The following is a 57671-nucleotide window of genomic DNA, read 5'->3' on the forward strand; positions in this document are numbered from 1 at the left end:
GACCAGATGGAGAAAACCCGGATAGAGACCAAGTCATTTGCTAAAAAACAGGAAGAGTACATCTGGTTTGCCATAATTGCCGCTATAGCCCTGTTAACGGAAGCTGTGCTCAGAGCAACCATATTCAGAACAATGCCTTAAAAAACAGAACCAATATGTTTGAGTTTGGATACATACAATATTTACATCTACTGTGGATCATCCCGGTGTTAGTCCTGCTGTTTTGGATTATGCGCAGAAAGGGTAGAAAACAACTGGAGCGTTTTGCCAGCAGTAAAATGATTGCCCGAATGGCACCAATGCGCTCACGCTCAAAGCCATGGTGGAAATACATACTTTTAATGCTGGCTCTGGCAGCTATCATTTTGGCCATTGCCCGGCCACGCTTTGGTACACGTATGAAAGAGGTGCAGCGTGAAGGTAAAGAGCTTGTGGTAGCACTCGATGTTTCCAGAAGTATGTTGGCCACTGACATTCAGCCAAGCCGACTGGAACGGGCCAAACGAGCTATTGTAAAGTTGCTCGATCGGCTCGATTACGACCGCATATCATTGATTGTATTTGCCGGTGAAGCTTATACACAATTGCCACTTACAACCGACTACCCGGCAGCTAAAATGTTTATTTCATCGGTCGAAACAGAAATGATTCCCCAGCAAGGTACAGCCATTGGCGCTGCCATTGGTCATGGTATAAATTCATTTTCGCCCGGCGAAGAGAAAAATAAAGCCCTGATTATTATCACAGATGGTGAAAATCACGAAGGAAATGCCATTGAAATGGCCAAAGAGGCAGCTGCAAAAGATATTAAAATTTACACCATTGGAATGGGATTGCCCGAAGGAGGTCCAATACCTGTCAGAGGCAGGAGCAATGAGTTCCATAAAGACCGCAATGGTAATGTGGTAATTACCAAGCTCAACGAAGGAATGCTGCAGCAAATTGCAGCAGCAGGCGAGGGATCTTACATCAGAGCCAACAATATACGTTCGGGATTAAACAGCCTGTTCGATGAAATCGATCAGCTTGAGAGAGCTAAAATGAAATCGAAAGTCTATGCCGAATACGACGAACAGTTTCAGTTTGCCGCCTGGATTGCCCTGTTTTTCCTGTTATTGGAATTCTTTATTCTGGAGCGGAAAAATAAATATTTGGCCAACGTAAAAATATTTCAAAAATGATGAGGAGATTAATTAACATATTGCTTTTGCTACTATTTGCCGGATTAACGCAGAGTTATGCGCAAAAAGAGCGCAAGTACATTCGCAGTGGAAACGATATGTACTACGAAGCACTCGACGACTCCCTTAAGGTGGATAGCACAATGATGCAGAAAGCCGAGGTTGAGTACCGTAAAGCCATTGAGAAAAAGCCCTCCACATATGAGGGCCGGAACAATTTGGCCAATAGTCTCTATCGCCAGAAAAAGTACGAAGAGGCCCTCAAAGAGTGGGAGTCGCTTACAAGCCTTAATGTGGATGAACGCAAAAAAAGCAAATTGTATCACAACATCGGGAATGCTTACCTTATGAATAGTAAGCTTAAGGAGAGCATTGAGGCTTATAAAAATGCACTGCGTAATTATCCCAGCGATACGGCTACAAAATATAACCTGGCTTTTGCGCAAAGCAAATTGCGCGAACAACAACAGCAACAAAAGAAAAATCAGCAAAATAAAAATCAACAAAACAAAGATCAGCAGAAAAAGAATAAGCAACAGCAAAAGCAACAACAAAAAGATCAACAACAGAAACAACAGCAATCGGAACAAGAAAAGCGCAAACAAGAGCAGCAGGCTCAGCAAAAGCCCGGTGAACAGAAAAAAGCTCAGCAGAAACAAGGCAAAAAGGGCGAAAAAGGAGAGAAAATTTCTAAAGAAGATGCCATGCGCATATTGAAAGCGCTTGAAATTGACGAGAAAAAGCTGCAGCAAGAACTAAAAAGAAGAACAAAGAAAAGTTCGAATAGTAAAAAAACCGAGAAAGACTGGTAACTTTACAGGGTTTTTGACCCGAAAAATCGTACAACATGATAAGATTTTGGATTATAGCCATACAAATCATGATTTTACCCTTTGCCGCCACAGGGCAGGGGGTTAACATCACCGGTGAAGCGCCCAATGTAGTAAAAGTAGGGGAGCGCTTCCGGTTGGTATATAAAGTAGATGCTAAAACCGATGCGCCACATATCGAATTACCCGATGTTTTTACTGTACTGTCGGGGCCGGGTGTTTCGCAAAGTACAAGCATACAAATTATTAATGGGCGGCAAACCACCTCTTTTAATCTTACCTTTACTTATGTATTGGTGGCTGATAAAGCAGGTGAATACACCATACCCGCTGCAGAGGTAGAAAAAGACGGTGAAAAAGCCCGTTCCCGGCCTATTTCCATTGAGGTATTAAAAAGCAATGCCAGCCAAAACCAATCGCAAGCACAGAGCAACTCCAAAACTCAAAAGCAAGAGGTAAAGTCGGGTGGCAGTGATTTCTTTGTGCGTGTTCAAATCAGCAGAAACAATATTTACCAGGGCGAACACCTCGTTGCTACCCTCAAACTCTATACAAAACTGAGTCTTGCAGGTTTTGAAGATATTAAGTTTCCTTCGTTCAGCGGTTTTTTTAACCAGGAGATCGAAACACCACAACAGATTTCGCTTCAACGCGAAAATGTAAACGGACAAATTTATCAAACCGGTGTAATTAAAAAATACGTGTTGTTCCCACAGCGCAGCGGTAAACTTACCATCGATCCTTTTGAAGTGGAAGCTGTAGTCAGAGAGCGGGTAAGGAGCAACGATCCTTTCGACGATTTCTTTGGTGGACGATACCGGCGATACACCATAAAAGATGAAAGTCCACAAACTACTGTAACAGTAAAGCCTTTGCCTGCAGGAGCACCTGCCTCTTTCAGCGGTGCTGTGGGTAATTTTAATCTCGAAACCTCGGTTGATAAAACATCCCTTAAAGCCAACGAGTCGCTGACATTAACCGTAAAACTCACCGGTGAGGGTAACCTTAAGTTGGTAGAGATGCCCAAACCCGAATTCCCGGGCGATTTCGAGGTGTACGATCCTAAAATCAAACCTGCAATTCGCGTAACGCCCAGCGGAGCGCGCGGTTCCATTACCTATGAGTACCTGCTTATACCAAGACACGAAGGAACATTTGAGCTTAATCCTGTTACATTCAGTTATTTTAATCCTGCCACAAGGCAGTATAAAACACTCAAAGGACAATCATTCGACATTGAGGTAGAAAAAGGCGACGGTTCCCAGAGCGGGGTCGTGGTTTCCAACTACAGCAAGCAGGATGTAACCAATATTGGAACAGACATACGTTTTATACAATCAGGCAATTTAGGGCTCCGGCCCATGAATACCGTATTCTTTGGAACTTCACTGTTTTGGCTCATTTATATTTTAGGCATCGGGCTCACCATCATTGTACTGCTCATACGCCGTAAAAAAATCAAAGAGAGCGCCGACCAGTTGCGCATGCGCACCAAAAAAGCCAGCAAGGTGAGTAAGAAACGCCTGCGCGCCGCTGCCAAAGAATTAAAAGCCGGTAACGATGGTGCAATGTACGAGGCTATTCTGAAAGCCATATGGGGTTACCTGGCCGATAAACTCACCATTGATGTGGCTTCGCTCACACGTGATAATGTTGGCGACATGCTAAAAGAGCAAGGTGTACCTGCAGAAATCATTGAAAAACTAATTAAGTTAATTGATGACTGTGAATTTGCCCGATACGCACCGTCGGCAGCTCAAAGCGACAGTAAAAAAGTATACAACGATGCCGCCGATATCATTGGTAAACTTGAAAAACAGATTAAATGATGACAAAAAAGTTAATCACATATATCGTTACAGGATGGTTTGCCATAGTAATGGCTATGGGAGCCACACCACAAGAAAACGAGGCTGCAAAGTATAAAACATGGATCGATTCGGCAGAAGCCGCTTATACAAACCAAGACTATAGCAAAGCCGCAGATTTTTACCAACAGGTGTTGGAGCACGGCATGACATCAGCAGACCTGCATTACAACCTTGGGAACGCCTGGTATAAGCAGGGAGCGTTACCGCAGGCTATTCTGCATTATGAAAAAGCATTGAAATACAATCCGGCGCACGAGGATGCCCGTTTTAACCTGCAAATGGCCAATAGTCTCATAACCGACCGCATTGAGCCTTCACACGTACCATTTTACAAGCGGTGGTACAAACAATTATGGCAATCCATGCCCATTGATTCATGGGCCGTATTGAGTATTGTGGCATTTTTGGCACTTATCGGAGCCATACTGCTGTTTGTATTCACCCGCTCCATAGCACTTAAAAAGACAGTAGTGCCCATTGGCCTGCTGGGACTTGTACTCATGATTTTGAGTTTGACACTTGGCGCCGAGGCCCGGTCCTATTTGGAAGATACCCACAAGGCTATTGTGTTTGAACCAACCTTAAACGTAAAAAGCTCGCCCGATAACAGCGGCACAGATTTGTTTACCATCCACGAAGGATTGAAAGTTGAGGTACGTCAGGAGCTCGGCGAATGGTCAGAAATTGAAATCGCCGACGGGCGCGTAGGCTGGGTACCCAACGAAAGCTTTAAAAAGGTGTAACCAAAACATTGTTTTTACAATAAACCGGATAAAAAGTGAGGGTTTCGCACAAAGCGAAGCCCTCACTTTTTATTTACGATCTCGATGGAATCGAGAAAAGTAATTTGTCGCAAATTTTGTGTGTCCCGGCTGCTCCATAATTGCAACTAAAACCAGCAACTCACCAGATGTATTGTTCATTAAATTTTACAAAGCAAACGTTCCGTATGTTGTGGAGTATTAAAGCCCTTAATAATAATTATTTAGGATGGTGGGGGTTTGGGTTTCAGATCGCATGTGTGGCATTAATGCATTTTTCATGTTCATGACTAAGAAATACATGTTCAATCTCAGGATATGCGCAGTCGTCGGGTTTTAGTTTACCATGTTGTGCAGGCTGCATACTTTTGTTTCATCAGATTTATTAATAATTTAAAATCAAATAAAAATGAAAACAAAAGTATTAGTTATTACAAGCATGTTTGCACTTTTAACGTTGGGCGCAATGGCTCAAAAAAGTGATAAGAAATTTAGTGTAGAATTTAACGCCGGAGCAGCTTTTCCCGTGAAAGAAATCGGGGAGACTAAACTTAATCCCGGTGCAGGGTTTGAAGGTCTTTTACACTATCGTTTCATGCCGCATTTGGGCGTATATGCCGGTTGGGGCTGGAACAAGTTGTCGGCCAATAATTCATTTGCCGGCAGCGATATGTGTTTCGAAGAAACAGGTTATGTTTTTGGGTTACAGTTCATGCATCCCATTGCCGATTACCCGTTTTCGTATTACGTTCGGGGCGCCGGCTTGTATAATCATATTGAGATTGAAAATGCTGATGGTGAAATTATTCACGATACCGGTCACGGATTAGGTTTTCAGGTTGCAGGTGGTTTGAATTTCAATCTGGGTGAAAACTGGAGCCTGAATCCCGGTGTCAAGTTCAATACTTTGAGCCGCGATCTCGATTTCGAAGGTATTTCAATGACTATGGATTATCAATACATTGCTGTGAGGGTAGGTGTAATCCGGAAATTTTGAAAGCTATAGATGAGCGGGTTTTGATGCATTTGCAAACCCGCTCTTTTTACAATTCACACGTCATGAGCTTTAAACAAAAAGTATCAACCTCCTCATTTAAACCCTTCTTTCAAATATTAAATTCACTCTCCGGGATAATTTAAAACATCTTCCTCTCCGTCATACATCCTGTAAAAACCTTCTGCCAAGGCTTCCATCTCACTTTCTCCGGGAAATACATGGTAATCAGCAAGTGTAGCCACGTAGCTTTCTAAATCGTCAGTAAGCCTTTTGCTGTGTGCTATGCCACCAGTAATACCAATGCCCTGTGCACGTCCTTGTGAAGCGGCAATGCAGGCGCCTATCTCTTTGGCTACCTGGTAAACAAATGCATCGTAAATCAGTTCGGCTTTTTTATTACCATTGTCTATCATTTTAAGCACTTCCCGCACATCAGTGGTGCCCAGGTATGCTTTAAATCCGCTGTTTTGTGAGAATAGTTTTTTTACTTCCGGCTCCGGTTTGCTGTAGCATAATTCCATTACACCACGCAAGGGAAGTGCTCCGGCACGGTTAGGAGAGAAGGGCCCCATTCCAAGCAAACCATCGTTTACATCTACTATGCGGCCACCACTGACAAGGGCTATTGAGATACCACCACCCAGGTGTGCCACCACAAAGTTTGATTCATTAAATGGCACTTGATAGATTTTAGAGAGTTTGCGTGCTGTCATTTTTACATTTAGCGTATGCGCACGGCCATCGCGCACAATACAGGGTACTCCCGATATTTTGGCCACTTCACTTAATCTGCTGGTGGAAACCGGGTCTACCGTGAAACATTCCTCCAGGCCAAATTCTTTTTTTAGTTTATCTGCCAGGAGGCTGCCCAGATTAGAGGCATGTTCACCGTATTGAGCAGAGCGGGCATCATACAGGAATTCCTCATTGATACGGTATGTGCCTCCACTGACGGGTTTTACAATGCCACCCCGTCCTACAATTCCAATTACTTTAACTGAATTATTTTTAATGTATTCGTCCAAATAAAGTTTTATTTTTTTGTGGCGGTATGGCAGCTGATCAGCAATGCGCTCAAATTGCTGCAACTCGCTTTGGGGGTGGTCAATGTTCGCTGATGAGAGTTCGCCCTGGCGGTTGTAAAAAGCAACCTTAGTAGATGTGGAACCCGGATTAATGACTATTATAGCTTCGTTCTCCATATTTTGTTTTTGTGAGGATTTTTAATTTAAAAAGGTATAAAAGATGCTTTTTTATCAATCTTTCATTCAGCCCGCTATTGTTGTAATTTAATAAAAGTAATAATTCTGACTTGTAAGATAAAAGACTTTTAGGTCAACTTTTGTTCATGAATTTAGTTAAGTAATTAAAACCCAACTTGAGCGGTTTGAACATAGTGAAAAAGCGTTTTTACGCCAGCAGGCAGATAATTCTATGCTCCGCTGTCCACGTTTGCTGAAGCTATAGCGTTTCACCTGCGGCAAGTCTATGGCGAGCGAAGCGAAGCGAAAGCTACGCGAAGGCGAAGCCGATTTAGAAATTGTCGGTTTTCACCGAATAAGTGAGGTGAAAGGCATACAATTTCTTCATCGTGTCCAAAAAATGCTCAATTTGGATAAAAGTGATATGCATATACAAAATTTTACATAATAACAAATTAATATATTTATATGCTTTTATAGTTAAATTGATTTTATTAACTTGTATAACCAAATGATTGATTTTGTGGGCAGATTATTCATCACTAAAACTAAATTACTATGCATTTTGAATACACCGAAGAGCAAATTATGGCGCAACAATCCGCAAGGGATCTTGCCCAAAAAGAGTTTATCCAGGATGTGATTGAGCGTGATACCCATGCTATTTTTCCTGAAAAACACGTAAAAAAGCTGGCCGAACTGGGCTTTATGGGTATGCAGGTCGATCCGAAATACGATGGCACTGGTATGGATACGGTTTCGTATGTACTGGCGCTGGAAGAGATTTCAAAAGTTGACTCATCGTTGGCTGTGATCATGTCGGTGAACAACTCACTGGTATGCTTTCCAATAGAGAAATATGGCAACGAGGAGCAAAAAGAAAAATTCCTCATGCCACTTGCACGCGGCGATAAGCTGGGTGCATTCTTGCTTTCCGAGCCCGAAGCCGGCTCCGATGCTACTAAGCAACGAACCATTGCAGAGGATAAAGGAGATTATTACATAATAAATGGTACCAAGAATTGGATTACAAGTGGTAATTCAGCCAATACTTATGTGGTTATTGCACACACACATCCGGAAAAGGGGCACAAGGGCATCAATGCTTTCATAGTGGATCGTCATGCTGAAGGCATAAGTGTAGGCCAGCACGAGGACAAGATGGGCATGCGGAGCTCCGACACTCATTCAGTAATGTTTAGCGATGTGAAAGTGCCAAAGGAGAATCGCCTGGGTGATGATGGTATGGGTTTTAAAATTGCAATGAAAACTTTGGAAGCCGGCCGGCTGGGTATTGCAGCGCAGGCTCTGGGACTGGCTTCAGGTGCATATGAGCTGGCACTCAAATATGCCAAAGAGCGTAAAGCATTTGGTACTGAAATTATCAATCACCAGGCTATTGCCTTTAAGTTGGCCGATATGGCAACAGAGATAGAAATGATGCGATTGCTTGCTTTTAAAGCTGCCTGGCTCAAAGATAGTGGGAAACCTTTTGGAACCGCAAGTGCCATGGCAAAGCTCGCCTGCGCCGAAAAAGCCATGCAAATTACCACCGAGGCTGTACAAATTCACGGCGGTTACGGGTATGTGAAAGAATACCATGTGGAGCGCCTGATGCGTGATGCCAAACTCACCCAGATTTACGAGGGTACATCTGAAATACAAAAAATTGTAATCTCAAGAGCTATCACTTCAGCATAACATGCTGCGGCTAAAAAACATCAAGAAATCAGTGTTATGAAGAAACGTAAAGTGTACAATCCGACCAACAAGATCAGGGTGATCACAGCCACATCGCTTTTCGATGGGCACGATGCCACAATTAATATCATTCGCAGAATTTTGCAGTCGAGCGGTTGCGAGGTAATTCACCTTGGGCACAATAAATCGGTAGATGAGATTGTAAACTACGCCATACAGGAAGATGTGCAGGCTATAGCTGTTACTTCTTACCAGGGCGGACACATCGAGTTTTACAAGTATATGTACGATTTGCTGAATGAACGGGGTTGCGGACATATTCAAATTTTTGGCGGTGGCGGAGGTGTAATTTTACCTGAAGAGCAGGAGGAACTGCATGAATATGGCATTGCCCGAATTTATTCACCAGACGATGGCCGCAAAATGGGGCTACAGGGTATGATTAATGATTTGATGAAAAAAAGCGATTTCCCTGTAGGTCAACGCGAAGTTGATTTGGAAAAAGTAAAAGATCAGAATTCTTATGAGATCGCCTCCCTTATTTCCAAAGTAGAGAATTACCCCGATGTGGCGAAAGAAATAATGGAGAAAGTCACTGCCGATACCCAAAAAACTCAAGTCCCCATCATTGGCATGACCGGTACGGGGGGAGCTGGTAAGTCATCTATGGTAGATGAAATAATTCGCCGTTTTAACGATATTTATCCTGAACTGAAAATCGGTATTGTTTCGGTAGATCCAACACGCAGAAAAGGCGGCGGCGCCCTTTTGGGAGATCGTATTCGCATGAATGCCATCAATCATCCTAATGTATACATGCGCTCGCTGGCTACGCGATCAGAAAGCCAGGCCCTCTCAATTCATGTAAAAGATGCGGTTGACATTCTTAAATATGCCGGATTCGACCTTGTTTTACTTGAATCATCGGGCATTGGGCAATCGGGCACAGAAATTATTGACCAGAGTGATGTATATTTTTATGTAATGACACCTGAATTCGGGGCAGCCACACAGCTCGAGAAAATAGCCATGCTCGACTATGCCGATATTGTAGCCCTCAATAAGTTCGATAAACAGGGCGCACTGGATGCTTTGCGTGATGTAAAAAAGCAATATCAGCGCAATCACATGTTGTTTGAACAGCCACTCGAAGAGATGCCGGTATATGGTACCATTGCATCGCAATACAATAACGAAGGGGTGAATATTCTTTTTGAAGCGCTAATTAATACCGTTACTGAAAAAACCGGATACAAATTTCCCGTAGTAAAGCAAAATCTGCGAATTAGTCATAATGACCAGGAGATTGTGCCATCGAACCGGGTACGTTATCTCTCAGAGATTGCAGAAACAGTGCGCAATTATAATCAGGAAATAGAAGAAAAAGCAGCGGTGGCCAACCGGCTTCAGGCACTGCTTACTGCCGCAGAAGAGCTTACTCGTGAAAAAGATATTGAAGCACTACTGAACGAAAAGGTGGAGTTGTTAAAGCAGGAACTGGGCAGCGAAAATTACTCTATTCTGGAGCAATGGGAAGCGAAAAAGCTACGCTATAGAGATGAACAATATACCTACAAAGTAAGAGGTAAAGAAATCAGGGTTGAAACGCATGTGGAAACGCTTTCGCATACCCGTATCCCGAAAGTATCTTTGCCAAAATATAAAGCCTGGGGTGATATTCTGAAATGGAACCTGAAAGAGAATGTGCCAGGTGAGTTTCCATATGCTGCCGGTGTTTTCCCATTTAAGCGCGAATTCGAAGATCCTACGCGCATGTTTGCCGGAGAGGGTGGGCCCGAACGTACCAACAAACGTTTTCATTACCTGTCGAAAGACCAAAAAGCTAAAAGGCTCTCTACGGCTTATGATTCGGTGACTCTGTATGGCTCCAATCCCGATATACGACCCGATATTTATGGAAAAATTGGTAATTCGGGGGTTTCTGTGGCCTGCCTCGATGATGCCAAGAAACTTTATTCCGGATTTGACCTGCTCGACCCGGCCACATCAGTTTCAATGACCATCAACGGACCCGCACCTTTTATGGTTGGCTATTTTTTCAATGCGGCTATTGATCAGCAGTGCGAAAAATATATTGTAGAGCACGGCTTGGAAGACCAGGTCAAACAAAAGGTGAAGGAGATTTATAAAGATAATGGCATCAATTTGCCTAACTACCTGGGCGACCTTCCGGATAACAATGATGGTCTGGGCTTGAGGCTGCTCGGTGTGACAGGCGATCAGGTGCTGCCAGAGGATGTGTACAATGCCATCAAAGAAGAGACGCTGCAAAAAGTGCGTGGTACAATTCAGGCCGACATTCTGAAAGAAGATCAGGCCCAAAATACCTGCATCTTCTCAACAGATTTTGCCCTTACCATGATGGGTGATATTCAGCAATACTTTATCGACCACAATGTGAAAAATTTCTATTCGGTTTCTATTTCAGGGTATCATATTGCAGAAGCCGGAGCCAATCCCATCACACAGCTTGCCTTTACATTGGCCAATGGTTTTACATTTGTGGAATACTACCTGTCGCGGGGCATGCATATCGACGATTTTGCACCACGGCTCTCCTTCTTTTTCTCCAACGGGCTCGATCCCGAGTATTCTGTAATTGGGCGGGTTGCCCGGCTTATTTGGGCCAAGGCTATGAAGTATAAATACAAAGGCAATGCACTGTCGCAAAAGCTGAAATACCATATTCAAACTTCGGGCAGATCGCTGCACTCGCAGGAGATCGAATTTAACGATATTCGTACCACACTGCAGGCATTGTCTGGTATTTACGACAATTGTAACTCCCTGCATACCAATGCATACGATGAGGCCATTACCACACCTACCGAGGAATCGGTGCGCAGAGCAATGGCCATTCAAATGATTATCAATCATGAGTATGGCCTGACTAAAAATCAAAATCCATTGCAAGGGTCATTTATTATAGAAGAATTAACCGACTTGGTAGAAGAGGCCGTGCTGGTAGAATTCGATAGACTTACAGCGCGCGGAGGAGTGTTGGGTGCCATGGAATCGATGTATCAGCGTGCTAAGATTCAGGACGAGTCGCACTATTATGAAGCGCTTAAACACAGCGGGCAGTTGCCAATTATGGGAGTAAATACTTTTTTGTCTTCCAGCGGTTCACCTACTATTGTGCCCAATGAAGTAATAAGGGCAACAGACGAAGAAAAACAACATCAGATTGAAAATATCAAAAAGTTTCATAAATTGAACAGTCAAAAAGCTGAAGAGATGCTAAAAGCGCTTAAAGCAGCTGTGCTGGAGAATAAAAATACATTTGAATACCTGATGGAAGCCACTAAATACTGTTCAATTGGTCAAATTACCAATGCATTGTTCGAAGTTGGTGGAGAATACAGACGCAATATGTAGACATATTTTTTATATTTATACAAAATTATAATCCTCTAAAATCTATAGCATATGAATTTTAAGACTGATTATTCTGCTGAAAATCTTGTACTGGTTGTAAATCCAAGAGTCCCCTTTACAAAAATCGGGGTCTACAATAATAGTAAGCTTGTTTTTTTAAAGAAAATAAGCCACAACGACGCAGATCTGGCGGAGTTTACAAAATATGAAGATCAGACAAACTACCGCAAGGAGGCTATAATTAAAGAACTCAGAGAGAATGATGTGGATGTGGATAAAATTCGCATAGTAATTAGTCGTGGAGGCCTTATAAAACCGGTTAAATCGGGTATTTATGCTGTAGATAAAAAAGTGAAAGATGATTTGTACAATTCTGTGCAGGGATCAGATATAGTGAATCTTGGCGGGTTGATCTCTGATGCCATTGCATCTGAACTCCCCGATTCGAAGGCGGTTATTGCCGATCCTGTGGTGGTAGATGAGTATGATGATGTTGCCAGGGTAACAGGTTTACCCGAAATTGAGAGAAGATCTATTTTTCATGCACTTAATCAAAAACAGGCCGCATGCCGTTATTCCAAATCTATCCATAAAGCGTGTGAAGACCTGAATTTAATTATTGCCCACCTGGGAACTGGCATTACAGTAGGTGCGCACAACAAAGGACGCGTGATCGATGCCAATATGGGTTACGATGGCGATGGCCCCTTTTCACCCATACGTGCAGGAAGCCTGCCCACCGGTGACTTAATTAAACTATGCTATAGTGGTAAATATACCGAAGAGGAGATGCTTAAAAGAGTTAGCCTTGAAGGAGGTCTTTTTGCGCATTTTGGTACACCAAGCGGAATCGACGTGGACAAAATGGTGAAGCAGGGCGATAAGCAGGCAGAACTGGTGTTTAGTGCCATGGGTTATCAGGTGGCTAAAACTATCGGTTCAATGTATGCCGTGCTTTACGGACAGGTTGATGCCATTATTCTTACCGGTCCAATGGCCAATAGTGAATGGTTGGTGAAAAAAATTGTGGACCGGGTAGAGCACTTCGGTAAAATTGTAGTGTATCCGGGTTCCGATGATATTGAAACACTTGCTATGAAAGGTGTTGGTGTAATCAATGGCGAAGAAGAAGTAAAAAAATATCAGGGCTAGTGTATTGTAGATCGCAATTGTGGGATAATTGATCACGAGCAGTATTCTTCAGTAAACCATTGAGTAATTTATGTGTTTGGATGTTGGAATCGAATTTAGCAGGCCATTGAGTAGCATGTGGGTTTGAAAGTGGGAATCGACTTTAGTGGGCCATTGAGTGGCATGTGGGTTTGAAAGTGGGAATCGAAATGGCTGTTGTAAAACCTAACATCATTGACCCGCATCACAGTCCGGAAGGTCGTTTTAATATGTGCCGGGTATATTCTGGGCCTGGTGGATCGTCAATCATATATTTTGGATTTCTGGAAAAAGTTGTCAGCCATTCCCTTTCTCAATAATGTCTTTAATATACCGGTCGGGTACCTGGATTGTAACTACTTCTCCTGTGGCTGTGACTTCGTCTTTGGCCAATACACGTACATCAACAATTACTTTTTTACCTTTTATTTCACGTATGGTACCCCGTAGTTCCAATATGGTATTGATGGGGGTGGGTTTGATGTATTTAACGTTAAGCATTCCGGTAAGGAATCGGAAAGAAGGTTCGCTGTCCATAGGCCGGTTTTCTTTACGATACATTGCTGCTGATGCTGATCCGGTTCCATGGCAATCGATTATTGAAGCCAGCAACCCACCGTAAACATATCCGGGAATGGCAGTTTGATAAGGTCTTGGTTTATATCGGGTTACTGTTTCATCACCATCCCAATAGGTTTTGATCTGGTATCCGTGCTCGTTCATCGTTCCACAGCCATAGCAATGGCTGAGATGGTCTGGGTAATATTCCTGAAAGGCTTTTGTTTCCATAATATTGATTTTTATTTGATTACATAACAGGTTAGCGAGCTTTTCGTTTAAAATATATAAAAAGGGGCTGCTTTTCAGCAACCCCCCTGTGCTCAGTTTATTTGCTTTTTATTTTCCGGGACAGGATTTTATAATACCGTCACTTAAACCATGTGAGCCATAGGCTTTGTCAAAATGCTCAGAGAATTTTTGAGCAAGTTTTGCTGCTGTGGCGTCATAGTCGGCCTTGTCTGCCCATGTATTTTTTGGTATCAGCATTTCATCGGGTACATTAGATACCGACTTTGGCACGTTTACGTGGAATATATCGTTTTTCACATATTCGGCTTTCTCCAGTTCCCCATTAAGTGCGGCATCTACCATTGCACGGGTATACTTAAGTTTGATACGTGCTCCTACACCATATTTACCACCGCTCCAGCCGGTATTGATCAGGTAAACTTTGGTGTTGTACTTTTTCATTTTTTCGCCCAGCTGCTCAGCATACACACTGGGTTTACCCGGCATAAATGGTTGTCCGAAAAAACGGCTGAATGTAGCTTGTGGCTCAGTAACCCCGGTTTCTGTTCCGGCCAGTTTGCTGGTATATCCCATCAGGAACCAAAGCATAGCCTGGTCAGCATTGAGTTGCGATACAGGAGGTAATACTCCGTAGGCATCGGCTGTAAGGAAAAGAATTGTTTTCGGGTGGCCGGAGGTAGAGGCCGGTTTAATGTTAGACAAATATTTAAGTGGGTAAGATGCACGGCTGTTTGGTGTGTAACGATCGTCGAAATAGTCTACAGTGCCATCGGGGTAAACCATCGCATTTTCTACTATTGAACCATGGTTTAACGGATCATCTTCGTGCATAACAGCTTTCCAGATTTCCGGCTCGTTTTCTTCTTTGATATCGATCATTTTTGCATAACAACCATTTTCAAAGTTTGCAATGCCATCTTCGCTCCATCCGTGTTCGTCATCACCAAGTAATGCGCGTTTGGGATCTGCCGAAAGGGTCGTTTTGCCTGTTCCTGATAGCCCGAGCAACAATGCGGAACTTCCGTCTGTTCCTTCATTTGCACTACAGTGCAGTGGCAAAATACCTTCGAGTGGCAAATAGTAGTTCATTACGGTAAACATGAGTTTTTTGATGCTGCCCATGTAAGCTGAACCGAATACAATACCAACTCTGCGGTCGAAATCCATGGCTACACACATGTTTGATGTAGTACCGTCTGGCATTTCACGTAAACGTCCTTTATAACGATCGGGGTTTAGTTTGTTGTCTGGAAGTGCCAAAAGGGTAAATCCGCGTTCAGCAAAAATACTTTTTTCGATATCTTCAGGCATATCGCGGAACATATTGTCTACAAATACTTGCGAAAGAGATTTGTTGACAACAGTTTTTACGGGAAGTGCATATTTCGAATCTGCTCCAATAACACGGTCAGTTACATAAACTTTACCCTTGTTCAGCGTCTCTAAAGCATCCTCAAATACCATTTCAAACGTTTGCGGGTCGAGTGGAACATTATTGGGCGAGGTCCAGTCGATCGTGTCAGCCGTAGCTTCGTGTTTTACAATGTAAGTGTCTTTGGGGCTTCTTCCGGTCGATTCCGGGCGTGTCCAGGTTGCGAGTGCCCCACCTTTCATGGTGATGGCTTCTTTCCGGTCTAAAGACTGCTGGATTAGAGATTTACGTTCTGGATTAGATTCAACCGACTGGTGACGTTTTAGCATTTCCTCCAGTTGGTTTTGAAAAGTTGTACTCATAACAGCTTATTTTGATTACAATATTATTTTGATGTAGTTACAAAAATAGATATTTCGATATAATATGTGTTCTTCTTACCGGTTTTTTTTGTTTTCCGTTGAATTTAATATGTATCCTTAACATCTGAATACTGTTTATGTTTTATTCATTTTTTTGATCGTGGCCCATTGCTTTATGCCATTTCAAGAAACAGTGAAACTATTACAGGAACCAGAATTGTGAGCACAGTGCCATGAAAAACAGAGATAATTGCATATTCTTTACCCACATATCTTGTAATGACAGGCAGGGTGGTATCCATAGAAGTAGCACCAGCAGAGTTTACAGGAGCAAGTTTACCTGCTTTTTTTGCTAAAATTGGTGTGAGAATGAGGGTAATGATTTCGCGAATTACATTTGCTATGAGGGCAATCACGGCCAGGGTTTCTGTGCGCATTTCAGCTATAATGATGCTTGATAAACTATAATAACCATATCCTGCGCCTATGGCCTGTAGGTCTGTAAAACTAATTTCTGCTAAAAATGGCATGATGAGGATCATGCCCAGAAAAGTGCCGACTATGGTTGCCAGGGGAACCAATAATATTTTAAGTTTAACTTGTTTAATGACTTTAAATGCACTGGAATCTGCCCCAATACTTATACCTACCAAAAACATGAGTAAATATAAAGCGTATACCGAATAATCGTTTTTTAATAAATGACCGGGCAATAGCCCCTGCCAGCTCAGTAGTAAACCCAGCGTAAAAAACAGTAATATGTAAATTGTGGCCCGCATATTTCAGTATTTTTTACGAAAAAAGAAATAATATACCACACTTCCAGCTACTACCGAACCTGCAATTCCCACTACAGCAATGAGCAGGGCCTGGGCTCCAAGCACTGGTAGTTTTTGGATGATTGTTGGATTACTACCTATGGCCACACCCATCAAAAACAGCAGTCCAAAAACTGCAAGCATGATCAATTTGTCATTAATCATCACTATTTTGGGCTGTTTTCGCAAAAAATAGCCCAGCAAGGCGCCTGCTGTCATAATTACCAATACTGCAACCATTGTATTATTTTTTTACCACAGTTTCTCGGGATAAATATTTTGTGCAATCATTTCCTGTATGCGTTGTATGGTGGCCTCTTTATCGGCCTTATAGGTTACTCCAAACCATTGGGCTGTGGTATCAAGTACTTTAACAGTAGCTTTTTGCTGCTCAATGAGGTTGGTAACGGTGGCCGGTATGTAAAATTCCGATTTGAGTTCGTTTCCTTCAGCTTTAAGAAAACGAATAAAATCCTCACCGGATTGTTTGAAATAGTGCTGCGAGAATCCCCAGAAGTTCATAGATACCTGGGCATCCTGCGGAACTTCACCGCCGTCTTTTTCCGATGTTATTTTGTCATTTTTCCATCCAATGGCTTCACGTTCTGTAACATTTATGAGGTGTCGTTTTTCGTCTACTTTGCATACGCCTCGATTTACAGTGCCATGTTCCGATAGTGTATTTGTTACAGGGTAACCTACCATACTGTATTCGGTGCTATCGCTTTCAAGTTTCTCCAGGTATTGTGCCATCACCTTAAAAGCATCGGCTCCATAAAAATCATCGGCATTAATTACGGCAAAAGGTTCATTTACAGCGTTTCTTGCTGCCCATACGGCATGATTTGTTCCCCAGGGCTTTGTGCGGCCTTCCGGTACTTTAAAGCCCTCCGGTAAATCGCTGAGTTCCTGAAAAACATAGTCTGTGGCAATTTTATCTGAAATTTTGTGAATGAATCGTGCTTTAAATGCCTCTTCGAAATCTTTTCTGATAACGAATACCACTTTTCCAAAACCGGCTCTTAATGCATCGTAAACCGAATAATCCATAATGGTTTCACCATTGGGGCCCATTTGGTCGAGTTGTTTTAATCCGCCGTAGCGACTGCCCATTCCGGCTGCCAGAATAATGAGTGTGGGTTTCTTCTTTTGTTGCATGGTTAATATGAATTGTTTATGCTTAGGTGCAAAAGTATAGAAAAACCTGAGATTGCAGGAAAATATTATTAAAAGCTTAAATTAATTAATTGTATTGAAATTCGAATGAGCTGAAAATACCTCCTGGTATAATTCATGAAAATTGTTTGTTTTTTCTTAACTTTGATACTAACCATACTTCAAAAATCAACTAAATACCATAAAAAAATAAACATATGAATAAACCCATTACCTATTTTCCTGCTATTGCGGCAGTTACAATTATTGCAGGAGCAATGGCATATTGGGTGGTTGTTAACAACAATCAAAAGTCAGCACAAAACGACAAAGAGCTGTTAAAAAGGGCCCGTACTAACTATAAGTCAGTTATAAATGGGATTAATAAATCAGCCGATTTGTTTTACAGGCAGGTAGTGAACCAACCGGAGGTATTGCAAATAATGGAAAAGGCAGCCAGTGTTTATGGGGATGACCGTGATGCATACAGAGGACAATTGTACCAGAAATTATTGCGTCATTATGAAGATTTAAAAGAGATTGGGTTTCGCCAGTTGCATTTTCATTTGCCCAACGGGACGAGTTTTCTCCGTTTTCACCGGCCCTCAAAATTTGGCGATAACTTAAAACCTTTTCGTTATTCTGTAAAAAGAACAAACGAAACGCTTGAGCCAACCTCAGGTTTCGAAGAAGGCAGGATTTTCAATGGTTACAGATTTGTATATCCACTGCTGAAAGGAGAAAAACATATTGGTAGCGTTGAGGTGAGTTCTTCTTTTTTGCAGGTTAGTCAGGACCTGAAAAACCTGGAAAAATCCTATTCAAATGTAATATTAAAGAAGTCGGTTACAGAGAGCAAGCTTTTTGATGATGAAAGAAAGAATTATAAAGTTTTCGACCTGCAGCAAAGCTACGTTTGGGATAGAAATATTATTGAGACAACTGATGGTAAAGTTGATTTTGAGTTTTTGCGCAATCTCATTGCTCAGGCTCCGGATCAGGCTTTAAAGGCCATCAATAAAAATTTCGCAAGTCTGACCAACATTAAGCTTGAAGATCAGAATTTTGCGTTTATTGTTTTACCAGTACCCAATATTCAGGGTACACATGTTGCCAGCTTGCTGATAGCTTATTCAAATTGCTATGCAACGCAATTGAAAGAGGAACTTAAGGTCAGACTGGCCATTCTAATTTTTCTCTATTTGCTCATTATGTTCGCTTTTATAGTTATTATAAGGCGCGACAGACGCATTTTAAAAACTACCAGGAAGCTTCAAAAATCGCAGCTTGATCTTGCCGAGGCTGATGAGGTGAAGGCCAAACTTTTTGAAATTATTACACACGATATGCGTAACCATTTCAGCGCAGTAAATGGTTTTTCAGACCTGTTGAACCGCAAGTTTTACGGCAACCAACCCCAAATGGATAAGTTGCTTAATGGTCTTAAAGATTCTATCCATCTTACAAACAGCCTGATGAATAATTTATTTGTATGGTCGAGAATTCAAATAGGTAAAATCGATTATAAACCCGAGTTATTTGAGGCTACGAAATGGGCAGGTAAACTTATAGATAATTATGCAACTATAATGGAACGCAAGCAGGTGAAGCTTGTAAATGAAACCCGTGGTCCGGTTTATATTTATGGGGATAAAGATATGATAGCATATATAATCAATAATATTTTGCATAACGCCATTAAATACTCCGGAAAAGGATCTGAAATTAAGGTAATTATTACCGATGATACTAAAAAAAGTGTGATTGTGGTGCAAGACCAGGGAAAAGGGATGACACAGCAAAAGGTTGAGCAAATTATGAGCAAAGAGAACTGGAGTGGAAGCAAGGAGGGGAATGATATTGGCCTTGGCTTACTTATTACCCGGCGCCTAATCAATTACCATGAAGGAGCAATAAATATTGAAAGCGAAGCCGGCGTTGGCACTACGGTCACTGTAACGATTCCCAAAAAATAGGCAAGCTCCCAAAAATTTGGAAGCTTGCTCAATTCCATTGTAAGTAAGTTTAGTAATGGTATCCGGATTGCCTTATTGCGGCGGTATCCCAAATGGCTTGTGCGCTTTTTACTGATGCTGTCATAAAAAATCCAAATACATTCGTTCCTTCCAAATTATGCTCTACATTCGATGGTGGGCCGCTGAAGAGCGGTGCAGAATAGTTGGCCTCTTCCTGCGCTCTTAAAATAAACTCATAAAGTGGTTCTGTGAGCGCATAAATCTTCAGTGTAACAGTATCATTTGGATATAAACGCTCATCAGTATCTTCTTCGTTTAAAAAATACGATTCCAGGCCATTTATGTACTCACCATTGAAAAATACATCGTCTGTTACAAAAATTTCGTAGAGTGTATCTGTGACGAGCGTATCGTTTACAAATGCTTTGAACATGTAAAAGTTTTCTTCATCGCCTGGTTCATTGGCATAGGCCCTTATTGCCCAGGCTTCCCAGGGATCAATCCATTCCAGCTGAATGCTATCGAGCGGTTCTACATGTGGTACAGAATCGCTTGCAGTAATGGGGTCGAAATTTCCGTCGTTATCGGTATCTACACTGTCAATGAATAAATAGTACCGCTGGCCTTCTACTGCATGAAAATTTTCAGGTGTATAGTACTCGCCGGGTTCTTCTTCGGTCAATATAATTTCCTGATTGTTACCTGTTATTTTTACACTTGCACCTGTTATCTTTTGCGGTTCCTGGTCATTGTATAATGATTTAGACCAGCTTAGTTTGATTACATGTGCCGTGGTGTCGGTGGTTATCATTCCCTCCACTACAGCGTGAGGGGGAAAGTCTTTACCCAGTTCAGAATCCAGTTCAATGCGTTCTGTGCATGAGAACGCGAGTAAGGTGCTGAGTATAATTAGAAATATGATTTGTTTCATGACTTAAAATTTAATGTTGAATGAAACAGTAGGTAAAATACCAAACAGATAGGTCTTTTCAGCATATATTTTATGCGGATTTTGCTTGTCCTGCTCAAAATTTATGGCCCATGCATTGTGCCGGTCATAAAGGTTGTAAACTGAAAGGTTCCAATTGCTTTCTACTTTTCTGTCGCCAGCCATCATCGGTTTGTTCTCCCATGTAAGTGAGAGGTCCATACGATGATAATCGGGGTAGCGGTCTTCATTTCGGTCTGAATAAATCGGCACATAATTTCCATAAACTTCTGCCATTCCGCGTGGGAATGTAGCCGGCAATCCTGATGAATATACCCATGTGGCTCCAACAGAGAGTCGTTTCATGATTTCGTAATTAAGCACAATTGATACATCGTGCGGTTTGTCATATGGAGCAAGAAATGGTTCTCCTTCATTTACACCATTGATTTTCCGTTCTGCATGAGAATAGGTGTAGCTTGCCCAGCCATTGAACCGCTCAAACTGAAATTTCACCATCAATTCTGTACCATAGGCCCATGAACGGCCAAAACGCAATTCGCCCTCCAGGTCTTCATTTAAAAGTAGTACCGCATCATCTTTAAAATCTATGGTGTTTTCCATCCATTTGTAGTAAACCTCGGCTGAAGCTTTAAGTTTATTGTCAAAAAAGTTTCTGAAAAAGCCAAGTGCAACCTGATCGCCTATTTGTGGTTTTACATTGGGCGATGCCGAAAACCAAATGTCCAGCGGTGTGCCGGCATTGCCGTTCCGGGCCATTTGTATGTATTGTGTTGTTCTGGCATAACTGGCCTTTATGGATGAATATTCATTCAAAGTGAGGTTCATGCTCAATCTTGGTTCCCAGTTAAAATAGGTTTGGTATATACCTCCGCTGTGTTCGGTAGTATCGACACGTTCACTGTTTTCATATGTGTAGGTTGGTTTATTTCCATAATTACCAAACGACGAGTTGCGCAACCCACCTTTGAAAGCGAGCAGCGCATTTACTTTATATTCGAATCCCACATAAATGCCATTTTCTATGGAGCGGTTAATGGGCACGCGCACCGACCCTAAAGACGACACACTATCGCTGGTTCCTCTGGCATACCCCGGGTTAAACACATGCAATGTGCTTTGAATACCGTAGTTAACTTTGAGCCTGGGTGTGGCGAAATAGGTAAAATCGTATTTTGCAGTTAAGTCATTGAGTCCGGCTTCCCATAGAAATGAATTGGCTTCATTTTCGGGTGTTCCAAGTGAGTAATAATAGTTGCTGTAAACTACTGAGAGGTTGGAGAACAATTTTTTCGAAAATAGATGATTCCATCGAATTGTTCCGGTGCCATTTCCATAACCCATGCGGGCAAACTCCGAGCCGAATACATCGCGGCCAAAATAGCCTGACAGAAATACGCGGTCGTTGTTGCTTATTTTATAGTTGATTTTCGTATTGAGATCGTAAAAAAACAAAGTATTGTTTCTGATATCTTCATTGCGGGAGAGTGGTAAAAATAAGTCCACATAGGTTCTGCGGCCCGAGGCCATGACGGAGATTCGGTCTTCCCACAGCGGCCCCTCTATTGTGGCTCGTGATGAAATGAGACCGATTCCGCCCACACCACTAAATTGCTTATTGTTTCCCTCGCGCATGTGTATGTCGAGCACAGAAGAGAGCCTGCCACCGTATTTTGCAGGTATATCTCCTTTGTAAAGCTTTACATCTTTAATGGCGTCGTTGTTGAATACCGAGAAAAAGCCCATCAGGTGAGAAGCATTGTACACATTCGCTTCATCTAAAAGAATAAGGTTCTGATCCAGATTTCCTCCGCGTACGCTGAATCCGCTTGAACCTTCTGCCGGTGTTTGAACTCCGGGCAGTAGCTGTATGGCTTTAATGATATCGACTTCACCCATCAGTGCAGGGATTTTTCTGATATCGTCGCTGCCCAGTTGTTCTACACTCATTTCTGTTTTGGTGATATTGGCATTGGATTTTTCGCCTGTTACAACTACCTCCTCCAGCTCCTCCGCAGTGGGTTCAAGTTCAATATTGCGCGATAAATCTTTATCAGATATGGTAATGGTGAATGTTTTCGCTCGATAGCCAATAAAGCTGTATCTCACATTGTAAGTCCCCGGCGCAAGACTGATGGAATAAAAACCGTAGACATTGGTAATGGTACCCTGTCCGATTTCCTGCACGTAAACCGTCGCACCTATAAGGTCTTCGCCTGTGGCAGCGTCAGTAATATATCCGCTGAGTACAGGTTTACGTTCATTGGTATTGTCGGCCCTGTTTGCAATTGGACCCAACAATAGAAGTATGGTGATAATTATAAATAATCTCATAATGAAAGTAAATACTTATTAAGTGATGCTGTCAACACTAATCCTTTTTTGCTCCAAATCCGCCAAATGAGAAAGTTATATTACCGAAAGGCGCATTGAATGCATCATCTTCAAAATATCGCTTGGTGTTTTCCTGGTCGTCAGCAATGTAAGTTTCTGTGCCAATACCTGTTACAAAACGGTACCCGGCGCCGAAACTAATTTTAAACCAGCGTGTCAGATTCATTTCCACTTCTGCCTGTGGGGCTATTACGCCTATAAAATCGTTATGGCGATCATTTTCATCGTATTCAAAATCAGAATCGTAGAGTGAAATAGTGCCGAGGCCGAATTTTGAGCTTATACCAAAATGTACCGGATTGTTGGGCATAAAAATATAACCCATCCAAAGCCCACCTGAGCCAAATTCAACATTATAATTCACATTGATTTTGTTGCCGTGCTGGTCATAAATTTGTGGAAACTGGTGCTCTGAAGCCATTCCCATACCATAACCTCCAATAAAAAAGGTATTGTTGAAAATAGCGGCACCGCCACCGCCACTAAATACAGCAAAGTCTCCATCGTAGGTACTGAATTGTACAATTGGCGCACCAAAACCGCTAATGCGGTAGTCTTTATTGCTGAAAATGTAGCGCATTTCGTCTTCCTGCGCCTGTAATGTCATGCTTAACAATACAGCTAAAACGGTTAGATAAATAGGTTTCATAATTAATGGTTTTGGGTTAAGAAATCTCTGCAAAAATAGTTGAACGCTTGAAACCCACAAGATGGTATTGCAAGTTTAAACATTAATTAACAGAAGATGCTCAATAGCAGGTTGATGATTTGCCTTTTTAACTCATTTAGCTGATTAATGTTATTCAATCCCGGATTCCTTTAGAAATTCCGAACCGTGACACTCCCTGCGAGCGGAACCCTTACCTTCAAAGAATTGATTTTCTCAGTTGATCGATTTTAGTTTGTTTTTCGTTACATTTGTTGTTAGTGTAATTATTTCAAATCGACCAACTGGTTTACGAGCTATACGGCTTAACCGAAGAAGAAATACAGATTGTGGAGGCGGGGGTGCAATAGAAAGAACCGGACACTGCTGCCGCGCGATTAGCTACGCTGAGCTCCCTACGGTCGGTTGTATCGCGTGGTTACGTGCAATAACCGGAGACCTTAATCGGAGCCCGACTCCGAGTCGGACTCCGATTAGGCAACGTTGAAGCTGCCCACGACCCATTACCTTTACTTGCAAAAACCGATAGCAATATGGAAAACAAACGAAAATACACACTCGAAAAATGGTACGAAGTAGACGATTCGTACTACGACAACCCCACTGATTATGAAAAGCTGGGTTACCAACAAGGGGATGTCAATATGTTAAATTATGACCAATGGTTATACCAGGAAAACTATCTGTTTGATTATAAGGGGCGCATTGTTCGGAAGTTCGATTATCATATCGCCCATTGGTGCGATTATACCAATGAACCATTCGATAATGGCGTATCGTTCGTAATGGACGACCATAAAAAAGATTTTCTTGACAGAAAATATGCACTGGTCGACATTTACGGCAACCTGCTTACCAAATTTTTCGATGATGTGGGCGAAGGTTGGATCGATAGCACCTATATTATGGTTCAAAAAAACGGAAAATGGGGTTATATCGATAAGCGAGGCCGGCAGGTTACTGACTTCAGGTTTGATGTCCCGGGTATGGACTACGAATGGCTTAATTTGAGCCATAATTATGAAATCGTACGTTTGGAAATGGAACCCGAAGGTGTTTATAAGTTTGGATTATTTGCTTTTACCGGGGTGTTGGTGTTGGAACCAAAATACAAAAACATTGAAATCAAATCCGATTACCATTGGTTCGAAAATAATCACGAACGAATAGGAGCAATGCTCAACGATGAAATTATCGTTACAGACTTTGATGATCAAATGTACCAATGGACGCACCGATATGGGTTAAGAAAAGTTCAAAGAAATCCATAAAAATGAAATTTCGGAAGTAGAGAAGCATTTTTTACATCAAATTGAACACACACAAAAGAAATTAAAGAACAAAAACAAAAACGAACAGGACGGTTATACCGCCCAACTGGTATATGAGCTTTACGGTTTAACGGAAGAAGAAATACAGATTGTGGAGGCAGGGGTACAATAGAAAGCACCGAACAGCGAGGGCTTCGCCTGGAGCGAAACCCTCGCTTGCAAGTTTATGCGGGGCCGTAATCGGAGATCAGTTTTGAGCCGGCCTTCGGCTAATTAAAGTAGAACCATATACCAGATTGTTTGGACAGCAAGGCATCTTTTTTGTATATTTGGTTAAAAAACCAATGGATATTCAGGCACGAAAAATACAATTTATACAGGAGTTTCTTAAGTTGAAAAATGAGGATATGATTGCTAAACTTGAAAATCTTTTGCAGCAAGAAAGGCAAAAGCAATACCAAAGCATAAATGAGCCCATGTCGACTGAAACGTTTAACAGTATGATAGACCGTGCTGAAGATGATTCAAAAAATAGCCGTATAACTTCTGCTGGTGACCTGAAAAATGAAATAGACACATGGAGCTAAAGGTGTTTTGGACAGATACTGCCAGGTATCAATTCGAAGATATTTTCGATTTCCTGAAGTACAAGGCTGGTGTTAACATAGCTAAAAATATTGTGACCCGAATCATCGATAAGACACTTACGCTGGAAAAACATCCAACTATAGGGCAGATTGAAGAACTATTACAAAACAGGGAGTATGATTACCGGTATTTAATTGAAGGCAATTATAAAATTATTTACTGGATAGAAAACAACTACATAAAAATTGCTGCAGTTTTCGATTGCAGGCAAAATCCCCATAAAATGCAGCAGGTTGACAATTATTGATTCATAATTTTTGAGGTAGCCAAAAAATAAATGCCGGGGAATAGCATGAAGTAGACCAAAATCAAAAAAAATTAAATTACAATGTTAACGGCATTTCCAAAACCCAAATCGACCAACTGGTATACTAACTTTACGGCTTAACGGAAGAGGAGATACTGGTTGTGGAGGCGGGTGTGCAATAATCGGAGACCGACTTGGAGTCGGCCTCCGATTGGCATTATCGAATAGCGAGGGCTTCACTTAGCGCGAAACCCTCGCTTGCAAGTTTTAATGGAGCCCTTAGGAGGCTGTTAAAAAAGTCTTTTATAAAAGCTTTACTGAAAATAAGGTTTTGTCCCAAATCTTAATCACTACCTGGGATTCATGGAAGCGGAATTTCAAAAACGTATTTTATTTTTATTCAAAATATTTACATTCTGCTTGCACCAATAGGCCTTCCCTGAGTTTGCAGCATAGCAGCAAGCTACTCCACCCGCAATATCTTGTATTGCTTTTGCTCAACCAGGTAATGAAAACTGGTATCGTTGAGTAGGGCAAGCATGGAGCGGGGTTCGAGTGCCAGTACCAATTTATTGGCTGCTAACTGAGTGGTGGGAACCTCAATATAAGCCTTGTCTGCAGGTACGCTCGTTTTCATATCTGCATTTACTTTTACATTCAGAAAATCCCAACCTTCGTTGCATGTGGCTGTATCTACTTTTTGAATGGTATATTGTGTGATTTTTTCCGTTTCGCCGGGTTCGTAATCTTCATATTCAATGTGATGCTTTTGCAGCCATGCATTGAGCTTGAAGTCATCTTTCGGTATCAGGTAAGCCTTTGGCCGATCAACGGTTTCTGTTGATTTTCTTACAGAATGATATTCCTTGACCATAAAAATGGTGTCTTTATCTGTTTTTATAGACCGCAAGGGATAGGCCAGTTTCTGTTTTCCTTTAACATGGGCAAAGCGTATACCCACCTTTTCTCCTGGTTTTGCATTTTTTAGCTCGCGCCTTGCTTTTGTAACGATGTTCGATGCACGGGTGGCATTCTGGTAAAACCAGGCAATAAGGGATTCAAGCAATACCAACTGGCTTTTGGTGCGTCGTTCAAGGTTGTGGTTGGTCGTTTTGCCGTTTTTACCCTCTATGATCATGGGAAAGCTGTGCATAATACCAAAACTTTGTCGTCCATCATCAATGTGGGTTGTGCTGTGGCGCAAACGCCCACCTTCGCTGTGAATTTGGCCCAGTGTGTATTCAAAAAAGCTGTATCCGGCATCTTCTACCGCATTTTTAGCGTAAGGGAGTACCTCATCATAAAACAGATCGAACAACGAATGATTTATATTAGGATTGGTAGGGCCGCCAAGCTGTACGTCGAAATTTTTAATGTAGCCAAATTCTTCCCACGACGACCGGTATGGGTAATACTCGTGCACATCAATGGTGATTTCAGGTTTGTATTTATGAAATACCTTATGTACTATACGGTTCGCTTTTGTGGCCAGTACAAGATGATCGCGGTTAAGGTCGAAATCACCGGCTGTGCGCCGTTCGTCATGATCGTTTCCCCAGGGGTTTACCTGTGGCATAATCAGAAGGTTTATGCTATCGAGTACGGCCATGTATTTTTTATTGGCAAAACCGGCGATTAGTGCCAGTGCAGCCTCTTTACCCGATGGTTCATTGCCATGTTGCTGTGCAATGATGAATACGGTTGGCTTGTATTGTTTCGTTTGCTTTTGAATTTTTACTAAAGGAATTGCCATTGCTGAACTGGTGTGTCCGGCATTTTTTACTGTAATATAGCCTGAAGCAGTGTCGACCTTTTGCAAAAAAGTCATTAGTGCTTTATGGGTTGTAACTTTTGAGAAATTGTTTTGCTGAATGGGATAAGTTATCGATTGCTTACCTGTTTTATCGCACCCCCAAAAAAGTAATGTTGCCGCAATAATAGGGAAAAGAAGCGTTTTCATAATGTTATAGTCCTTTAGATTTGAACAGCTCTACATATTCCTGATCTTCGGTAGCAAAATGATTTTCGATCCATGCTTTAAGGAAGCGCATTACATCGTCGTAGAATTTTATGCGGCCTGCCTGGTATTTTTTACGAAAACCATCAATATGATCGATAAATGCCTTGTGGCTGGCTTTGTGTGATTCGGTATTTTCAAATTTATATTCTTCGAAATATCGCTCTTCGTTGCTGAAATGCCATGCTGTGAAGTCCACCAGCATTTTAAGGGTTTCTTTGATTTCTTTTTTGGGTTTGTCGGTGCGCAACCCAATATACACTTCATTTATGAGCTCTACTATTCTGTGATGCTGATCGTTTAGTTCGCCAATGGCATTTTCCATTTCGGGCACGAAAGCAATCAGAGGTTCTCCGGCCGGTGGCAATACTACCTGCGGCGCATCCTGATCCAGTTTAGCCTCAGGGTCGCCTGCTTTTACGTTGCGTTGGGGGGTGTGCTTAAGCTCCTCGGCCAGTCTTTGGCTGTTTTTTCTTTCTTCTTCGAGTTGCTTCTCAATGGTATTTTTTTGCAGCTCCAGTGTTTCTATTTTTTCATCTTTTGCTGAAAGTGCTGCTTTTTGCTTTTCAATTTTAGCTTGTGCATTTTTCAGTTCAGTGATATCCACAGCAATTTTCACCACCTTATAGGGTATATCATCTTTATCGAGTACCGGTGTGTATGTTTCGTAAAGGTATAGCTCACGCTCATTATATTCAATCCGCGTTTCTTCGGTCCGGGTATGGCCGTGGCGCAGATCTTCCCAGAACTGGGAATAATTCTGCTTGTTTAATCCGCTCATTTTAAGGCCGTCGCGGTGATTCATGCCAATAATTTGTTCTTTGGCCAGTCCAACAAGAGTCGCAAAGCGTTCGTTTACTTCGGTAATAATTCCATGCATATCGTATTCCACCATGTAATTGGCCACGCTTAGCGCTTCAATCAGGTTGCGTAGTTCAAATTCCCTGCGCGAAGCCTCTTCCTGTGTGGTTTGGAGTTCTTCGAGGTTCTGGCGCATCTCTTCTTCCTGTGAGCCCAGCTCTTCTTGCTGATGTTGCGATTCTTTCAGCAACTCCTGTGTACGCTCCGATACTTTGACGTTGGCAATTGTAGAGGCTACACTTTCACCTATTTTCTCTACAAATTCAATTTCAAAAGCTTCGAGTTGCCTGAAAGATGCCAGTTCCATAATGGCGTATACCTTGTCATTAAGTACAGCCGGTACAATGAGTAAAGTGTTTGGTCGTGCTTCGCCCATGCCTGAAGTAATTTTTATGAAGTCTTCCGGCACTTCCTTCAGGTATATGGTTTTGCCTTCGTGCGCACATCTGCCTATTATGTCTTCTCCGATTTTAAACCGTGTTTTATTGAATTGTCTGCGATTAAATGCTATGGTGCTTTTTGCCTCGTAATATGTTGTTTTTTCCTCTTCTTCGATCACAAAAAGGGCGCCCTGGTTTACCTCAAGGTAGTTGATGAGGTTGCGCATGAGCTCAAATGACAATTTTTTGATGTTGTCATTGTTTTGACGCAATATATCGGCAAATTTTGCAATTCCTTCGTTGGTCCATCGGTGTTTTTTGTCTTCTTCTTTTCGTTTCTCCTCTTCCTGTCTTGCTTTTTTTAGGTTATCGCGCATTTGCATGAGCGATTTTCCCAGTTTATCTTCATCGCTGAGTAAATCCAGTTTTTCGTCTAGCTCGCCGTCGCCAATACGGGAGGCAAAATGTGTTTTTTGCGTATAACCATCGATGTATTTGTTCAGTGCAATGGCCATGTCATTTATTTCATCACCGGTACTGATATTGAGTTTTTGCTTTGTCGATACATCGCCCTGCGAAATTTTATCCATCACATGTGTGAGTTTTTTTATGGGCCTGGTTATTTTTCTTGCAAGCATGGTGATTATGATGGCAAGAAAAATGAGGCCGGCAAGCGCAACCAGTAGGGCATTGTAGATGGTAGATAATGCATTCTCGGTTATATGGCTTTCCGGAAGGGCCATGTTTACGTACCAGCTGGTGCTGGTACCGGTAATTTTTACGGGTGCGGCTGTAATGTAATATTTTTGATTGTCGTAATTCGTATAATATGAATAAGTTTCACCGGAGTTTATTAATGCGTTCAGATCAAGTGAGTCATTGGAGATAAATCCAATATCATTTAAATTTTTCCCAATTGCGTTTTCTTCCGGGAAGCTCACAATTTGTCCGTGGTGCGAGAGCAAAAATGCGAAACTACCCTCAATGGGCTGGTATTGGTTTATTTGTTCGCTTATGGTAATCAGCGGTACATCAATACCCACCACCCCAAGAAAATTATCGTTTTCTATTACCGGACTTACAATATTGGTTTCGAGTATTTCATCTGATTTATTTCCGGAATAGGAATAATAATAAGGGTCCACAACGGTGATTTGCATTCGTTGCTTAACTAGCGAATATACATTACCCGAGAGCACTGCTTCCGGATCCTGTTCTACGTAGCGGCTTAGTACAATTTCATCATCCTGCCGGTAATATACATATCTGAAATTACCTAAAATCGTGCTGCCCACCTTGTTTTTGTATTGTTGTTTTAAGGTGTCGAGTGCATCAGGTTCAAGAATTGACCATACCGATAAAAACTTAGGGTTATCCCTGAGTGTGGTTTTGAGATAGTTACTCAAAATTTCGCGACGTCGATTATGGGGGAGGAATGTATAACCTTCAAAAACTGATTGTAAAAATAGCGCTGCATCGGCATAATAGTTCAGTTCATCGCTTGCCCGGTTGGCATATTCACGGGCATAGGTATCGGCAAGGTCTCTTGAAACCGAAAGCATTTTTTCTTTCGACTGCCAGCCGGTGTAACCGAGGCTTATGATGAAAATCAGTGCAACTGACGATAATATGTAAATCTGAATTTTTTGCTGTATTCCTAATTTTCTTTTCATTATGCAGCGCTGATTACTGTTTTGCTTTGTAATTTGTGTTTCTGGCAAAACATCTGTTTAAGACTGTTAAAATTAAGCATTAATTCTTTTTTATCAATACTGCCACAAGCTTATTTCCGTTTAGCGGTTTCTACCAGTCTCTGTTATATTTAATTTTTATAACCCTTTTGATTTGAAGAGATCAACGTATTTTTGATCGTCATTTGCAAAATGTGATTCAATCCAGTGTTTTACATACAGCATAAATTCTTCGTACTTTTCTATTCTGCCTTTGTCATAGGTTTTGGAGAATTTTTGTAATTCACTGGTAAATCCGTTATGCGATTTTTTGTGTGCATCAGCTTCCTCAAAACCAAATTGTTCAAAATATCGCTCTTCATTACTAAAGTGCCATGAACTGTAATCGATCAGTGTTTTAAGCGATTCTTTTATTTGACTACGGTTCGTTTTTGAGCGGAAAGCTTCAAAAATATCATTCACCATATCAATAATTCTATCATGTTGCTCATCTAACTCTTCTATACCAGTTCGTAAAGATTTGTTTTTATTGATAAGCGGCTTACCCGGTTCCGGCAGTTCCTTATTTTCAGTTGTTGTTTTTTTACTGGCCGATTTTTCAGGGTTGGCATTCTGAACTTCTTCCAGTTGGTTTTTTAGTTTGATATTTTCGGCTTTTTCTGTATTTACCTGCTGTTTAAGCTCCTCAATTAGCTTCGTATTTTGTTCGTGCGATTCTGAGAGCTTTTGCAATTCTTGTTGGGCTTTTTCCAGTGCTTTTTCGTTTTGATATTGCTCTGTGATATCGATACCAATTTTGAGTACCTTATAAGGCTTGTCATCTTCGTCAAGGATTGGTGTGTATGTCTCTCTGAGATAAATGTCTTTACCGCCGTAATTGATGTGGTTTATATCAGAACGTGGAATTCCGTGGCGCAAATCTTCCCAGAATCGTTCATAGTCTTCTTTCGATTTTCCTGTCAAATCTACCCCATCGCTGTGATTCAACCCAATCATTTGTTCTTTGGTCATACCTATAAGTGCTGCAAACCTGTCGTTCGTGTCTGTGATGGTTCCATGTAAATCATATTCAACAGTGTAGGTTGACGCGCTAAGGGCATTGATGAGGCCACGGGTTTCAAATTCGCGGCGTGCAGCTTCTTCCTGCGTGGTTTGAAGCTCTTCAAGATTTTGCCGCATCTCTTCTTCCTGGGCTGAAAGCTCTTCGCGCTGGCGCTGCGATTCTTTCAGTAGTTTTTGTGTTCTCTGGTTTACTTTAACACTATTGAGTGTGGAAGCAATACTTTCGCCTATTTTTTCGACAAAGTCAATCTGGTACTGCGTCATTTCATTAAAAGATGCCATTTCTACCACACCATAAACAATGTCATTCATCATTACCGGAACAATCAATATGGAATTTGGATTGGCTGTTCCCATTCCGCTTGTTATTTCTACATAATCATCCGGTACATCAGTCATGTAAATAGTGGCTTTTTCGTGTGCACACCTACCTACGAGGTCTTCACCTGTTTTAACTTTTTTCTGCATGTACCTTCTACGGTCGTAGGCTATTGAGGAAAGTAATTCAAAATACTGGTCGTTTTCATCATGGTCATTCAGTACGAATATGGCACCCTGATTGGCGTCCAGATAATCAACAAGATTGCTGATAATATTAAACGACAATTGCTCAAGGTTATCATTATCCTGTCGCAGTATTTCTCCAAATTTAGCCAATCCATTGGTTATCCAGCGCTGTTTTTCATCTTCGGCTTTACGTTTCTCCTCTTCTTCTCTGGCACTTTGAAGGCTTTGGCGCATTTCAATCAATGCATTGCCCAATACATCTTTTTCGCTTTTGGGCTTATAGTCAGAAGTTAAGTTTCCTTTCCCGATCTCTTCGGCAAATCTGGCAGTTTCGTTTAGGCCTTCTGTAACCATATTCAGCGAATTTGCCATATCACCAATTTCATCGTGTCGATCAATTTGTATTTTATCAATGTTGTGGATGTCGCCATCTTCAATTTTCTTGAGCATTTTGGTAGCCCGGCTAATCGGACTGGAAATACGGATGGCAATGAAATAAATGATAATTGTTAGCAATACCAGTCCGATTAAAGTAACCAAAATACTGATCAATAGGTTATTATCAGCCTCTGCTGTAATTATGTCGACCGGGATACTTAACCCGATAGACCAGGGTGTATTGGTTTTTCCAACAATTACAGGAGCGTAAGACCGATATGTTTCCGTTTCCAGATGGTTATCTGTTTCCCTGTAAGCAATTTTTTTACCTGCTTTTATTTTCTCAGCCAGGTCGTATTTCAGATCATGGTCGGGCATTACCTCTGTTATAGATTTTCCAATGGCAGCTGTATCGGGATGACTTATGAGTGTGCCCTCGTTCGATATTAAAAAGGCATAACTGCGTTCCATGGGGCGAATGTTACTCACAATTTCCTGGAGTGCATCCATGGTGATATCTACAGCAATAATTCCGGCATATTTTCCATCTTTTTTGATGGGTACAGACATGCTGGTCATGAATTGCCTGGTTTCGCCCTCCTCGCTAAAAACATCCCAATAAGGCTCCCAAATCGATTCCCGGGCCTCCTCTTTAATTTTGGCATAAAGTGGTGGATCCTGGTTAATACTGCGTTTTTGGGCTGTAAATTTTATTTTTCCGTTTAATCGATAGTAGGTATTGGTATAGCGTCCGTAGGGTAGATTGTAATCATCATCAACCATATTCATTTCCCAGCTGTCCCATAATTTGTATATCTGTGGGTTTTCTTTATAAACCGGGTAATACATTTCCTGTACATAATGCTGCCAGACAGTGTCGGGCCACATTTCCCATTTGCTGAACGATTGTGCAAGCGTACGAATGACGTCCATACTCACGTTGAGCTTGTTCTCAATTTCTAGTGCAGATTGTGCTGTAATCTTATCGGCATTCTTTTTGGCACTTTTATAGGCCATACTTCTTGAAGAAAGTCCTATGTAACCAACTGCAACAATAAATATTACAATCGTAAATGAAAGTATTAAAAACAGCATTCTGTTTTTGAGATTCATGCGCAAAGTGAAAATTGATTTCATTGCTCTAGATTTTCTGGTTTAAAGCGAGCCCTGGCAAAATAATTCCTTTCCGGCATATCAGTTGTGATGTTAATTTGCTTCAGTATTGTAGAATCTAAAACTGCCATGGTCTCTACAAAAATAAAAAATTAATATAAACTTAATCATTTATGAAGCTTAATAATTGCAAACTATAAAAAACAGGGAGCAGAGTGCATTAAATGGATTGGAACATTTGCGCAAAATACTATGATGTCGTAACTTTCGGCTCTTGTCAAAAATATATAAGATGATTGAGTTAAAAAACCAACTGTCAGGTGAGTTACATACCGACTACCGCACACGATTATTATACGCCACAGATGCTTCTGCATATCGGGAAGTGCCTCGTGCAGTAGTGTATCCGAAGAATAAATCGGACATTAAACTGGTCATAAACTGGGCTGCAGCAAATAAAAGTTCTGTAATTCCCCGCACCGCAGGAACTTCTCTGGCCGGACAGGTTGTGGGGGGTGGAGTAGTGGTTGACGTTTCCCGTTACCTTACGAATGTTATTGAACTCAATAAAACTGAGCGATGGGTGAAAGTAGAACCCGGGGTTATTTTAGATGAACTTAACATGATGCTGGAACCCGATAACCTCTTTTTTGGTCCAGAAACCAGCACCTCCTCAAGGTGTATGATGGGCGGTATGGTAGGTAATAACTCTTGTGGTTCACACTCAATTATTTACGGAACAACCAGGGACCATACGCTAGAAATAGAGGCCGTTTTAAGTGATGGAAGTGAAGTGGTTTTTAAAGATATTACAAAATCGGAATTTAATGCAAAGTGCAGGTTAGAATCACTGGAAGGTGATATTTACAGACATATACGCGACGAATTGTCTGATACTGATGTGCAAAAGCGAATACAAGAATATTATCCCGAACCTTCAATCTATCGGCGGAATACCGGGTATGCAATAGATTTGCTCCTAAATACTGAAGTTTTTGGAGGGGCTCAGCTTTTTAATTGGGTTAAGGTGTTGGCAGGGTCTGAGGGTACCCTGGCATTTACAACAGCCATTAAACTGAATCTTGTTGCAACACCTCCTCCTGTAAAAGGACTTGTGTGCGCCCATTTTGAGACACTTGAGGCGGCTTTACACGCCAATTTAATTGCCCTGGAACATAAACCCGGCGCGGTGGAGCTTATGGATGATATTGTACTGGAGGCTACAAAAGATAATATTACACAGAATAAAAACCGCTTTTTTCTAAAAGGAGATCCCCAGGCCATATTAATTATTGAGTTTGCCCGCGAAACCGAAGAGGAAATCAGAAAGTTGGCCGGTGATGTGGAACAATCAATGCGCGAAAAAGGCTATGGATATCACTTTCCGCTTGTTTTAGGAAATGATATACCTAAGGTCTGGGCTTTAAGAAAAGCCGGCCTGGGCGTTTTGTCGAATATTCCCGGTGATGCCAAGCCTGTTACTGTGATAGAAGACACTTCTGTAGATGTGAAGGTTTTGCCCGATTATATCAGAGATTTTCGCAAGGTACTTGATCAGCAAAACATGTCGTGTGTGTTCTATGCTCATGTGGGATCAGGAGAAATACACCTGCGGCCAGTGCTGAATTTGAAAAAAAGCGAAGATGTGGAGCGTTTTCGCACAATAGGCCTGGAAATAGCTAAACTCGTTAAAAAGTATAAAGGCTCCTTAAGTGGCGAGCACGGAGACGGTAGGCTACGCGGTGAGTTCATCCCATTGATGATCGGCGATGAAAACTATGAATTGCTCAAGCGCTTGAAAAAGACCTGGGACCCGAATGGCATATTTAACCCAGGAAAAATTACCGATACCCCTGCAATGAATGAAAGTTTGCGGTATGAACCAGATCGCGAAATCAAAGAACCAGATACTATTTTTGATTTTAGCCGTGAGGGTGGCATACTCAGGGCAGCTGAACTGTGTAACGGGTCTGGCGATTGCCGAAAAACGCATCTGAGTGGAGGGTCCATGTGCCCAAGTTACATGGCTACGTTAGATGAATCAGCCACGACAAGGGCGCGAGCCAATATTTTGCGGGAATTTTTAACACACTCGCCCAGGAAAAACCCGTTCGATCATGAGGAGATTTATGAAGTGCTTGACCTCTGCCTTTCGTGCAAGGCCTGCAAAAGCGAATGCCCCTCAAGTGTCGATATGGCTAAACTTAAAGCGGAGTTCTTACAGCATTATTACGATGCAAACGGTATTCCGCTGCGTACCAGGGCAATTGCAAATATAAGCCGCATTAATGCCATGGGTAGTTTGCTCCCGGGTATCACCAATTTCTTTCTCCAAAACAGAGTTACATCAAAATTTATAAAACGCACGCTTGGATTTGCAGTAGATCGCAGTATTCCTGCTTTACAAAAAAGAACGCTTAGTAAAGAGGTGAAACGCTATGCGCAAAAGTTAAATGAAGGTACAAGGGGAGCTGTTTATTTGTTTATCGATGAGTTTTCTAATTTCAACGACACACATATTGGAGTTAAAACCATCATGTTGCTTAATAAACTGGGATATCAGGTAAAGACTGTGAAACACTCCGAGAGCGGAAGGGCATTTATGTCAAAAGGTTTATTACGCAGCGCACGGAAACTTGCAGAAAGAAATGTGCGAAAATTTGCCGATATTATCTCTGCAGATTCCCCACTTATTGGTATTGAACCATCGACAATACTCTCTTTTAGAGATGAATATCCGGAGCTTGTAGGTGAGGAGTTGCGCGAAAGTGCAAAAAAAATAGCACCAAACGCCCTTATGTTTGATGAGTTTTTTGTCAGAGAATATGAAAAGGGCAACATTAAAGCTGAGTTTTTTACTGATGAGCAACTGGAGATAAAACTGCACGGGCACTGTCAGCAAAAAGCTGTGGCATCTACAAAACCGACAATGAAAATGCTGTCGCTACCTGAAAATTACAGCGTTAGCGAAATACCTTCAGGATGTTGCGGTATGGCCGGAAGTTTTGGTTACGAAAAAGAGCATCATGAATTATCGATGAAAGTGGGTGAACTTGTATTATTCCCGGCAGTCAGAGCTGCATCAAAAGAGTCTGTTATTGCAGCTCCGGGAACCAGTTGCCGTCACCAGATAAAGGATGGTACCAAACGCGATGCTTTACACCCCATTGAAATTATGTATTCAGCGCTAAAAAGTTAATTTGTTTATAACCTGATTCGTATCTGAGTTTACTTCATCAGCCCTTCGTCTCGCAAAACCATTAATATGGCTGATTGCGGTACGATATAGTATTTTTCATTATTCAGCTGTATTTCATATCCCGATTTCGGGAGATATACCGCCAGGTCGCCCTCTTTTGGTTGCACTGGCACATATTTCACGTCATCTCCTTTGGGTTTCCAGGCTTCATCTTCGTCATTCATAGAAGGTATCGGATAACCCGGGCCCACTTTAATTACATAGCCCGACTGTACTTTTTCTTTCTCCTGTACATTAGGCGGGAGATAAAGCCCGGATTTTGTTTTGTTCTCGGGATTGCGCGGTTTTACAAGTATACGGTCACCAATGAGTATAATATTCGATAGGTCTGCTTTTTCAATTTCGTGCGTCATCATAATCTTCATTTTTTGTTGCCACAAAAATATAAATTTCCATTAAAACTATTTTCTGTTTTGCTTTAATGTAAATTATCATCTGTAAAGGTGATAATTTACTATCTTTGCAGCTCGAAAATAAAGAATACTCAGAATGAATATAGAACAGTACCTTAACCAGGAGATTCATAAGGCTTTAGAGCGGATTTTTGAACAGGAAATCGATCCGAAGCAGGTTCAGATTCAAAGAACAAAAGCTGATTTTGAAGGAGATTTTACGTTAGTTGTATTTCCATTGCTTCGACTGGCAAAAACAAAACCCGAGGATGCCGCCAAACGAATTGGTGATTTTTTGGTTGAGAAATCTGTGGTTTTTGACCGGTTCAATGTGGTTAAAGGTTTTCTGAACCTTACATTGTCGCATGGATTTTGGTTAAATGCATTGCAGGATATTGTTCAACAACCTGATTTTGGTTTTGCAGAAAAGGGATCGGGCAAAAAAATCATGATTGAGTATTCCTCCCCTAATACCAATAAACCACTACACCTGGGGCATATTAGAAACAATTTACTTGGCTATGCTGTGGCTCGTATTCTTGAAGCTTGTGGAAATGAGGTGGTTAAAGTAAATCTGGTGAATGACCGGGGTATTCATATTTGTAAGAGCATGCTGGCCTGGCAACGTTGGGGCGAAGGGAAAACACCCTCAGATTTAGGTGTGAAAGGGGATAAGTTAGTTGGTGACTTTTATGTACGTTTCGACCAGGAGTATAAAAAGCAAATTGAGGCGCTCAAACAAGAAGGAAAAACCGAGGACGAAGCCAAAGATCAGGCGCCCTTAATACTGGAAGCACGTGAAATGCTGCGCAAATGGGAAGATCGCGATTCTGAGGTGATGAAGTTGTGGGAACAGATGAACAGTTGGGTTTATGAAGGTTTCGATGAAACGTATAACCGGTTGGGAATTGAGTTTGATAAAGTATATTATGAGTCAGATACCTACAAAAAGGGAAAAGAGCTTGTACTGAATCATTTAGAAAAAGGATTGTTAAAGAAGAAGGAAGATGGTTCTGTGTGGGCTGATTTAACCGAAGACAAGTTAGATGAAAAGATCTTGCTGCGCAGCGATGGTACTTCAGTTTATATGACACAGGATTTGGGTACTGCCGTACAGCGATTTGCCGATTATGACATTGACCAACATGTTTATGTTGTTGGAAATGAGCAGGATTACCATTTTAAAGTACTGTCGCTTATTTTAAAGAAGATGGGGTATGAATGGGCTACACAGCTGTTTCACCTTTCTTATGGCATGGTAGAATTGCCATCAGGTAAAATGAAATCAAGGGAAGGTACTGTGGTTGATGCCGATGATTTAATCGACACCATGATTAGTACAGCTGCAAAGGCTTCGGCTGATTCTGGTAAACTTGAAGGAATGAGTCAGTCTGATATCGCGTATGTACATAATATTGTTGCACTCGGGGCGCTAAAGTATTTTATACTTAAAGTCGATCCCAAAAAGAATATGCTCTTCAATCCCGAAGAGTCCATTGATTTTAACGGCAATACAGGGCCGTTTATTCAATACACTCATGCACGCATACGCTCATTGATGCGGAAAGCAGATGTAGAAAACCAACTACCGCAATTCCCGTTAAGCATAGATTTGCAACCGAAAGAGCAAGAGCTTATTCAGCAATTTGGGCATTTTCCTAATGTGGTAGCCGAAGCGGGCAAAAGTATGAACCCCGGCTTTGTAGCCAACTATTTGTTTGACCTTGTTAAAACCTTCAATCAGTTTTATCATGATCATTCTGTGCTGAATGAGACCGATGAAGATGTTCGGAATCTGAGGTTAAGCCTTTCATGGCAAACCGGACAAATTATAAAAAATGGCATGTGGTTGCTGGGCATTGATGTGCCGGAGCGGATGTAAGTTAATCGCTTAACCAGATTTCAAGGGCTTTTTCTGCCTGTTTTTCAAGCATGAGGGCGCCATTTATCACTTTAGCTCCATGTTTTTTACCCAGCTTCATAAACGAAGTTTCAGCTGGGTTATAGATCAGGTCAATTAAGGTATGCTCTTGCGTTATTCCCGCTTCAGGAATTGGTAAAACATTTTCTATATCAGGGTGCATACCCACCGGCGTTGTATTTATTAATAAGTTGTACTTCCTAATTGTTTCGGGTGTAAGGTCCTTGTAGTGGAGTCCTGATTTGTTGCGTGTTACAACTTCAAAAGTTATGTTTTTATTCATAAGTGCATGCTTAACTGCCTGGGCAGCACCTCCGTCCCCAAAAATAAGGGCGTTTTTATTTTGTATGCGATATTCCTCCAGGGTTTGCTGGAATCCATAGATATCGGTATTATAACCTTCGAGTTCATATAGGGCTCCTTTTCGCTTAACCTTAACTGTATTCACGGCGCCAATACCAGTTGCAACAGGCGATAATTTAGTAAGCCGGTTAAGTATTTGGTTCTTGTACGGTATGGTTACATTAAATCCAATTAAATCCTTATGCTTTTTAAGTAGTTGGGGTAATTCGTCAAGTGATTTCAGGGGGAACAGTTCATATTTGATTTCCTTTAAATCAGGCGTGGACAATAGCCGCTCGAAGATAGCCGGTGAATGGCTATGCGAAAGCGGATACCCTATGAGCCCTAAACGTTTTAGCATCATTATTTTGTTAATCTTTTTGCGAAAAATTCAAATCCCCAAATAACCATAAAACCGATTACAGCGAATAATATGGCATATCCCAAAAAAGACGGTGATCCACTTATTTGCTCATAAGCATGTGGTCCCACATTCTTTTCAACCAGAGGTACTATTTCATCATGCCTGTTTACGTAGGTTTCAACTGTTTTTTTCCATGGCCATACTTTGTTTAGTGATCCAATCATGAATCCGGCCAGCACCGAAATTGTAATGTCATGAAAACGATGTAACAGGTAAGAAAGCAGGTTAGAAAAAGATAAAATTCCAATGATTGCACCAACTCCAAAGATGGCAATTATTGTTATGTCGAGCTGACTGATTGCTCCAATAATGTATGCATATTTTCCCAATAATAGTAAAATAAATGCACCTGAAATGCCCGGGAGAATCATAGCACAAATGGCCAATGCACCCGAAAACATAACAAACCACCAGGTTTCAGGTGTTTGGGCAGGCGTTAAAACTGTCACGAAATATGCAACTATAGTTCCGGCTATCACAGCTATAACCTCGGAAAGTTCCCATTTCTTAATTTTTTTGAGAATGGTGATGGCAGAAGCAATGATGAGGCCGAAAAAGAATGACCACACCATAACAGGGTAAGTGCTCAGGAGCGTTTCTAATATTTTGGCCAATGAAAAAACACTTAAAAAAACGCCTGCAAAAACACTAACCAGAAACCATCCGTTTATGTGTTGCCAGAAGCTTTTAACCCCATCCTTAAACAGCAGTTTAACGGCTTGTGCATTGATTGATTTTATAGAATCTACAAGTTCTTCATAAATGCCGGTTATAAGGGCAATTGTACCGCCCGACACACCTGGCACTACATCGGCAGCTCCCATTAATGCACCTTTTAGCAGATTAGTGATATATTTCAACATTATTTTAAGGTTTAGGTATAAAAATGCCGGAAAAGCATAAACTTATCCGGCAGTTTTCTTTATTTATTGGTCCTATTTTTTGTAGTTGATAAAAGGTTCCCACAGTTTTTCATTGTAAACAGATCTTTCGTAACGATCTATTTCTTCAATAGATGAAGCATGTTGTGTGGTGTAAATCATCTCTTCCATAAAGTTGGGTGCTCTGCGCACGCCTTCGCCAACATTAATCATTACGGTTTCGCCATTTTTGATAATGCCCTGATGTAATGATTCAAAGAACCCACCTACAGCAATTGCAGATGCCGGACCGATTTGAATGTGTTTGATGTAAGCAGTGAGTCTTGAGATATCGGCAATCATTTTTTCATTGAATTCAATGATCTCACCATTACTTTTTTTCGTAAGGCTTCCAATTATCGGGTATGTTCCGGGTTTTCCGGTTGCCAGTGTTGGTACTTTAGTCACCGGGTTCTCAAGTGTAGGGTAATCATTTTCCCAACCCTCAGGGAAACCGTTCGATTTGGCTTTGTCCCATGCCATACGCATTGGCGCACAATGGTCTGGCTGAACCATTATAAATCGTGGTAATTTAATTTCAAGTTCTGAGCCTTTCAGGTCATTCACTGCTTTATCTATGGCTATAGGCCCTGTACCTCCACTGAGCGCTTGAATATAAACGTCAGGCATTTTGTTTATTTGGCGAAGCCATTCAAATACCATGGTCTTTTTTGCCTCAACACGCAGCGGGTCTGTATTTCCACCTGATAGTAATATGCCGTATTTTTCTGAATATTGCGCTGCTATTTCTTTGGCTTTGGCATAGTCGCCTTTAACCCGCACAACGCGCTGACCATAGGTATTTACCTCTGCTTCATTTGCTTTTAGTGCATCTTGTGGAATAAATACTGTAAGCGATATACCTGCTTTTGCTAAATAATGGGCAAATGCATTTGCTATGTTACCGGTACTGGCCACGGCATACTCTTTTATACCGTTTTCTTTTAAAGCGGAGGCTGCAACAGCTGCTGCTACATCTTTAAAAGTACCTGTACCGGGGTTCATATCATTCCGGTAAGCTACAACTTCGCAGTCAATTCCGTATTGTTTCTTTGCAAAATCGGCAAGGAAATCCCAGTTTTCAACCGGAATTACACCTTCTCCTGAGGTGATGATATTTTCGCGATCATTTATTGGTAAGAAATCGAAATAGTGAAAAACATTTTTCGCTTTTCCGTTCTGTTCATTAATAAATGCTTTAACATTATTTATATCTTCGCTATATTCAGCATACACAACTTTATGTCCACACTTGGGACATTTCTGCATGTTGCTAAACCATTCGCTCAGGTCTTTTACTACATATTGGCACTTTTCGCACCGAAGTTGAAATTTCCGATTTTCCTTCATTTTATATTGTGTTTACTAATATTACTTTATCATTAAAGTCCTTCATATAAATTGACGAGCTTTTTAACAGCGTCAAAGCTAAGTATTTTTGGGTAAAAATATACAAAGTTGTTAAAGGCTTCCTTGTCTTTTTTGAGTCCGCTTTCAATTTTATTTAACCCGTCAGTGAGCTCCTCTTTTTCAACTAAAGCTGCTCCCCATAAATAATAAAAAGCCGGGTCACGGAATGTTTCTAACGCCGTTTCACAAAGCTCTATTGTTTCCTGGTACTCTTTTAATTCAAAATGGCACTCAGCAAGGTGTACACGGGCTTTTTCATCAAAGGGGTCAAGTTTTATTACCTTTTTATATGATTTCACTGCATATGTCAGGTATTTCATGCTCTGCTGAATGGTAGCGAGTCTTAACCAGAATAGCGGTTCTTCAGGGTCTATTTTTATCGCTTTTCTTACGTAAACCAGGCTTTCGGTAATTTTATTTTCGTCGTAATAAATTTCTCCTATTCCAAACCATGCATCGGCAAAGTCAGGGTCCAGGCTCAGGGTTTTTTCAAAGTTTAGCATGGCCTGGTCTTTTTGGCCTGTTTGGTAGTAACTTTCTGCCAGGTAAAAGTAGGCATGCAGGTTTTTACCTTCGTGCGATATAAGCTCTTCGAGGTAATTTATGGCCTTGTCATATTGTTCATCACGACTGTAAATGAGAGCAATACTAAAGTAAGCCGAGGCGTATTCGGGCTCTATGGCAGCTGCAAACTCGTAGGCGTCCAGTGCCATTTTAGTGTCGTTTTTATACTCATAAAGGTTCCCCAATTGGTGCCAAATCATTTCGTTAAACGGATCGCGATCAAGATATTTATCAAACTCCTCAATGGCGTGGGAAATTTGGTTTAATTCTTTGTAACAGGTACCTAAATCAATGAGCGCTTCGAAATCGTACTGGTCTATTTCAAGTACCTGATGTAAGTAATTTACAGCACTATGGTACTCTCCCTTATCCATCAGGTCATCTGTAATCATGTATAGAAGCGAAATTTTTTCGTCGATCTCAGCAAGTGTGAGAGCCGAATCGAAGTATCTGATGGCTTTGTTGAGTTTATCTGTTGCCAGTTGTAATTTTCCCAAATAGTAATAAATCTCAGCATCCGCTTTATTGGTGTTTAGCAGATCTTTGAGTATGTTTTTGGCGCGCTTGAAGTTTTGTGTAATGATTGAAAACTGAGCATCTTTAAGAATTAATTCTTCTGCATTAGGGTGTTGTTTTAACCCAATTTTAAGTGCTTGCTTGGCTTTCTCTTTTTGGTTGGTGTCAATCAAATAATTAATTATCTCAGTGAATATTTCCACATCAAAATACTTTGCTCTTTCAAGCGTCAGCATTTCATCGAACTGCTTTAAAATATCACTAAAATCCTCATTATAATTGAATTTATCTGGTATATGCATCATATTCGGCAAGTAGATTAAAAATCGTTTTGCTCATTTTAAAAATGAGGACAAAGGTGCGAAAAAAATGTGTAAACACCTAACTATTAAAACCTGTGTTCCTTGCGCAGAAGATCGTTAATGGTTTTCACCGGATTAAACGTTTCCATTGGTACTTCGACAAAAATTGTAGTCCAGTTTGCCATAGCGCCATTCCATAATCCAGGATGCTCAAGTGCTTTTACAGGCTTACCTTTCATCGTTTTGTGCGAAATAAAACCAGTTTCCGGATCAGCATATTTGTCAAGATCAAATTTATTGCCTTTAAAGTCTTTGGTTGAGCAAGCAATGTCAACAGGGTTGAAATGTGTGGCAGCCTCAAAAACCTTCATTTGAGTTTTGTCCTCTTTGTCAAATTGTGAACTTTCCACAATCTGAAGGCTTTCTTCTTCATTAACATCTTTTACCCAAAACGGACCTCCACCTGGTTCATCTTCATTCTTTACCATTCCGCAAACTCTGAAGGGACGGTTTAATTTCTCAATCAGGTACTTAATTTTTTGTGGCTTATCATAGCTTTTAAAATCATTCGGAATATCAATATTCAATCTTTGATTGGCAAAATTGGCAATTTTTGTAACATAAGCGTCTTTCAACTCTGCATTGCTCGTAAGCTTTTCCAGGTAATGATTGATTTTATCTTTAAAATCCAATAAAACGCCACCAAGTAGTTCTTTGTATTCAACAGTAACCGGCTTTAAACGATCGGTTACTATATTGTCGATGTTTTTTATGAAAATTAAATCGGCATCTATTTCATTAAGGTTAACCAATAATGATCCGTGGCCACCAGGTCTGAATACAAGGTATCCCTCATCGTCCCTGACCGGTTCATTTTTCATGGTTACAGCAATGGTGTCGGTATGTGCTTTTTGAACTGATAAATCAATGTTGAATTTAACATTGAAACGCTCTTCATATGTGGGGATTATTTCATTTATGTGTTTTTCAAACGAATCATAAAATTCCGGCGAAACTGTAAAGTGAATATTGACTTCTTTGTTGGATTTGGCATACATGGCACCTTCAACTAGATGTTCCTCAAGTGCAGTGCGCTCTTCGTTTTTGTACTTATGGAATTTGATTAATCCTTTTGGATAATTCCCATAGTTGAGGCCTTTCTCTGATACTATAAGGTTGAGGGCTCCTACATAGTCTTTTTTATTGAATTTACTTTCGATGCAGTCTCCTTTTTCGGAACAAATTTGTTCTAAGTCGTCATAAAAAGCAAAATCATGGATATGCTCGCAAAGGAAATACACTGAATTTGGTCCGCGATCTGTTAAAAGTTCCAAATATTTTTGTTCTGAACCGTCATAGGCTGCAAGTATCTCAAATATTTTTTTGAACATGCGGCTTGCAGCCCCGCTTGCAGGAACAAATTTACATATCTTGGCGTTTTTTTGTTTCTTCTGATAGAGGCTTCTCAACTTTTCTTTATCCTCTTCGCCATATCTGTTGATACCCTTTTCCGGAGTTGCCGGCGCTATAATATTCAGTTGTGGATAGCTGGTCTTAAACCTTTCCAGTTGTTGCTTAACTATTTGGGCATTCATGCCTTTTTCCTGCAGTTGTTGTTTATCCTTATCTGTGAGCATAACCAATTAGATTTATAGGATTTCCATGAGAATCAAAAATAATCATATTTTTAATAATTTGGCAAATTATAAGGTTTTTACCTTTTAAAGCCTTTTTAAGTGTTTGTATTGGAGGGTTTTCGGAACTTGTTTGCATATTCAGTCCAGATTATGCCTGTAACAATAAGCACCAGTCCTCCAATGGTGGAGAGCAGGATGGGCTCATGTAAAAACGCGTTTATAAATACCAGCGACAAAAAGGGTGAGAAATAAATGTAATGGCTTATTTTATCGGTTGAAGATGCCAGCTGCAAAGCTTTGAGCCAAATCACAAAGGTAAGGGCCATCTCGAATAATGCTGCGTATATTGCTGCCAGGCTGCCTTGAAGTTGCGGAACTGGCAATCCATCTGTCAGTAATGTGTATGGCACCATTAAAACGATGGCAGATGTGAAGTTTAACCATATTTGCTGAATTGGGTGTGTGTTTGAAAGCTTATTTACAATCCAGTACGAGGCCCAAATTAAACTGCTACCAACAGCAAGCAAAATTCCGGTTAGGTTAACTTCAAGAGCTGAATGCATGCTGCCATAAGAAATAACGAATACTCCGCCAAATGAAATCAGCATACCCCAAAAGACCATCGGTTTAAAAGCCTGGCGCAAAAAGATGGAGGAAAAAATTACCAGTACAAGCGGCCATGTATAGTTCAATGATTGCGCAATTTGTGCAGGTAGCTGGTTGTATGCGTGAAACAGTACCAGGTAGTAAGCAAAAGGATTTAATATGCCTCCAGCCAGTGCGAGGTATTTGCTGCGCTTATCGACTTTTATTTTCCATTTTCCGGTACTCAGTATAATAATGGTAAGTATTACCCATGCAATGATGATTACCCAGCATAGAAACTGCGTTGGAGTAAGTTGCTCAAGTCCGAATTTAAAGGCAGTAGCTACTGTTGACCAGAAAAATGTAGCCAGAAGAGCCAGTAAAGTAGCTTGTTTATTGTTTGATAAGTTCCCCATTGCACATAATTTTAACACAAAAAAACAAGATAATCCCGGAAATCCATCAAGGTTATATTAAAACATTGATATTTAACATATTTTTTTTCGTCTCTTTTTTAGAATTTTGCCCCGCAATTGGCCAAAAATTGTTATCTTTGGGCATTTATGGAATGCAAGTTAAAATACTGATTTACAATGGATTTAATTACAACAATTAAGGAAAAAGCGAAAGCGAATAAACAAAGGATAGTTTTACCGGAAGGCACAGAAGCCAGAACACTTGAAGCAGCCAATATTTTGATAAAAGAGGGTATTGCTGATATAATATTGTTAGGAGATGTAGCAAGGATTAAAGCAATGGCACAAGAAGCTGGTTTTTCTGAAATAGGAAAAGCACAAATTGTAGATCCTAAAGACCATCCTAAGAAATCAGAATATATTGATGCCCTTGTAGAAATTCGAAAAAAGAAAGGGCTTACCAAAGAAGAGGCTGAAAAGTTACTGAATGATCCATTGTATCTTGCAGTAATGATGATAAAACAAGGCGATGCAGACGGTGAAGTAGCTGGAGCAGACAATGCTACAGGAGACGTATTGCGCCCCGCTTTTCAGATTGTAAAAACCAAACCCGGCATCAGTGTTGTGTCTGGTGCATTTTTTATGATTTTGCCCGATAAAACATATGGCGAATCAGGTATTTTAGTTTTTGCCGATTGCGCAGTTCATCCCAATCCTACAGCTAAAGAACTTGCCGAAATTGCTGTGGCAACAGGAGAAACAACAAAAGCAATAGGCGGTTTTGAACCTCGAATTGCGATGCTATCATTTTCTACTAAAGGAAGCGCCAAAAATGAAATGGTCGATAAAGTTGTTGATGCTACAAAAATGGCCCAGGAAAAAGCTCCGGACCTGAAAATCGATGGTGAGCTACAATCTGATGCGGCCATTATTCCCGCTATTGGTAATAAAAAGGCACCGGGTAGTGAAATTGCAGGTAAAGCAAATGTATTGGTATTTCCTACATTAGAAACGGGTAATATCACATACAAACTTGTGCAGCGCCTGGCGGGCGCGGAAGCGATTGGTCCGGTCTTGCAGGGCATGGCTGCACCGATAAACGATTTGTCACGTGGCTGCTCGGTAAGCGATATTGTAAATCTGGTTGCTATTACAGTAAATCAGGCTGCCAGCGAAAAACAATAATTTAAATTAAATAGCCCAATTAAAAGGGATGTATTGCAAAAAAATCAGAATAATATAATCGAATGGCAGATTGGTGTTTTGTTACACCTACTGCCATTTGGTATTTAATACTAAAACATAAAAATTCAAGCCGTATGTCGGAAATAAAAGTTGAACCTATTGAAAAATATGGTTTAAGCGCAAAATCAAAACCCAAAAGCCAGTTTTCAACCATTGGAATAGTTGGTTGCGGTAATACTGGTCAGCGAATAGCACTGATGGTTGCAGGAAAAGGTATTGAAGTCGTTTTTCTTGAGTTAAGTCAGGCTAAAATAGATCAGGCCTTCGCAGAAATAACCGAAGAGCTCGACCATCAGATTAATCATTGGGGTATGACAGAGGGAGATAAGAGAAGTATCTTATCACGTATTAAAGGTACCCTGGATTATGCTGATTTTCAGAATTGCGATCTCGTTATAGAATCGATTTTATCACGTACACGTGAAGAATCTGTAGATATCAGAAAAGAGGTCTTCAGAAATATTGAAAAGCATGTTTCTCCTCACGCAATTATTGCAACAAATTCTACTACACTTGTCATTACTGAGTTGGCAGCGGAGCTGGAACATAAAGACCGGTGTATTAGTCTGCATATTTCAACTACTGCGCCTGAGGCCAGTATAATTGAAATAGTAAAAGGATTGCATACATCCGATGAAATTTGCGAGGATGTAAGACGTTTTGCGAAACTAATTGGCAAAACTGCGATTCCTGTACAGGAATCTCCGGGATTGGTAACAGCCCGTTTGGCAGTATCTTTCATCAGTGAGGCTTGCGATGTACTCATGGAACGCGTGAGCGATATGGAAAGTATTGATTTCAGTATGCGTAATGGTCTGGGGCTGCCTTTAGGACCTTTCGAGATGGCAGATAAAATAGGCCTCGATCGCGTAATACGATGGATGGATAACCTTTACGAAGAATTTGGAGACTACAAGTATAAACCATCACCAATACTGAAAAGGTTGGTTCGTGCAGGTTATCTTGGCCGTAAAACGCATAAAGGATTTTATGAGTATGATGAGAATGGCCAGAAGCTTAAAAAAAATATTATTGAAGCCAGTACCGAAAAATAAATTATAAACATCAGAATTTCAGCCCTTGGTAAGATTACAGCAAGAAATGCTAAAGTCTTTATAAATTGATCTTTCTAAGGCATGAAATCAAAAAAATAATCAAATGAAAGTCTTAGTTTTAAATTGCGGAAGTTCATCTATCAAATTCCAGCTCCTGGAAATGACTACCGAAGAACTAATTATTAAAGGTATTGTTGAAAAAATTGGTTTAAAAGGTTCTTTTCTTAAAAGTAAGCGTAATGATGGCGACGAGGTGAAACTAGAAGGTGAAATCCTTGATCACCAAACCGGAATTGAATATATTCTTGGAGTGCTAATTAGTAAGGAACACGGTTCTATTAAAAGCCTTGATGAAATTGGAGCAGTGGGCCACAGAGTAGCTCATGGTGGCGAACATTTCAAAGAAAGTGCACTGCTGACAGAAGAGGCAATAGGCAAAATAGAGGAGTGTGCTGAACTGGCACCCTTGCACAACCCGGCCAACCTTAAAGGAATTTATGCCATTCAGTTATTAATTCCCAATGTAGAACAAGTTGCTGTTTTTGACACATCTTTCCATCAAACCATGCCAGCTCATGCCTACATGTACGGAATACCACAAGCACTTTACGAAAAGTACGGTATTCGCCGTTACGGATTTCATGGAACAAGCCACCGGTTTGTTGCACAGGAAACATGCAAGATGCTCAAGATTAAAATGGAAACCCACAAAATTGTAACCTGCCATTTGGGTAATGGTGCTTCTGTTGCTGCTATAGATCGAGGTCAGTCAATAGATACTTCAATGGGTTTCACTCCTCTGGAAGGCCTAATTATGGGAACTCGTTCAGGCGATTTGGATGTAGGTGCTTTTATGTTTATCATGGAAAAAGAGGAAATTGGACTAAAATCTGCCAATACATTAGTAAATAAGCACAGTGGTATGGTTGGTTTAACTGGAGTTAGTTCAGATATGCGAACCATCGAAGAAGCTGCCGAAAACGGAGATGAACGGTGTGCTAATGCTTTAAAAGCCTACGATTATCGCATCAAAAAATATATAGGGTCATACACAGCAGCTATGAACGGGCTTGATGTACTCATTTTTACAGGTGGAATAGGCGAAAACGCCGACACAACACGCCGTGGTGTTGCCAGTGATTTAGAGTACCTTGGAATAAAAATCGATCCTGAGAAAAACGACGGTTTGCGCGGTAAGCCAACAGTAATTAGTACCGATGACTCCAGGGTAAAAGTTGTTGTTATGCCAACAAACGAAGAGTTGGTAATTGCCAAGGATACTGTAAATATTGTGGAAAATAAATAACGTAAAACTCAATATATAATGATTAAGAAGCTCGATCAAATGTTTGATGCCCTGAAAAATCAGGACAGGAAAAAACTAGTTGCTGCCTGGGCCAACGATGCACATACAATCGGTGCTGTAAGCGAAGCTATTGATAAAGGTATAGTCGATGGCATATTGGTAGGCGATCAACAAGTTATTAAACAAACATGTGAAAGCGAAGGAATTGACATCAGTAAATTCACTATTGTGCACGTCGATACTGACGTTGAAGCTGCCAATAAATCAGTAGAAATGGTGGCCAATGGAGATGGCGATGTACTTATGAAAGGCCTTCTGAGTACTGATAAATATATGCGGGGTATTCTGAATAAAGAATATGGTTTACTCCCTCCGAAAGGTATTCTGAGCCACGTTACCGTTATCCAGAATCCAAAATACCATAAACTTCTGATTGTGGGGGATGTTGCTGTTATTCCGCAGCCAGACTTAAAACAAAAGATTGCCATAACCAACTACCTGATTCACGCAGCCAAATCATTAGGTGTAGAAAAACCAAAAGTTGCAGCTATATCTGCTTCGGAGCAGGTTATTGCTGATTTGCCGTCCTCATCTGAAGCTACTATTCTGGCAAAAATGTCGGAACGTGGCCAAATTAAGGGGGGTATTGTCGAGGGCCCATTAGCACTCGATCTTGCTGTTGATAAAGCATCAGCTCAAGTCAAAAAAATCGATAGCGAAGTGGCCGGCGATGCGGACTGCCTGCTTTTTCCGAATATTGAATCAGGAAATGTTTTTTACAAAACAAGTACGAAATTATCTGACACAGAACTGGGTGCAGTAGTGGCAGGAGCAAAGGTGCCGGCTGTATTGTCATCGAGGGGTGACAGTACGCAGACCAAATTGTACTCTATTGCCCTGGCGGCCTTGATGTCAAAATAATAAAATTGTAAACAGGGACTTCTTCGGAATTCCCTGTTTGCTTTTAAAAGTGCAGCTTATGAAACCAATCCGAAAACTCGACCAAATGGTTGAGTATTTAAAAAGCAAAGGAGAAAAAAAACGCATAGCTGTGGCCAATGCACAGGATACAAATACCATTGGAGCTTTAGCAGAGGCTGTGAAAAACGGTTTTGCAGAAGCATTAATGGTTGGCCCTAAAAGCGAAATTGAAAGCGCAGCAAGGCAACAAAATATTGATCCCGGTATTTTTCAAATCATTGATATTAAAGATGAAACTGAGGCCACATTTCATGCAAGAAAACTTGTTAAAAATGACGAGGCAGATGTATTAATGAAAGGGCTCGTAGGGACAGATAAGTTTTTAAAGGCAGTTCTTGATAAAAAAGACGGGCTGTTGCCACCAAAAGCTGTGATGAGTTATGTGTGTGCAATTGAATTGCCTAAATATCACAAACTTTTGTTTGTTACCGATACTGCAGTATTACCCTTTCCCGATTTGAAACAGAAGGTGGCCATGCTTAATTATAGCGTCCAAATGGCCAATAAGTTTGGTGTTGAAAAGCCCAAGGTAGCCCTTATTGGAGCATCTGAAAAAGTTAGCGAAGGGTTTCCCAATAGTATCGATTATGCTATGATTAGCAAAATGGCTGAGCGTGGGCAAACCAAACCATGCATTGCCGATGGCCCGCTGGATGTGTTTTTGGCATGCGACCCCGAAAGTGTAAAAATAAAAGGAGTAAACACGCCCGTAGGAGGTGATGCTGATGTGCTTTTATTCCCAACACTGGAGGCATGCAATAGTTTTTATAAAGGTTTAATGTTGTTTGGCGGTGGTGAACTGGCCGGACTAATCCAGGGCACAGAAAAACCCGTTGTTGTAATGTCGAGAAGTGAAAGTGCGAAATCAAAGTTTTATTGTGTGGCCCTTTCATGTTTAATGAGCGAAAATAATTAGTAAAAAACCAAATAGATATGGATTGCTGTTACAGAATTCTGGCTATCAATCCCGGATCAACATCCACAAAGATAGCCGTTTATGAAAACGACAAATCGTTATTCCTCAAAACCCTAAGGCATAATTGCGACGAACTCGAAAAATTTGAGAAAGTTGCTGATGAATTTCAGTTCAGAAAAGATATCATTCTGCAAGAACTTGCTAATGCCGAAATAGAAATAGAATCATTAAGTGCTATCGTCGGACGAGGCGGACTAATAAAGCCTGTTGAAGGTGGTTGTTATGTTGTGAATGATAGGATGATAGAAGATTTAAAAAAGGCTGAGCGCGGTGAACACGCCTCAAACCTGGGTGCATTGATTGCACACAACATTGCCCGGGAAGTGAAAGATGCACAGGCATTTATTGCCGATCCTGTGGTTGTTGATGAATTACAGGATGTGGCACGTTTTGCTGGTCACCCAAAGTTTGAACGGAAATCTATTTTCCATGCACTCAACCAGAAAGCAATCGGAAGAATTCATGCCCGTTCAATGCACAAAAAATATCACGATTTGAATTTTATCGTTGCGCATATGGGTGGCGGTATTTCAGTTGGTGCACATCGTAAGGGTAAAGTAATAGATGTGAATAACGCCCTTGACGGAGAAGGTCCTTTTTCACCCGAACGTACCGGAACACTACCTGCTGGTGATTTGGCCAAACTCTGCTTTAGCGGCGAATTTACCCTTGAAGATGTGAAAAAAATGATTAAAGGGAAAGGCGGATTAGTAGCCTATATGGATACAAATGATGCCTATAGCGTAGAGAAAGCAGCTGGCAGTGGTGATGAAAAAGCGAAAATTGTTCAGGATGCAATGTGCTATCAGGTAGGCAAAGCAATAGGAGAGATGTCGGCTGTACTAAAAGGAGAAGTCGACGCCATATTACTGACCGGAGGAATTGCACATAACAAATATTTAGTTGATTATGTGCGCGAAATGGTGGGATTTGTTGCCCCGATTGTAGTTTATGCCGGAGAAGATGAAATGAAGGCGCTGGCAACAAATGCTTTATACGCACTAACAAACGAAATTGAAATAAAAGAGTATAAATAATAAGTTTATATAACCAGTTCAATAAAACCAACCAGCTAGTGCATTAATTTTTAATGTGCTAATTTTAAAAGACTGTAAACAAATTGCAAAGGGGTCTGTTTAAACGACAGCCCCTTTTTCATTATGATGCATTTGTAAGTAGAACTAAAATTGCACAGTTAGGGAAAACTAAAGGTGTGTTTATCGGAATTATTTGTTAATTAATCGAAAAAGACTGTAGGGTAGTCAAATGCAGGGCAAATAATTTTTTTCTTAATAATTTGTTTGTAAATTTGTACGAAACAGATGCAAACTTAGAGTGTCAATAATCTGTTAATGATTGTAGGGGGTTGATATTCAATAGTTTAAGATTTACTTATGAGTTCAAATACAAGATACTATCTTGATCCACATACATTAACCTATAAACCTGTAAAGAAAAACAGGAAACTTTTTTATAGAACAACCCTCTGGGTATCTTCTATAATTTTTGTCTTATCCATAAGCGCATTTATATTTTTAAATAGCTATCGCTTAACTCCCCATGAATGGATACTTTCCAAGCAAAATGAAAGATTAGCCGAAGAAATTATTGAAAAGAAAGATGCTATTTTCGCTTTGCGCGATACCTTGGTAGATATAGAAGAGAATGATGATATAATTTACCGCCCATTTGCCGAAATAAAGCCTATTCCCAAAGATATAAGGGAGGCAGGTTTTGGTGGTGTTGATCGCTACCGTGAATTTGCAGGAATGGAGTATGCCGACGATTTAAGTTCAGTGTTCCGGGAGTTTGATAAGCTTAAAAAGCAAATAGAAATACAAAAAAAATCATTCAATGAGGTTGAAAGTTTGGTGCAATATATTGATGAGTTTTATGCAGCAAAACCCGCAATAAGACCAATATCACAAAAAGACGAGATTTATATTTCTTCATACTATGGCAGAAGACTGCATCCAATTTATAAACGATGGAAAATGCACCATGGAATCGATTATGCGGCGCAAATCGGTAGTCCCGTTTACTCCACAGGTAAAGGCATCGTTAAAGCAGCTTATTATGCCTCAGGCTACGGCAAGGTAGTCAAAGTGGACCATGGGTTTGGTTATCTTTCAATTTATGCTCACCTTAATAAATATATTGTTAAGAAAGGTGATACCATAGGCAGAGGGCAGTTAGTTGGTTATGTGGGGAACACCGGTAGCTCAACCGGGCCACACCTTCACTATGAAATTAGAAAAAACAATCAAACCCAAAATCCGTTATATTTTTATATGGACGATCTGGAACCATATGAATATGACAGGATCGTTTCTAAATAGGCGTTTTGTACAACCTCTAAATTACTGCTGCATATGGAGAAAAAATTTATCGAAAGGTATGGTAGCCTTAAAAAGATAGAACCATTGAAATCTATCACCGACGACGCTGTGTTGCCAAATACACTTGCGTTTGAATGCCCTTCCCCTTTTCCTGGTTATTACGGTTCAAAGCCAACAGAAGAAATTCCACTATATGTTTATTTTATTTTGGATGGGTATCTGCATTTGGAAGATTTGTTACTGATTAAAGAAGATATTAAAAAGGTAGTGGATTTTGACTTTCATGCTACCATTTGTGCGCTTGAGTTTTTTGACGAAACCTTCAACGCGATAAGAGTCAGGCATGTAGAAGATTATTCTAAATTGCGTAAGTTACAACAATTATTAGTTGAGCACGGAATCCATTTTCATAAGAAGTCCAGGAAGTACAAATACATTGAAGATGCATTTATACGAATTAAGAAATTTTTCCAATTGGAAGAAATAGAGCCTGGTCTCTTCTTCGACCTTGTAGAGCATGACCATGGTTATATCAAGATTGATCAGCATCTTGAGATGAATGATTTTCTTGAAATAGCCAGGCAGGTCGACTATAACCTGGACATTATTGATTACGATGCTGCTTTGGCCTCCTATTTTGAAGACTATAAAGTGCATGATATGATCAGAATTTATACCGAAAAGATCGGCAAAGAGCTGCTTCAAAATATAAAGGTCGAATATGAGAAGAAAATTAGGAAATTGTTGAGCTGAAAAACGTTAAAAAAGCTGCCCCCTAAAAGGAGCAGCTTTTTTTTTACTTCAAATGTCTCGTCCTGAAATAGCGTTACACAAAAAGTAATGTTATGAATGAAAAATCTGAAAGTAAGTATGTTAAAAGAACGCAAAAGGATTATTCTTACTCCTTTAAATTAGCAGTTGTCCAAGAGTTCGAATCTGGACAAATAAGCAAGGGAGAGTTAAAGCGTAAATATGGAATCCAAGGAGATTCCACCATAAGGAATTGGTTAGAAAAATATGGTACCTTTGATTGGGCTAATAAAACTCCAGGTACTATGCCAAAAACACCAGAACAAAAACTTTTGGAACTTGAACAGAAAGTACGCCTATTAGAAAAGCAGAAGAAAGAGTTGGAGCAACAAGTTGAGAAATCCGATAAAAAGGCCATACTTTTTGATATGATGATCGATATAGCAGAAAAAGAGTTTAACATACCGATCAGAAAAAAATCCTTACCCGGGCAATCGAAACCTACCAAGAAGAATACAAAGAAGCAATAGCTTCTACCTGTAGATTACTCGGGGTAAATAGGCAGGTTTATTACCGGGCCAAAAGGAAAGAAAAGAGCAGAAGGTTAGTAGCTCAACAAGTTGTTGAATTAGTTACTCAAGTTAGAGTTCAAATGCCCAAACTCGGAACCAGAAAGCTATATCATCTCCTTCGTCCACAACTTAAGGGTTTAGGTGTTGGCAGAGATCGATTATTTCAAATATTAAAAGCAAATTACATGTTGATAAAACCCCAAAGACAATACCATATTACAACAGACTCACATCATCATTTTCGAAAGCACAAAAACCTTGTTGAAGGTTTATATATTCACCGACCAGAGCAAGTCTGGGTGTCAGATATAACATATATTTGTACAAGAAAAAATCCAATGTATTTATTTTTAGTAACGGATGCATATTCAAAAAAAATAATGGGATATACCGTTTCTGAAAGTCTAGCTTCAAATGGAGCTTTATCAGCTCTTGAGTCGGCCTTGAAAAATAGAAATTATAAGGATAAAGTATTGATACATCATTCTGATAGAGGTCTTCAGTATTGTTGTCATGAATATCAAGATATGCTTAAAAAGCATAATATTAGATGTAGCATGACTGAAAAATATGACCCTTATCAAAATGCAATTGCTGAAAGAGTTAATGGTATATTAAAACATGAATTCATCAATGGCATAAGTATTATCGATAAAGAGCTTTGGAGGCTCTTTATCGATAACTCGATTGGTATCTATAATAGTCAAAGACCTCATTATTCCTGTTATATGCTAACTCCAGATCAGATGCACAAACAAAATGAAATTCAAATGAGAACATATAAAAAAAGTGAGAATGAAATTAATCCCATTCTCACTTAATATTGTATTTTTAATCCATTAAAACCTGTAACGGTTATTTAGGACTAGTCAACATTGTAATACATTATTTTTTCCTTTTTTCGTATTGAAAAAAGCTTATGAGCTCAATGAGTTGTTCAGCCTGGGAAGATAGTTCCTCAGCACTGCTCGAAAGCTCCTCGCTTGAACTGGCGTTTTGTTGCGCCACATTGTTTAGTTGCTGAACAGCTTTGTTTACCTCTTCAACACCACGTTTTTGTTCGTCACTTGCTGCAGAAATTTCTTTAACGAGTTCGGATGTTTTCTGTACTTCCGGCATCAGCTCATTCAATGAGTTTTCTGATTCTTCGGTAATTTTTAGGCTGTCTGAAGATAGTCCGATAATTTCATCTGCCGAGGCTTTACTTTTCTCAGCAAGTTTGCGAACTTCAGCAGCTACCACAGCAAAGCCTTTTCCGTGCTCGCCCGCTCTGGCCGCCTCTACTGCAGCATTGAGCGCCAGAATGTTGGTTTGTGCTGCGATATCGTTAATTACATTGATTTTTTCTGCAATCATACGCATCGATTCCAGGCTCTTGTGGCTCGATTCTGCCATTTGTTGCATGCTCTGATTCGATCTTTCTGATATCTTTTCTGTTTCTGCTGCATTGTTGGCATTTTGCTGTATGTTGGCTGTTACCTGCTCAATGGTCGATGAAACCTCTTCAATTGAAGATGCCTGCTCATTGGCACCCTGGGCTATTGATTGTGACCCTGAACTTATTTGATCGCTTGCAGAAGAAATTTCTTTGGCTCCTCCGTTGATGGAACTTACTATTTCGCGCAATTGTTTCACCATTTTTCGCATACTATCAGCAAGGTTGCCAACTTCATCGTTATTGTTTATGTCAAACTTAACCGATAGCGCTCCAGTGGCAATTTTGTCTGCTATATGAGAAATCCGAACAATTGGTTTTGCCAGTCTTCTTCCCAGAAATAGAGCGGCTGCAAATGTAATGATTAACAATACTACCAATGTTGAAATGAGCCAGGTCATAAGCTGTTGATACGATTTTTTTGTGTCTTCAACATAAGTGGCTAACGTTTCTTCTATATCGTCAATATAGTTTCCTGTACCTACAGCCCAATCGAAAGGTTCAAAATATAAACTGTATCCTCTTTTAGGTAGC

44 protein-coding genes (1 of these 44 running past the window's edge) are annotated in these 57671 nt (G+C 40.6%); 24 read left to right on the top strand and 20 right to left on the bottom strand.

Features of this window, described 5'->3' with window-relative positions; translation table 11 throughout:
- Positions 1 to 155 precede the first annotated feature (155 nt).
- The 5 genes from VJ937_RS01500 to VJ937_RS01520 all read left to right on the top strand — a co-directional run bounded on the left by VJ937_RS01500 (position 156) and on the right by VJ937_RS01520 (position 5640).
- Positions 156 to 1181: a VWA domain-containing protein gene (locus tag VJ937_RS01500; RefSeq protein ID WP_324065150.1), complete on the top strand. Its 1026-nt coding sequence runs from the start codon at positions 156 to 158 to the stop codon at positions 1179 to 1181.
- Positions 1178 to 1993 carry a tetratricopeptide repeat protein gene (locus tag VJ937_RS01505; protein WP_324065151.1) on the top strand — a complete coding sequence of 272 codons (816 nt, stop codon included), beginning with the start codon at positions 1178 to 1180 and terminating at the stop codon, positions 1991 to 1993. Before VJ937_RS01500 ends, VJ937_RS01505 begins: the two co-directional genes overlap by 4 nt.
- A 35-nt stretch (positions 1994 to 2028) precedes the next feature.
- Positions 2029 to 3840, top strand: a complete 1812-nt coding sequence (locus VJ937_RS01510; RefSeq protein ID WP_324065152.1) for a BatD family protein — start codon at positions 2029 to 2031, stop codon at positions 3838 to 3840.
- Complete coding sequence (locus tag VJ937_RS01515) at positions 3837 to 4625, top strand: SH3 domain-containing protein (protein WP_324065153.1); 789 nt, start codon at positions 3837 to 3839, stop codon at positions 4623 to 4625. Before VJ937_RS01510 ends, VJ937_RS01515 begins: the two co-directional genes overlap by 4 nt.
- 427 nt (positions 4626 to 5052) lie before the next feature.
- The gene (locus VJ937_RS01520) at positions 5053 to 5640 is read left to right on the top strand and encodes an outer membrane beta-barrel protein (RefSeq protein WP_324065154.1); all 588 of its coding nucleotides are present in this window, start codon (positions 5053 to 5055) and stop codon (positions 5638 to 5640) included.
- A gap of 122 nt (positions 5641 to 5762) precedes the next feature.
- Here the strand turns inward: VJ937_RS01520 and buk (VJ937_RS01525) are convergent, their stop codons facing one another.
- A complete protein-coding gene (gene buk / locus VJ937_RS01525; RefSeq protein ID WP_324065155.1) occupies positions 5763 to 6842 on the bottom strand; it encodes a butyrate kinase in 1080 nt (359 codons plus the stop codon).
- Positions 6843 to 7400: 558 nt separating this feature from the next.
- On the opposite strand from buk (VJ937_RS01525), the gene VJ937_RS01530 reads away from it, so the two are divergent.
- From VJ937_RS01530 to buk (VJ937_RS01540), 3 genes are read left to right on the top strand one after another with little or no spacing between them, the layout of a single operon-like run.
- Positions 7401 to 8543 carry an acyl-CoA dehydrogenase family protein gene (locus VJ937_RS01530; RefSeq protein WP_324065156.1) on the top strand — a complete coding sequence of 381 codons (1143 nt, stop codon included), beginning with the start codon at positions 7401 to 7403 and terminating at the stop codon, positions 8541 to 8543.
- Between the two features lie 36 nt (positions 8544 to 8579).
- Positions 8580 to 11942, top strand: coding sequence for a methylmalonyl-CoA mutase family protein (locus VJ937_RS01535; protein ID WP_324065157.1), 3363 nt, complete (start codon positions 8580 to 8582; stop codon positions 11940 to 11942).
- Between the two features lie 51 nt (positions 11943 to 11993).
- Positions 11994 to 13094: a butyrate kinase gene (gene buk / locus VJ937_RS01540; RefSeq protein WP_324065158.1), complete on the top strand. Its 1101-nt coding sequence runs from the start codon at positions 11994 to 11996 to the stop codon at positions 13092 to 13094.
- Positions 13095 to 13409: 315 nt separating this feature from the next.
- On the opposite strand, the gene VJ937_RS01545 is transcribed toward buk (VJ937_RS01540), so the two are convergent.
- The 5 genes from VJ937_RS01545 to VJ937_RS01565 form a co-directional block, all read right to left on the bottom strand.
- Positions 13410 to 13901, bottom strand: coding sequence for a PaaI family thioesterase (locus VJ937_RS01545; protein ID WP_324065160.1), 492 nt, complete (start codon positions 13899 to 13901; stop codon positions 13410 to 13412).
- Between the two features lie 108 nt (positions 13902 to 14009).
- The gene (locus VJ937_RS01550) at positions 14010 to 15656 is read right to left on the bottom strand and encodes a phosphoenolpyruvate carboxykinase (ATP) (RefSeq protein WP_324065161.1); all 1647 of its coding nucleotides are present in this window, start codon (positions 15654 to 15656) and stop codon (positions 14010 to 14012) included.
- Between the two features lie 173 nt (positions 15657 to 15829).
- Positions 15830 to 16435, bottom strand: coding sequence for a lysine exporter LysO family protein (locus VJ937_RS01555; RefSeq protein ID WP_324065162.1), 606 nt, complete (start codon positions 16433 to 16435; stop codon positions 15830 to 15832).
- 3 nt (positions 16436 to 16438) lie between these two features.
- Complete coding sequence (locus VJ937_RS01560; protein ID WP_324065163.1) at positions 16439 to 16714, bottom strand: LysO family transporter; 276 nt, start codon at positions 16712 to 16714, stop codon at positions 16439 to 16441.
- 12 nt (positions 16715 to 16726) lie between these two features.
- Positions 16727 to 17632 (bottom strand): nucleotidyltransferase family protein, encoded by a 906-nt coding sequence (locus VJ937_RS01565; protein WP_324065164.1) that lies wholly within the window; start codon positions 17630 to 17632, stop codon positions 16727 to 16729.
- A 215-nt stretch (positions 17633 to 17847) separates the two neighbouring features.
- On the opposite strand from VJ937_RS01565, the gene VJ937_RS01570 reads away from it, so the two are divergent.
- Positions 17848 to 19605: an ATP-binding protein gene (locus tag VJ937_RS01570; protein ID WP_324065165.1), complete on the top strand. Its 1758-nt coding sequence runs from the start codon at positions 17848 to 17850 to the stop codon at positions 19603 to 19605.
- A gap of 49 nt (positions 19606 to 19654) precedes the next feature.
- Here VJ937_RS01570 and VJ937_RS01575 read toward each other — a convergent pair whose 3' ends face one another.
- The 3 genes from VJ937_RS01575 to VJ937_RS01585 are packed head-to-tail and all read right to left on the bottom strand — an operon-like array spanning position 19655 to position 23597.
- Entirely contained in the window at positions 19655 to 20536 is an 882-nt protein-coding gene (locus tag VJ937_RS01575) for a DUF4249 domain-containing protein (protein WP_324065166.1), read from the bottom strand.
- A 3-nt stretch (positions 20537 to 20539) separates the two neighbouring features.
- The gene (locus tag VJ937_RS01580; protein ID WP_324065167.1) at positions 20540 to 22888 is read right to left on the bottom strand and encodes a TonB-dependent receptor; all 2349 of its coding nucleotides are present in this window, start codon (positions 22886 to 22888) and stop codon (positions 20540 to 20542) included.
- A gap of 37 nt (positions 22889 to 22925) precedes the next feature.
- A complete protein-coding gene (locus tag VJ937_RS01585) occupies positions 22926 to 23597 on the bottom strand; it encodes a hypothetical protein (RefSeq protein ID WP_324065168.1) in 672 nt (223 codons plus the stop codon).
- Positions 23598 to 24148: 551 nt separating this feature from the next.
- Between VJ937_RS01585 and VJ937_RS01590 the strand changes: the two genes are divergently transcribed.
- From VJ937_RS01590 to VJ937_RS01600, 3 genes are all read left to right on the top strand, one after another.
- Entirely contained in the window at positions 24149 to 24886 is a 738-nt protein-coding gene (locus VJ937_RS01590) for a hypothetical protein (protein ID WP_324065169.1), read from the top strand.
- 344 nt (positions 24887 to 25230) lie between these two features.
- Positions 25231 to 25473: a hypothetical protein gene (locus VJ937_RS01595; RefSeq protein ID WP_324065170.1), complete on the top strand. Its 243-nt coding sequence runs from the start codon at positions 25231 to 25233 to the stop codon at positions 25471 to 25473.
- A complete protein-coding gene (locus VJ937_RS01600) occupies positions 25464 to 25781 on the top strand; it encodes a type II toxin-antitoxin system RelE/ParE family toxin (protein ID WP_324065171.1) in 318 nt (105 codons plus the stop codon). The genes VJ937_RS01595 and VJ937_RS01600 overlap by 10 nt, the downstream gene beginning before the upstream one ends.
- 463 nt (positions 25782 to 26244) lie before the next feature.
- On the opposite strand, the gene VJ937_RS01605 is transcribed toward VJ937_RS01600, so the two are convergent.
- The 3 genes from VJ937_RS01605 to VJ937_RS01615 all read right to left on the bottom strand — a co-directional run bounded on the left by VJ937_RS01605 (position 26245) and on the right by VJ937_RS01615 (position 33814).
- Positions 26245 to 27741: a M14 family zinc carboxypeptidase gene (locus VJ937_RS01605; RefSeq protein WP_324065172.1), complete on the bottom strand. Its 1497-nt coding sequence runs from the start codon at positions 27739 to 27741 to the stop codon at positions 26245 to 26247.
- 4 nt (positions 27742 to 27745) lie between these two features.
- Entirely contained in the window at positions 27746 to 30712 is a 2967-nt protein-coding gene (locus tag VJ937_RS01610; protein WP_324065173.1) for a bacteriohemerythrin, read from the bottom strand.
- Positions 30713 to 30868: 156 nt separating this feature from the next.
- Positions 30869 to 33814, bottom strand: coding sequence for a bacteriohemerythrin (locus VJ937_RS01615; protein ID WP_324065174.1), 2946 nt, complete (start codon positions 33812 to 33814; stop codon positions 30869 to 30871).
- A 268-nt stretch (positions 33815 to 34082) separates the two neighbouring features.
- Here VJ937_RS01615 and VJ937_RS01620 point away from each other — a divergent pair, with 268 nt between their 5' ends.
- Positions 34083 to 36989, top strand: a complete 2907-nt coding sequence (locus VJ937_RS01620; protein ID WP_324065175.1) for an FAD-binding and (Fe-S)-binding domain-containing protein — start codon at positions 34083 to 34085, stop codon at positions 36987 to 36989.
- A gap of 29 nt (positions 36990 to 37018) precedes the next feature.
- Here the strand turns inward: VJ937_RS01620 and VJ937_RS01625 are convergent, their stop codons facing one another.
- Positions 37019 to 37405, bottom strand: a complete 387-nt coding sequence (locus VJ937_RS01625) for a co-chaperone GroES (protein WP_237214916.1) — start codon at positions 37403 to 37405, stop codon at positions 37019 to 37021.
- A gap of 133 nt (positions 37406 to 37538) precedes the next feature.
- Between VJ937_RS01625 and argS the strand changes: the two genes are divergently transcribed.
- The gene (gene argS / locus VJ937_RS01630) at positions 37539 to 39323 is read left to right on the top strand and encodes an arginine--tRNA ligase (RefSeq protein WP_324065176.1); all 1785 of its coding nucleotides are present in this window, start codon (positions 37539 to 37541) and stop codon (positions 39321 to 39323) included.
- A gap of 1 nt (position 39324) precedes the next feature.
- On the opposite strand, the gene aroE is transcribed toward argS, so the two are convergent.
- The 6 genes from aroE to VJ937_RS01660 form a co-directional block, all read right to left on the bottom strand.
- Positions 39325 to 40068, bottom strand: coding sequence for a shikimate dehydrogenase (aroE, locus tag VJ937_RS01635; RefSeq protein WP_324065177.1), 744 nt, complete (start codon positions 40066 to 40068; stop codon positions 39325 to 39327).
- Positions 40068 to 40991 (bottom strand): DUF368 domain-containing protein, encoded by a 924-nt coding sequence (locus tag VJ937_RS01640; RefSeq protein WP_324065178.1) that lies wholly within the window; start codon positions 40989 to 40991, stop codon positions 40068 to 40070. Before VJ937_RS01640 ends, aroE begins: the two co-directional genes overlap by 1 nt.
- Before the next feature lie 72 nt (positions 40992 to 41063).
- Complete coding sequence (locus tag VJ937_RS01645) at positions 41064 to 42398, bottom strand: threonine synthase (protein ID WP_324065179.1); 1335 nt, start codon at positions 42396 to 42398, stop codon at positions 41064 to 41066.
- Positions 42399 to 42430: 32 nt separating this feature from the next.
- Positions 42431 to 43843, bottom strand: coding sequence for a tetratricopeptide repeat protein (locus tag VJ937_RS01650; protein ID WP_324065180.1), 1413 nt, complete (start codon positions 43841 to 43843; stop codon positions 42431 to 42433).
- Positions 43844 to 43926: 83 nt separating this feature from the next.
- Positions 43927 to 45477, bottom strand: coding sequence for a DUF4301 family protein (locus VJ937_RS01655; RefSeq protein ID WP_324065181.1), 1551 nt, complete (start codon positions 45475 to 45477; stop codon positions 43927 to 43929).
- Positions 45478 to 45572: 95 nt separating this feature from the next.
- Positions 45573 to 46478, bottom strand: a complete 906-nt coding sequence (locus tag VJ937_RS01660) for a DMT family transporter (RefSeq protein WP_324065182.1) — start codon at positions 46476 to 46478, stop codon at positions 45573 to 45575.
- A gap of 177 nt (positions 46479 to 46655) precedes the next feature.
- Between VJ937_RS01660 and pta the strand changes: the two genes are divergently transcribed.
- The 10 genes from pta (at position 46656) to VJ937_RS01710 (ending at position 56523) form a co-directional block, all read left to right on the top strand.
- A complete protein-coding gene (gene pta / locus VJ937_RS01665) occupies positions 46656 to 47663 on the top strand; it encodes a phosphate acetyltransferase (protein WP_324065183.1) in 1008 nt (335 codons plus the stop codon).
- A gap of 134 nt (positions 47664 to 47797) precedes the next feature.
- Positions 47798 to 48778, top strand: coding sequence for a 3-hydroxyacyl-CoA dehydrogenase family protein (locus VJ937_RS01670; protein ID WP_324065184.1), 981 nt, complete (start codon positions 47798 to 47800; stop codon positions 48776 to 48778).
- A gap of 103 nt (positions 48779 to 48881) precedes the next feature.
- A complete protein-coding gene (locus tag VJ937_RS01675; protein WP_324065185.1) occupies positions 48882 to 50084 on the top strand; it encodes an acetate kinase in 1203 nt (400 codons plus the stop codon).
- 18 nt (positions 50085 to 50102) lie between these two features.
- Positions 50103 to 51005, top strand: coding sequence for a phosphate acyltransferase (locus tag VJ937_RS01680; RefSeq protein WP_324065186.1), 903 nt, complete (start codon positions 50103 to 50105; stop codon positions 51003 to 51005).
- Positions 51006 to 51063: 58 nt separating this feature from the next.
- Positions 51064 to 51981, top strand: a complete 918-nt coding sequence (locus VJ937_RS01685) for a phosphate acyltransferase (RefSeq protein ID WP_324065187.1) — start codon at positions 51064 to 51066, stop codon at positions 51979 to 51981.
- Positions 51982 to 51998: 17 nt separating this feature from the next.
- On the top strand, positions 51999 to 53078 hold the full coding sequence (gene buk / locus VJ937_RS01690) for a butyrate kinase (RefSeq protein WP_324065188.1): 1080 nt from the start codon (positions 51999 to 52001) through the stop codon (positions 53076 to 53078).
- A 357-nt stretch (positions 53079 to 53435) separates the two neighbouring features.
- Positions 53436 to 54380: a M23 family metallopeptidase gene (locus VJ937_RS01695; RefSeq protein ID WP_324065189.1), complete on the top strand. Its 945-nt coding sequence runs from the start codon at positions 53436 to 53438 to the stop codon at positions 54378 to 54380.
- 33 nt (positions 54381 to 54413) lie between these two features.
- Positions 54414 to 55133 carry a hypothetical protein gene (locus VJ937_RS01700; protein WP_324065190.1) on the top strand — a complete coding sequence of 240 codons (720 nt, stop codon included), beginning with the start codon at positions 54414 to 54416 and terminating at the stop codon, positions 55131 to 55133.
- Positions 55134 to 55225: 92 nt separating this feature from the next.
- Complete coding sequence (locus VJ937_RS01705; protein ID WP_324065191.1) at positions 55226 to 55660, top strand: hypothetical protein; 435 nt, start codon at positions 55226 to 55228, stop codon at positions 55658 to 55660.
- Entirely contained in the window at positions 55657 to 56523 is an 867-nt protein-coding gene (locus tag VJ937_RS01710) for an IS3 family transposase (protein WP_324065224.1), read from the top strand. Before VJ937_RS01705 ends, VJ937_RS01710 begins: the two co-directional genes overlap by 4 nt.
- A 64-nt stretch (positions 56524 to 56587) precedes the next feature.
- On the opposite strand, the gene VJ937_RS01715 is transcribed toward VJ937_RS01710, so the two are convergent.
- A protein-coding gene (locus VJ937_RS01715) for a methyl-accepting chemotaxis protein (protein ID WP_324065192.1) crosses the window boundary here: on the bottom strand, positions 56588 to 57671 show its 3' portion. 482 nt of this gene lie beyond the right edge of the window; 1084 of the gene's 1566 nt are visible here — the last part of the coding sequence; the start codon falls outside the window, past its right edge; the stop codon is at positions 56588 to 56590.

It is taken from the genome of Salinivirga sp. (assembly GCF_035268865.1).
Lineage (GTDB): Bacteria > Bacteroidota > Bacteroidia > Bacteroidales > Salinivirgaceae > Salinivirga.

Coding starts and splice junctions, on each gene's coding strand:
- VJ937_RS01500 (WP_324065150.1), top strand. CDS start 156: ATGTTTGAGTTTGGATACATACAATATTTACATCTACTGTGGATCATC.
- VJ937_RS01505 (WP_324065151.1), top strand. CDS start 1,178: ATGATGAGGAGATTAATTAACATATTGCTTTTGCTACTATTTGCCGGA.
- VJ937_RS01510 (WP_324065152.1), top strand. CDS start 2,029: ATGATAAGATTTTGGATTATAGCCATACAAATCATGATTTTACCCTTT.
- VJ937_RS01515 (WP_324065153.1), top strand. CDS start 3,837: ATGATGACAAAAAAGTTAATCACATATATCGTTACAGGATGGTTTGCC.
- VJ937_RS01520 (WP_324065154.1), top strand. CDS start 5,053: ATGAAAACAAAAGTATTAGTTATTACAAGCATGTTTGCACTTTTAACG.
- buk (WP_324065155.1), bottom strand. CDS start 6,842: ATGGAGAACGAAGCTATAATAGTCATTAATCCGGGTTCCACATCTACT.
- VJ937_RS01530 (WP_324065156.1), top strand. CDS start 7,401: ATGCATTTTGAATACACCGAAGAGCAAATTATGGCGCAACAATCCGCA.
- VJ937_RS01535 (WP_324065157.1), top strand. CDS start 8,580: ATGAAGAAACGTAAAGTGTACAATCCGACCAACAAGATCAGGGTGATC.
- buk (WP_324065158.1), top strand. CDS start 11,994: ATGAATTTTAAGACTGATTATTCTGCTGAAAATCTTGTACTGGTTGTA.
- VJ937_RS01545 (WP_324065160.1), bottom strand. CDS start 13,901: ATGGAAACAAAAGCCTTTCAGGAATATTACCCAGACCATCTCAGCCAT.
- VJ937_RS01550 (WP_324065161.1), bottom strand. CDS start 15,656: ATGAGTACAACTTTTCAAAACCAACTGGAGGAAATGCTAAAACGTCAC.
- VJ937_RS01555 (WP_324065162.1), bottom strand. CDS start 16,435: ATGCGGGCCACAATTTACATATTACTGTTTTTTACGCTGGGTTTACTA.
- VJ937_RS01560 (WP_324065163.1), bottom strand. CDS start 16,714: ATGGTTGCAGTATTGGTAATTATGACAGCAGGCGCCTTGCTGGGCTAT.
- VJ937_RS01565 (WP_324065164.1), bottom strand. CDS start 17,632: ATGCAACAAAAGAAGAAACCCACACTCATTATTCTGGCAGCCGGAATG.
- VJ937_RS01570 (WP_324065165.1), top strand. CDS start 17,848: ATGAATAAACCCATTACCTATTTTCCTGCTATTGCGGCAGTTACAATT.
- VJ937_RS01575 (WP_324065166.1), bottom strand. CDS start 20,536: ATGAAACAAATCATATTTCTAATTATACTCAGCACCTTACTCGCGTTC.
- VJ937_RS01580 (WP_324065167.1), bottom strand. CDS start 22,888: ATGAGATTATTTATAATTATCACCATACTTCTATTGTTGGGTCCAATT.
- VJ937_RS01585 (WP_324065168.1), bottom strand. CDS start 23,597: ATGAAACCTATTTATCTAACCGTTTTAGCTGTATTGTTAAGCATGACA.
- VJ937_RS01590 (WP_324065169.1), top strand. CDS start 24,149: ATGGAAAACAAACGAAAATACACACTCGAAAAATGGTACGAAGTAGAC.
- VJ937_RS01595 (WP_324065170.1), top strand. CDS start 25,231: ATGGATATTCAGGCACGAAAAATACAATTTATACAGGAGTTTCTTAAG.
- VJ937_RS01600 (WP_324065171.1), top strand. CDS start 25,464: ATGGAGCTAAAGGTGTTTTGGACAGATACTGCCAGGTATCAATTCGAA.
- VJ937_RS01605 (WP_324065172.1), bottom strand. CDS start 27,741: ATGAAAACGCTTCTTTTCCCTATTATTGCGGCAACATTACTTTTTTGG.
- VJ937_RS01610 (WP_324065173.1), bottom strand. CDS start 30,712: ATGAAAAGAAAATTAGGAATACAGCAAAAAATTCAGATTTACATATTA.
- VJ937_RS01615 (WP_324065174.1), bottom strand. CDS start 33,814: ATGAAATCAATTTTCACTTTGCGCATGAATCTCAAAAACAGAATGCTG.
- VJ937_RS01620 (WP_324065175.1), top strand. CDS start 34,083: ATGATTGAGTTAAAAAACCAACTGTCAGGTGAGTTACATACCGACTAC.
- VJ937_RS01625 (WP_237214916.1), bottom strand. CDS start 37,405: ATGATGACGCACGAAATTGAAAAAGCAGACCTATCGAATATTATACTC.
- argS (WP_324065176.1), top strand. CDS start 37,539: ATGAATATAGAACAGTACCTTAACCAGGAGATTCATAAGGCTTTAGAG.
- aroE (WP_324065177.1), bottom strand. CDS start 40,068: ATGATGCTAAAACGTTTAGGGCTCATAGGGTATCCGCTTTCGCATAGC.
- VJ937_RS01640 (WP_324065178.1), bottom strand. CDS start 40,991: ATGTTGAAATATATCACTAATCTGCTAAAAGGTGCATTAATGGGAGCT.
- VJ937_RS01645 (WP_324065179.1), bottom strand. CDS start 42,398: ATGAAGGAAAATCGGAAATTTCAACTTCGGTGCGAAAAGTGCCAATAT.
- VJ937_RS01650 (WP_324065180.1), bottom strand. CDS start 43,843: ATGATGCATATACCAGATAAATTCAATTATAATGAGGATTTTAGTGAT.
- VJ937_RS01655 (WP_324065181.1), bottom strand. CDS start 45,477: ATGCTCACAGATAAGGATAAACAACAACTGCAGGAAAAAGGCATGAAT.
- VJ937_RS01660 (WP_324065182.1), bottom strand. CDS start 46,478: ATGGGGAACTTATCAAACAATAAACAAGCTACTTTACTGGCTCTTCTG.
- pta (WP_324065183.1), top strand. CDS start 46,656: ATGGATTTAATTACAACAATTAAGGAAAAAGCGAAAGCGAATAAACAA.
- VJ937_RS01670 (WP_324065184.1), top strand. CDS start 47,798: ATGTCGGAAATAAAAGTTGAACCTATTGAAAAATATGGTTTAAGCGCA.
- VJ937_RS01675 (WP_324065185.1), top strand. CDS start 48,882: ATGAAAGTCTTAGTTTTAAATTGCGGAAGTTCATCTATCAAATTCCAG.
- VJ937_RS01680 (WP_324065186.1), top strand. CDS start 50,103: ATGATTAAGAAGCTCGATCAAATGTTTGATGCCCTGAAAAATCAGGAC.
- VJ937_RS01685 (WP_324065187.1), top strand. CDS start 51,064: ATGAAACCAATCCGAAAACTCGACCAAATGGTTGAGTATTTAAAAAGC.
- buk (WP_324065188.1), top strand. CDS start 51,999: ATGGATTGCTGTTACAGAATTCTGGCTATCAATCCCGGATCAACATCC.
- VJ937_RS01695 (WP_324065189.1), top strand. CDS start 53,436: ATGAGTTCAAATACAAGATACTATCTTGATCCACATACATTAACCTAT.
- VJ937_RS01700 (WP_324065190.1), top strand. CDS start 54,414: ATGGAGAAAAAATTTATCGAAAGGTATGGTAGCCTTAAAAAGATAGAA.
- VJ937_RS01705 (WP_324065191.1), top strand. CDS start 55,226: ATGAATGAAAAATCTGAAAGTAAGTATGTTAAAAGAACGCAAAAGGAT.